The following is a 57671-nucleotide window of genomic DNA, read 5'->3' as shown; positions in this document are numbered from 1 at the left end:
CGATGGTGGCATGTTCGGCGGCTTCTTTCTCATTGGCCAACAGTTGTTCGGCCGACAGTGGCGAAACGTCCTCGGCCGTGCCTTTCATCGGGTACGAATGAATCTCCCCTCGCGAAATCTTTACAAACGTTTCGGGCGAGAAACACACCAGCTTGTCTTTCATCCAAAGCCGATAACGCGCGTTGGCCGCATGGTAAAGGTCGAGCAATGAGAGGTTGGTTTGCAGCCCTACACGGCAAGTAAGGTTGGCCAGATAGCTGTTTCCGGCCAGCATGGCATTTCTAACGATGTTGAAACTATGCTGATATTCGGCTTCGGTGGGTGGTTCGATGCGCCATTCAATGTCGTTGTTGGTGGGGTGGGAGGTTTGTGTGGCGTTGCCTATACCGTTGAAACAATACTTCAATTCATTGGCATCCACCTCGCTTTCGGGTTCAACCACGGCGCGTTTGGCATCGTAATCTATAATGAAAAGAAAAGGCACGGCCTGCTCGGCCAAGTCATTCATGCGTTGTTTAGCCTCTTCCCGATTGTAAAAATTCATTTTTCTACTTGACGTTTTTGATGGTGTAAAAGTACGAATAAAATGTGAAATGCCGAAATGTAGCACTTTTATTCAACGTTACAGTTTATTTTTTATTATCTTTGCATCAGCAGAACGGCATTCGCCATGTAGCCTTTGGGGGTGGACGGCGTTTGCCAACACCAAACATATAGTATGCATACGAAAAAAGAAAAGATGGAAGCCTTTGGGCGATTGCTCGATGTGCTCGACGATTTGAGAGAGAAATGCCCGTGGGATAAGAAGCAAACCTTTGAAAGCCTGCGGCCGAATACGATAGAAGAAACATACGAACTGTGTGACGCTTTGGCTAAGAACGACATGAAAAATGTTTGTAAAGAACTGGGCGACGTATTGATGCACACCGCATTTTACGCCCTGTTGGCCAGCGAAAAGGGTGAGTTCGACATAGCCGACGTTTGCAACCAGGAGGCCGACAAGCTGATTTTCAGACATCCGCACATTTATGGTGACGTGCAAGCCGATAACGAAGAGCAGGTGTTGAAAAACTGGGAGCAGATAAAGTTGCAAGAAAAGGATGGTAACGAAACGGTGCTTTCGGGGGTGCCTGATGCGCTACCGAGTGTCATCAAGGCCTATCGCATACAAGATAAAGCACGAAACGTAGGTTTCGATTGGAAAGAAAAGAACGACGTTTGGGCGAAAGTGCGCGAAGAATTGGACGAGTTGGAAGCTGAACTGAAAAGAGAAGACAAGGAAAAATCTACCCAAGAGCTGGGCGATTTCTTGTTTAGCGTAATCAATGCAGCAAGACTTTACCACCTCAATCCCGACAACGCGTTGGAGCAAACCAACCAAAAGTTCATCCGAAGGTTCAACTATGTAGAGCAACATTCTATCAAGGTGGGCAAGCCACTGACAGAGATGACGCTCGAAGAGATGGACGAGCTGTGGAACGAAGCTAAGCGCGAAGAGAGAAAGATGAATTCGTAAGTCTCTGAGTTTCTAAATTTTTGAGTTTCTGATGCGTAGGTTTGACAGGCTAAAGGTTGTGAGCTCACCACCTCACACCTCAATAACTCATAAGCTCACCACCTCAATAGCTCTCCAACTTACAACTCAATAACTCATAAACTCACCACCTCAATAACTCGTAAACTTATAAACTCAATAACTCATAAACTCACCACCTCAATAACTCGTAAACTTATAAACTCAATAACTCATAAACTAAAAGTATAACCTATGGATAAGAGAATATCAACCATATTGTTCGCCATTGTGGCCGTTTTGTTCATTGTGGCCTGTGGCGATGGTAAGAAAAAGGACAACAAGCAGCAGTCGATTGCTACGATGGAGGAGAGCAAGGGCGACTCAACCGCTTATGGTGTGTGTGGCGTAAACACCGCTATGCATACCTTGGAGCTTGTTACCGTGCAAGGCGACACGATTAATTACCTTTTCGATGTTGACGATGCATCGGCCGTTAAGGGTGGATTGCTCGCTGGTGACAGGTTGGCCGTAGTGGGATATAAGAACGCTGATGGCGAGAACGAAGCCTCTCTGGTGCTCAACCTCACCACCCTGATGGGCAAATGGCGGAGCATAGACAAGCAATTCGAATTGATGGAAGACGGCACGGTGCTGTCGGCCGTGAAGGAAGAGTCGCAGCCTTGGACGTCGTGGAAGGTGTTCAACGGTCAGCTTGTGTTAAATAAAGATACCTTTACGGTGAATGCTCTGGGTGGCGACTCGCTTTACTTGGAGAACAAACACGGCATTTTCACCTTCACGCGACAAAAGTAACAGGGCCCTTGGAACCGTTTAAAGTGCACATCCTGGGCTGTGGCAGTGCGTTGCCTACATTGAAACACAACGCCACATCGCAGGTGGTAGACATCCGTGGGAAGCTGTTTATGATCGATTGCGGCGAGGGAACGCAGGTTCAACTGCGTCGTTCACGCATCCGTTTTACCAAAATCGGAGCAGTGTTTATCTCGCATCTGCATGGCGACCACTGCTTCGGACTCATCGGTATGATTTCCACTTTCGGCCTACTTGGTCGTACGGCAGCCTTGCATGTGTATGCTCCCGCCGAGCTAGGACCGATGCTTCGCACGCAGCTAGATTTCTTTTGCGGCGGCATCGAGTTCGAAGTGGTGTTTCATGCCATAGATACTACGGTGAAACAGGTGATTTACGAAGACAAGAGTCTTACCGTAGAGAGCATTCCTTTGGAACATCGAATTGCCTGTTGTGGCTTCCTTTTCCGCGAGAAAGGATTGTTGCCGCACATCCGTCGCGACATGATCGACTTCTATCGCATACCCATCAGCCAAATCAACAATATCAAGTTGGGGGCCGATTGGGTAGACGATGAAGGTCGAACGGTTTCCAATGAGCGCCTAGTTACGCCTGCCGACCCAGCCCGAGCATACGCCTATTGCAGCGATACACGCTATATGCCGCGGCTGCACGAGGTGGTACAAGGTGTCAACACCCTCTATCACGAAGCCACTTACGACAGTTCGATGGCCTCGCGAGCACGACTTTACTTCCATAGCACTGCCGAAGAGGCGGCCAAAGTGGCACGCGATGCAGGAGTGGGGAAGCTTGTTTTGGGCCATTACAGTGCCCGATACGAAGCCGAAGACATCTTGCTCGCTGAGGCTAAGACCATCTTCCCGAACACAATCTTGGCGCAAGAGGGGTTAGAAATAGATGTCTAAGGAGGATGGACAGAAGTGGCTAGTTGGATGGATTACGACTAGGCGAGGGCAGTGTGCTGGTTATCAGTTGGCTAGTTAACGAGTTAACGGCGGGTGTGAGCAGCGTATAAGTTGGCTAGTCGGTGACTTAATAGGTCACGAAGACAAAACCAACATCACTCATTAATTTGACAAAAGTGAATTGTTGTAACAGTATGTCCCCTTTAAAAACGTGCCTAATTCTCCCATTTTATTTCGGTTAGAGAACACAAATTCTTCGCCTTTGTTAAATAGTTTTAACGCAAACGCATTGCGCTAATTTAGCTTCTTGATTTACATCAAAATGTGCTATATTTGCAGATGAAACCAGAAAACATTCCGTATATGTCAAAGACGTTACTTACAATATTATTCGCAACCGCCCTATTGATGGGCAATCCACTCACATCGAGAGCCAATGCGGCACTCGAAATGATTGATAACGACTTCCAAAATGTCGTTATCAGCGTCACGGAGTCTACCATGCACGTTTCGGGAGCAGCAGGACAGATGCTTGCCATCTACGACTTGGCAGGCGTAAGGATAGCCTATTTCAAGATAGACAGTGCCGAAAAGCACTTCGATTTGGGGCTGCCAAAGGGTTGCTACATCGTAAAGGTGGGTAAGGTGGTACGTAAAATAGCCATCAGGTAATATCGTTCGTTAAAGTTCCGTGTGCCCGATGAGGGTATGTTAGGGCGTAGAAGCGTGGGGCAAAAACGCATGGGCGTGGGCCTATACCTTTCTAAATCGAAACAATTTTACGCAAGCCTGCTACGACATGCGCAATAAACACAAGGATAAAGGATATAAAGGGGCCGCACAAAACATCAGCGGCATTTCAATGAGATACATTCTAGAGTTAGGTAAGTCCTCTTCTATTTTAATAGGTAAGTTCTCTTCTTTGGTGCTTTTCATTTGTCTCTTCCTCGTCGCTTGTAACGAGAAAGGCTATGTTCAGCGTCCATTACCTTCGTTGGAAGCCGTCAACGACATGGCAAATCAATCTTTTCAGCTTGACGCCAACAAAATCAGACAACATCTTTATCGACTGGCGAAGGCCGACCGCGATTCTCTTGTGGCCGATGCACGTACCCGAAGGTATTACCGAGATGGTGGAAACCTGCTTTGGGTAGACCGATTTGGCACCGATACACGCGCCGATAGTCTGCTGGTTTACCTCGATGCGGTGGAAAATATGGGGTTTAGCAAACGGGTTTTTGGCGTTAAACAGATAGAACGCGACCTGCAACGGCTGCGCACACTCGATGTAGATACGGGCATACGCGACATCAATCGCGTAGCGGCACGCCTTGAATACAACCTCACCAAGGCATTTTTACGCTACACGGCAGGCCAACATTTCGGCTTTACCAATCCCACACAGATATTCAATCGTTTAGATATTCGCGAGCAAGATTCCGTTCGCACCACCTATCGTGGACTTTTCGACGTCCCCGTAAAGCGTCCCCCGAAAGATTTTTATCCCACAGCTTTGCGCAAGATATATAACGACTCGGTGGCTATTTTCCTACGCGAGTCGCAGCCCCAAAATGCACTTTACGCTCAATTGGTAAAGCATTTCAAAGGCAAAAGCTTGTCGGAGGTCGACCGTGTGCGACTACTCTGCAACATAGAGCGAAGCCGTTGGCGTCAAGACGATTATCCGCAAAACCATCGTAAGTATGTGTTGGTAAACGTTCCCTCGTTTCATCTCGATGCGATAGAGGGCGACAGCGTGCTCACCATGCGTATGGCTTGTGGCACTTTAGATACAAAGACGCCTTTGCTCAATAGCCATATCATGCGCATGGACGTAAATCCGCAATGGATTATTCCCCGAAGCATCATCAAGAAAGAGGTGATTGCCCATGCGGGAAACACCGACTATTTCGACCGTCACCGCTATTTCATCCTCAATCGATCTACGGGAAGGCGTGTCGATCCTTGCAGCGTGTCGGCTGGTATGTTGCTAACGCCCGACTATTTTGTCGTTCAAGAGGGTGGCGAAGGTAATTCGCTGGGCCGTATCGTGTTCCGATTCAACAACAATTTCTCCATTTTCATCCACGACACCTCGTCGAAATGGGCCTTCGAACGCGGAAATCGTGGCGTGTCGCATGGTTGCATTCGCGTTCAAAAGCCCTTCGAGTTGGCTGTGTTCCTGCTCAAAGATAAGGATAAATCACTGATCGATAAGATAAACTATTCGATGCAGGCCGACCTGTCGAAGCGCAAAGACGGCGAAGAACCTAAACCGCGCGTGGACTATCGGCGACTGGTTAACAGCGTGAAGGTAAACCCCAACGTTCCGCTTTTCATCACCTATTACACGCTTTATCCCGACATGGCAGGTCGGATTCAAACCTATGCCGACGTATATGGTTACGATCAGGTGCTTTATCGCTACCTGCGTAATTTCGCCATTTAGTCTCCGCTCAGGTCTTCCGCCTCCTCGTTCATCGGCATTTCACACTTTCTTCAATCATTTTTTGCACCAACGGCGTAATGACAGAATTAGACGAACAGCATTTGTTGCAGCGTTTGGCCAGCCCCGCAACCCGCCATGCAGCTTTCGAAGCCATGGTAAAGGCCTACGCCCAGCCGCTTTATTGGAAAATAAGGCGTATGGTGCTTGTGCATGAAGATGCCGACGACTTGGTGCAAAACGTGTTCTTGAAGGCTTGGAACGGACTAGACAACTTCAAACAGCAGTCAAAGCTCTCCACATGGCTTTATCGAATAGCCATCAACGAGGCACTAGATTTTCTTCGCAGGCAAAAAAATGCTCTCGCGTTGCAATCTCCCGCCGAACCCACTTTGACCCAAGAACTGCTCGCCGACGATTATTTTGATGGCGATGAAACCCAAGCCCGCTTTCAAGAGGCTATTGCCTCACTGCCCGATGTGCAACGAACGGTGTTCAACCTACGCTATTTCGACGAGATGAAATACGAGGAAATAAGCGTTATTCTCTCAACGAGCGTTGGGGCATTAAAGGCCAGTTACCATTTAGCCGTTAAGAAAATACGGAAAATAATGGATGCGGAATGAAGCGTTGAAACTATGTTTTGAAAAAGAATCTAGATAGAAAGAGTAATTTTGACATATTTGTAACCCAATAGGATGGTATAGAGCATGTATGAAATTATGATTCCACCAAAGCGGGGAATTATCAGAAAGTGCTTTGAAGCAGTATCATACATCTATACATAGAGGATTTAATAAGTTTATACCAATGAGAAACTTACTTATGTCGCTTATGGTAATCATACTTGTTTCGTGTGAATGCCACCACGAGACCTTTAGGATTGATAATGTCTCCATGCAGCCGATAGTCTTTACCGACTCGTTGGCTAATGGGAAACAATACTTTGTTATTGACTTCATTACAAGTTGGAGTGGTCCTAAACTAGTGCTTTTTGGCGGTGGCATAGAACCTGGTTTGAAGGGTATAGACGAGGAAATCAAGTCCATTGAAGTGCGCACACGGTCTGGAAGGCTCATCTCATCGTGTTTCAAGGGTTGGAAAACGGATATGGATGGCTTAATATCCGGTCAAGAGGAGAGTCATGGCTACTACTCTTCCCTTAATATTGCATCGCTTGTCCGCTCCATAAACAATGGCGAAAGGCAAAGTATAGGGATGAGAATTGGCATACCTCGCCTTTTTTATTTGTCTTCCAGTGATGAGCCATATACCATCACCATAAAGTTTCGGGATAGGCAAATTACATCGAAAGTTATTCAAATGAAGATGATTTATCGTGCCGACCAACCATTATCTGACCTTCCTTGATTTCGCTATGCATAAGGGTGAGTAACTGAATGAAGCAAGGAACGAATTTGGCTTTGTATAGAATGTATGTCAGATTATCCCCAATTTATGTCAGTATCATACCCGAAATGTTGTAAATGTTCAATGTCCTAAGTGGATGTTAGTTCTCACTTTACGATACCGCAACCTCCAAAGAACATCATGAAACCTATGTCTCAGCTTGTTTGCACTTAATAATCTGCTGACGTGAGAACTTTACTTGCGTGATGTTGGGTAAGACTTGGAGCATCGTTTTAATACCTCCCGCTTTTGTTCCACTAAGATGGACCCCTGTTCCAGATAAGTTGGAACAGTGTTCCAATTCAACTGGAATAGCATTCCAGATAATATGGAACAGCCGTCCAAAATACACTTAACGTGGCGATTAATGTAATAATGCATCGTCAGGGCTTAGAAAGCGCATTCTCGGAACTATGAAAATGTGAACGGCGGGAGGGTTAATTGGCGTGTTCGGGACAAGAAACCATGCCCACTGAACAAGATTGGACAGGTAGAGGAATGGCTTTCTCGCCAACTAGTGCCACGCAACAGTAGACATAACGATTGTGTTTTATCCCGAACTCGCGTAAATTGTTGGTTGTCGAAGGTCTTTAATCGTAGCTCATTCCTTCATTAGAAAGGGTTTGTATCATCCCAAAACGTTCTCTATATTTTTAGCTTCCTGATCTGTGAAATGTGGCTGCTCATTAATCTATATGCGTGTGAGGAGTTGGGGGCTTGTAAGAATGGAACGTTCTTTTATTATTTGGCAGCTGTTAATTTAAAGAAGTTAAATGCGGAGAACGTAACATCTTTACTAAATGTTAGCCCATACCTTTCCTACTTACTTGTGTTTGTTTGCAAGTTTTCTCTTGGCTTTCCACATAAAATAGAAGCCGATGGCAACGAGTGGTAGTGAAAGTATTTGCCCCATGTCTAGTGTCAAATGTTGTTCGAAATCTACTTGTACCTCTTTTATAAATTCGATAAAAAAACGGAAAGTAAATACAAGTGAGAGGCAATAGCCAAAGAAAAAGCCAGAGCCGATGGTTGTTTTCTTCTTGTGTTTTTTGTAGAGCAACACGCCTAAACAAAACACAATGGCATAGAAAATTGCCTCGTATAGCTGTGCCGGATGGCGTGGAAGAGCGTCTACACGAGTGAAAACAAAAGCCCAAGGCACGTCTGTTGTCTTGCCAATAATCTCCGAATTCATTAGGTTTCCAAGTCTAATGGCCATTGCTGTGAATGGGGCGGCAAAGCCTATGCAGTCTAACACAAACAGGTATTTCATCTTCATTTGTCGGCAATACAGGTATAATGCGATGAGAAGTCCTATGACGCCACCATGAGAAGCGAGTCCGGCATAGCCCGTATATCGCCACCCGCCATCGGAAAGAAAGTGGATGGGGAGGAACATCTCAACAAAATGTTTAAAGCTTCCTAAGAAATAGGTTGGCTCGTAAAACAGACAATGGCCTAAACGCGCACCTAACAGCACTCCAAAGAAAACGTAAATAAAGAGAGAAGCAAACTTGGAATCATCAATTTTGTTCTCCTTGAAGAGTCGCGCCACAATATACGTGGCGCCGATAAGTCCGATAGCCCACAACACGCCATACCATCGTATGGCATAAAAGCCTAGATTGATAATATCCGTAGGCGGATTCCAATGGATGTAGTTCATGTTTTGAGTTCGTGAGATTATTGTTTGAAGAATGATGGATTTTTTCTTGAAGAGTTATGGAGTTATGGGGTTAAGGGGGGTAAACCAAATGCTTGGTAGTTTGTGAATGAGTTGACGGGTTTACAAATAAACAAGTTAGCAAGGCCGTTTGTAACTCTGCCACCAAGCATTTGGCTTAACTCCTTAACTCCCTTATTTCTTAACTCCTAGATATATACTCCACGCCCCCACATCGTTTGCTACTTTGTGGGGGCGTGTTAATGCGTTTAAATCAGCGCTTATATCAGAAAGGCAGATCATCTGAGCTGTCTTCTGCGGGTGCTTCTTGTGCCGGAGGGAAGCCTGCGGGCGCAGCACTTGCAGTCTGCTGTGGTGGGAAACCCGCTGGTACAGCTGGTGCCGCTTGAGGCGCAGCAGCTGCGGGGGCACCGAATTGTGCAGGGTCTACCTGGCGAACATCGTATGCGCGGATGCTATTAAACCAGCGTCCTTGATATTCGTGTGCGTCGATGTCGAACGAAACCATTACCTCTTGGCCCACTTGCACGTTGAAACGTGCGATTCTATCGGCGCCAAATACCGAGAAAACCATCTTATGTGGATAAGCCTCGTGTGTTTCAATAACGTATTCTTGCACCTTCCATTCGCCCTTAGCAGATACTCCCGTCTTCTCGGGGAGTGCAGCAATGACTTTACCTTGTATGTCCATTGTCTTGTGTCCTTATATGTTTAATGTGATAATTAATATTTGTCGCTTTGCCGTTAGATTAGGGGTAAATGCCCAATTTAATCGGGAATGGCATCCCCCTTTTGTAGTGCGAAGATAGTGATTTTGTTCTGAAAACTAAACTTTTCAATCTTTTTTTTTGCTAATAGAGGCGATTTTAGTATTTTTGTACTTATAAATCCCATGTTGTGCAGGTCAACTTTTGGTTGTCTTGCCCAATGTGGCGTAACCATGCAATAAATTAAAAAACGATAGATACTGATGAAATTTTCAATCTCAAGTACGGCATTAAGTAGCAAATTACAAAACTTGGCCAAAACGCTAAGTGCTAAGCCGTCTTTGCCCATTCTCAACAACTTCCTTTTTGAGATAGTAGACGGTGTGCTGACGCTTACCACGAGCGACAGCGAAACAACGATGAAGGCCTCGATGCAGCTAGACGAAAGCGACAGCAACGGGCGTTTCACTGTGCCTAGTCGCACCATTCTCGATGCAACGCGCGAACTGCCCGACCAGCCTTTGCACTTCGACATCAACCTAGAAACCATGGCCGTGCAAATCACTTACCAAAACGGTGTGTACAACTTCACGGCTCAGACAGCCGAAGAATATCCTCGTAACAAGGAACTTGCTGCCGATGCGGCAAGCATACAGATGGAATCGGCGGTGTTGCTCAATAGCATTGTGCGCTCGCTCTTTGCAACAGGACAAGACGAATTGCGCCCCATCATGAACGGCATTTACTTCGATTTGAAGGAAGATGGACTTGCCATCGTGGCTACTGATGGGCATAAGCTGGTGAAAAGCAAAAACACCGCCATCCGCTCAGACGTTAAACGCTCTTTCGTATTGGCCAAGAAGCCTGCTTCGCTGCTGCGAAATATCCTCACGAAAGACAGTACGATGGTGGAAGTAAAGTTCGATGACCGCAATGCCGAGGTGCATTTCCCCAATGGAATGTTGTCGTGCCGACTGATTGAGGGTAACTATCCCAACTACGAATCGGTTATTCCGCAAGACAATCCTAACCAAATCACCCTCGATCGAAAAGGTTTGGTGAGCGTATTGCGTCGTGTATTGCCTTTCGCTAGCGAGAGCAGCCAGCTTATTCGCTTGCATGTGGAGCAGGGTTTGGTTGAACTGTCGTCGGAAGATATCGACTTTGCCACCAGTGCCAAAGAAAGCATGGTGTGCGATTACGTGGGCATCCCCATGAACATAGGCTTTAAAGGCGGTGCCTTGGGCGAGGTTCTTAACAACCTTGACAGCGACGACGTGATGGTGCAATTGGCCGATCCCAGTAAGGCGGCGTTGGTTTTGCCTGCCGTTCAGCCCGAAAATGAAGAGATTTTGATGCTCATCATGCCCATGATGCTTAACGATAATTGATGGGTTTAATCCATGAAGCAAACGGTGTCTAGGGGTGCACGACCTGTGTTGGCCACCCCATCGCATCCCCATTGACAAACTTACCAAGCAACAGTGTAAATGAAACTGAACTTAACCCGTCCGCTCATAGTCTTCGACTTGGAAACAACTGGGCTGGACTTGGTCAACGACCGCATTATACAAATATCGTATATCAAGGTTTACCCCGATGGAAAGGAGGAGCGGGAAAATCTCTTTGTTTATCCAGGAAAGCCCATTCCCGACGAGGTTAGCGAGCTAACGGGCATCACAACCGACTTGGTGGAAGATGCTCCGACATTCGAAGAGCTCGCGCCACGCCTTAACGAGGTGTTCAAAGGTTGCGACTTTGCGGGCTTTAACTCCAACCATTTCGACATTCCTATGCTTGCCGAGGAGTTCTTACGTGCCGAAATAGATTTCGATTTCTCGTCGGTGCGACTTATCGATGCACAAACCATCTTCCATAAGATGGAAAAACGCAATCTTGCCGCAGCCTACAAGTTTTACTGTGGACGAAAGATGGAGGAAGACTTTGCCGCCCATCGGGCCGATCAAGATGCTGAGGCCACTTATCGCGTGCTGTTAGGAGAGCTTGAAAAGTATTCGGAAGCCAATCAAGAAGAGGCTGAACGCGTGCTGCCTAACGATATGGACTATCTCGCGGAGTTCTCCAAGAACAACGACAACGTAGACTTTGCAGGCCGAATAGTGTGGCGACCCGTGCTCGACGCTAATGGGAAAGAGACGCTTGACGACAAGGGGCAGGTTATAAAGAAAGAGTACTTTAACTTTGGGAAGTATAAGGGTTGTGCGGTAGACGAGGTTTTGCAGCGCGATCCTGGCTATTATAGCTGGATGATTCAGGCTGATTTCACCAACAACACCAAACAAGTGCTCACCCGTATCAGGTTAAAGGGTTTTGGCGGCCGCTAATATCGGTCTGCCTTTTAAAAGCTTCAGCAACACATGTTGAAAGGAAAGAAAATCGTATTGGGCATTACAGGCAGCATCGCCGCCTACAAGGCCTGTCTTATTCTGCGTCTGCTGATAAGGCAAGGGGCAGAAGTTCAGGTGGTGATAACCGATGCCGGTAAGCAGTTTATCACGCCCGTTACCCTCTCTGCATTGAGTGGCAAACCTGTAGTGAGCGAGTTTTTCACGGCGAACGATGGTACATGGCATTCGCATGTCGACCTAGGTATCTGGGCCGACGCCATGCTTATTGCCCCCTGCACAGCCAGTTCGCTGGGCAAGATGGTTCACGGCATTGCCGATAACATGCTTATCACCACCTATCTCTCGATGAAAGCCCCCGTGTTTGTGGCGCCAGCCATGGACTTAGACATGTATGCCCATCCCTCAACGCAGGCCAATTTAGATCGGCTTAAGCAGGTGGGAAACGTCATTATCGAACCGCAGACGGGTTTTTTGGCTAGTGGATTGGAGGGCAAAGGTCGTATGGAAGAACCCGAAAACATCGTGGCCGCACTGGAAAAATACTTTGAAGGCACGGTTAACGACCATACTTCCGCACCCCAAAGACAGCTGGCGGGTCAGAAAGTGCTGATTACGGCCGGTCCGACTTACGAGAAGATAGACCCCGTGCGCTTTATCGGCAATTACTCTTCGGGAAAGATGGGGTTCGCCCTAGCCGAAGAATGTAGCCGAAGAGGTGCTGAAGTGGTGCTTGTTGCCGGGCCCGTAAACTTGCAATCCTCGGCAAACATTAGGCGTATCGACGTAGAAAGTGCCGACGAAATGCATGCCGCTTGCCTCAGCGAGTTTGCCAATGCCAATGCCGCCATATTGTGTGCGGCCGTGGCCGACTTTAAACCAGCTACCATTGCTGCACAAAAGATAAAGCGCGAAGGTAATAAGCTTACCCTAGAACTTACCTCAACGCACGATATTGCAGCGGCTTTGGGTAGGGAGAAAAAAAGAAATCAGGTGCTGGCTGGCTTTGCTTTGGAAACCAATAACGAGGAAGCGAACGCACAAAAGAAGCTCGAAAGCAAGAACTTAGACTTCATTGTGCTGAATTCGCTACGTAACGAGGGCACTTGTTTTGGCACAGACAATAACATGGTAAACATTATTTCGGCGACTGATAATAGGCAGTTTGGCCTTAAGTCGAAGGCTGAAGTGGCTAAGGATATCGTTGATTACCTGTGCGAAAGGATGGAGGAAAGGTGAAAAGGTTAAAAAGGTGATAAGGTGAAAAAATGGCTAACGCCCACAATGCATAGGCTAGATTCCATAACTAAGTATTAGTTGACGAGTTGACGTGTTAACGAGGAAGCCATCATTTTGCAACAAGACATTTGGCTTAACTTCTTTATTCCTTAACTCCATAACTCCTATATATAATAAGGTGTATTTGCAAATGAAGATAAAAATTGCGTTTTTGTTGGGCTTACTGATGGTTTGCCGTGGCGCGTTCGCACAAGAGTTGCGGGCGAGAGTCACTGTGAACGCTAGTCAGGTGCAAACCACCGAAACGGCAGTGTTCGATAATTTGCAGCAAGCCATAGAGCAGTTTGTGAACAACCGACAATGGACACATCTGCAATTTAGGGAGAACGAGCGCATCGTTTGCAACTTCAACATCACCATACAACAGTATAATCGCGAGGAAAATCGCTTCACCTGTAAGGCCCTGATACAGGCAAACAGACCCGTATACAACGCCTCTTACTCATCGGTTTTGTACAACAACACCGACAACGATTTTAATTTCGACTATTCGCAGTTCGACCAATTGGAACTGAACGAAGACAATCTCTCCAACCAACTCACAGCCCTGCTGGCCTATTATGCCTATCTCATCATCGGGTTAGACCTTGATAGCTTTGCGCCTATGGGTGGAGAGGATGTTCTTCAACGCTGTATGACCCTCGTAAACAATGCCCAAAATTTGCCGTTTGCGGGTTGGAAATCGTTTGACAACGACCGAAACCGCTTTGCCATCATCAACGACTATCTTGATGGACGTATGCAACCCTTCCGCCAATTGCAGTACGATTATTACCGAAAGGGCTTGGACGAGATGGTGAACAATGCCGAACGAGGACGCGTGAACATAACCACAGCATTGGAAGAGGGACTGAAACGCAGCAAGGAGAATAAGCCACTGAGCTTGTTTCCACAGATATGGACCGACTATAAGCGCGACGAGCTGGTGCAAGTATACCAAGGTAAGGGCACACAAAAAGAGAAACAAGCCGTGTACGACCTGCTGTTTAAAATCAATGCAAGCCAAAACAACGCTTGGGAGAAAATAAAAGAATGACATGCTAACACAACTATATATTAAGAATTTCGCACTTATCGACGAACTCGATATGGACTTTCGTTCGGGATTTTCGGTGATAACGGGCGAAACGGGAGCAGGAAAGAGCATCATACTTGGTGCTCTTGGTCTGGTTATGGGTCAACGGGCCGACGTGAAAAGCATTAAGCATGGAGCCGAGAAATGTACTGTAGAGGCGCATTTCAACATTGCCCATTATGAGTTAGAGCCCTTTTTCGAGAGCAACGAGCTAGACTACGATGCCAGCGACTGCATCATACGTCGCGAGATAAGCGCTTCGGGTAAGAGCCGCGCATTTATTAACGATGCTCCTGCACCACTAACGTTGGTGAAAGAATTGGGCGAACGTCTTATCGACATTCATAGTCAGCACCAAAACCTGTTGTTGAACAAGGAAGATTTTCAGCTTAACGTTATCGACCTTATTGCCCAAAACTCCGCCCAATTGGCCGAGTACACCGAGTCATACGATAAATATAAGGTAGCCGAGAAAGAACTGCGGCAGCTGGAAGAACTTATCAGTGGCAACAAAGAACGCGAAGACTACCTGCGTTTTCAGCATACCGAGCTAGAAGAAGCCAAACTGGAAGATGGCCAGCAGGAAGCTTTGGAACAAGAATCGGAGATGATGTCGCACGCCGAAGATATTAAGGCTGCCCTTTATCAGGCTGTTGAAGGAATCGATGGAGAGAGCAACAGCATGCTGGGAAACCTACATACGTATGTGGGTAAGCTGCACGACATCGAAGATATATATCCCAACGTAAAAGAATTGGCCGAGAGATTGGACAACTGTTATATCGAACTGAAAGACATTGTACAAGACCTAGGCTCGCAGGTAGAGGACGTTGACTTCGACCCGCAACGTCTTGACGAGATAACTCAACGACTAAACATCATCTATTCGCTGCAAAAGAAGTACCGATTAGATAGCGTGGCGGAGCTTATTGCCATGCACAACGACATCAAACAACAGCTGCAACACATCGACAACGGTGATGCCGACTTGGACGAATGCCGAAAGAAGATGGAGAGATTGCTGGCTGTTTGCACCGCCAAAGCCGAAAAACTAACCACTATCCGCCAAAAGAGTGCGCAACAGATAGAGCAACAGTTGAAGGCTATGCTGATGGAATTGGGTATCCCCAAGGTGCAGTTCCAGATCGTGTTGAGTGCCAAAGAACTTTCGCCCAACGGCTGCGACAAGGTTTCTTTCTTGTTTAGTGCCAACACCAACACGGCCTTGCAGCCAGTAAGTCAGGTGGCTTCGGGTGGTGAAATAGCTCGAGTGATGCTCTCGTTAAAAGCAATGATCAGCAATGCGGTTAAGTTGCCCACCATCATCTTTGACGAAATAGATACTGGCGTTAGTGGAAGAGTGGCCGAAAAGATGGCCAACATCATGGCCGACATGGGCAAGACTGATCGTCAGGTGATTGCCATTACCCACTTGCCACAGATTGCCGCGCTGGGTACGACCCATTATATGGTGTCAAAAGAAGAAACCGACCAAGGCACGGTAAGCCACATGACTTTGCTTGAACCTAGCGAACGCATTGACGAAATTGCCAAGATGCTGAGCGGAAGCGACGTGTCGGCTGCGGCTATAGATAACGCCAAGACATTACTTGGTATACAATGAAAATACAAGAACAGTAATATATGAAATCAGTTTTCTTATCCCTGCTCTTCACATTCTTTGCCCTCGGTGCGCAGGCACAGTCGGCCAATGTGCAGAAAGTTTCGAAATCGGTGTTCAGTCTCACCACCTTTAAGAAAGACGGAAGCCTCCTTGCTTCGGGTAGAGGTGTGTTCGTGGGGGCTCATGGCGAGGCAGTGAGCACCTGGACTCCCTTTATTGGGGCCGACAGTGCTATCGTGATAGACGCTAATGGTAACAAGCACACCGTGGATGTGATATATGGGGCGAGCGAGGTTTACGACCTTTGTAAGTTCAAGGTGAATGCCATCACCACGCCTGCACCTGTTGCTAAGGCGCAATCGGCTGTTGGATCACGCGCTTGGCTTGTGCAGTATTCCACGGGAAGAGCACAAACAAACGCGCTAAAAGTGAAGAAAGCCGAGCCGTTTATGACCGACTGTCACTTCTATCAATATGATGGTCAGCCCGAAAACATACACGTAGGTTGTCCTGTTGCCAACGAAAAAGGTGAGGTTATGGGGCTGTTGCAGTACTCAAAACTTAGTGGCGACTACAATTCCGTTGACGTTCGATTTGCTGAAACGTTCAAAACAACAGGGCTTTCGGTAAACGAGCCTATCTTGAAACAAACCACCATACGTATGGCTTTGCCCGATAAGCAAGACCAAGCACTGCTTATGTTGATGCTCGAAGCAGGTCAAACCTCGGCCTCGCGCTACCAACGCTATGTGGAAGATTTCATCCATAAGTTTCCAAAATCGGTTGAAGGTTACGTTTCGCAAGCAGAGTTTTATCTTGCCCGAAACGACTTTGGCAAGGCAAACGCCACCATGCAGACGGCCTTGAACATGGCAGATAAGAAAGATGAGGCACACTATAACTTGGCCAAACTGATCTATCAAAAGGAAGTGAAGCAAGGAAATATGCCCTATCCGCAGTGGAACTTGGACCTTGCCTTGGCCGAAACGAACAAGGCTTACGCCCTTAATCCGCTGCCATTGTACAAACATTTGGAGGCGCAGATTATCTATTTTAAGGGCGAATATGCCAAAGCCTACGATCAGTTTATGGCTCTGACGAAGACCAACCTTCGCAATGGCGAACTATATTACGAGGCAGCGCAATGCAAACAGCAACTAAAAGCACCCTTCAAAGAAATTTTGACCTTGCTCGACAGTGCTGTAACGGCCCAAGATATAAGTCTCTCCGCTCCATACGTGTTGGCTCGTGGCACGGCTTTGCATGCTGCGCAGCAATACAAAAAGGCTATGGCCGACTATAATCGCTATGATACCTTGATGCTTGGGCGCGCCTCGCACGACTTCTATTATACGCGTGCGTTATGCGAAGTGCAGCTGCGTCAGTTCCAACAGGCATTGAACGACTTTGCACATGCCATCGTACTGAATCGTGAAGAGCCTACTTACTATGCCGAATTGGCCCAATTGCAATTGCGCGTTAACCAAAAGGAAGATGCTGTTGTCACAGCCGATATGGGTTTGCGCGTTGCTCCCAACTATCCCGACCTTTATCTTATTAAGGGTTTGGCCTTGGTAAACGACAACAAAAAGGCTGAGGGCTTGGCGGCATTAAACAAGGCTAAGGAGCTAGGCGACACACGTGCCGACGATCTGATAAAGAAATATAAGTAGCGAACGAACATGGGGTGGGATGCGTAGAGGCCAGCACAGGGTAGGCAAACAAGCCTTTCTCTGTACGCTCATCCGCATCAACAACACCTCACCCCACGAACTTTCGCCCACAACGAACAAACCCCGGACCGCATCTGTAGCAGTCCTTCATTGCATAATGGAACAACAATATCCCTCCGCACTCTTAGAAAAAGCCGTTTCCGAATTTAGCCGACTTCCTGGCATAGGACGTAAAACAGCTCTTCGGTTGGTGCTGCATTTGCTGAAAACACGTGTTGAGGACGTGGAGTCTTTTTCCTCATCCATTCTCAACGTGCGTAAAGACATTAAGTATTGTCGGCTTTGCCACAACATCAGCGACACCGAAACGTGCGCCATCTGCGCCAATCCGCGACGCGATGCAGCCACCATCTGTGTGGTAGAAAACATCCAAGACGTGATGGCCATTGAGAATACGCAGCAATACAACGGCCTATATCATGTGCTGGGCGGTGTTATTTCGCCCATGGATGGTGTAGGTCCGAACGATATCGAGATAACTTCGCTGGTTGAACGAGTGGCAAATGGCGGTGTGACCGAAGTGATATTGGCACTGAGCAGCACCATGGAGGGCGATACCACCAACTATTACATCTCGCGAAAGATTGCCCCTTATAAGGTGAAAACTAGTGTTATCGCCCGTGGCATCTCTGTGGGCGACGAGATAGAATATACCGATGAGGTGACGCTTGGTCGTTCTATCCTCAACCGAACATCAATGGGAGAAACGTAAAAGGTTTAAGTTTCTGAGTTTGTAAATTCGTGAGGTTATGAGCTTTTAAGTTCGTGAGTTTTTAAGTTGGTAAGTTTATGAGTTTTTAAGTTGGTAAGTTTATGAGTCCTTCTTTCTCTGAACGCCTCTCAAGTTGAACGTTCGTAACGTTTAGTTTGCGATGAATGCGATAAAACCCGTTAACTTCTGCTCTCACAAACTCAACACTTCTCCAACTCACATCCTTATAAACCCATAAGCTCATAGGCTCAAAAACTCATAAACTTACAAACTCAGGAACTTACAAACTCACGAACTCATAAACCCATAAACTCAATATCTCAAATAATATGAAGACCCAACAAACGCTCAATATCATTTTTTACACCAGCATCGTGCTGTCGCTGTTGGCTGTTGTTTTGTTCGAAACCAACACGCTGATTGGGGGATGGTGGGCCGATAACCGCTCGGCCGACTTCCTTTGCACGACTTTTCTCGAACTCTTTTCGCTTTGTGCAATCCCCGTGGCATTCCGTTTGGTTCGTCCTGGTGGTTCTAACACGGCTCGAATGAATTACGATCGTCGTGCCATATTGCGCCTAGTGCTGTTGGGTTTACCCTTGTTGCTCAACACTTTTGCCTATTATGCCTTCATGGGCGTACCCTTTGGTTATATGGCCATCATCCTTTTTCTCTGCTTACTCTTCGTAGTACCCACCCAAAAACGCTACGAGCGCGAGAAAGCTAGTTTGGAAACCACCGACAACAGCCCAGAGAATGCCTAAGCTTACGGTGGTTATCGTTAACTATAACGTGAAGCATTATGTGGAGCAATGTCTGCATTCGCTTCGTAAGGCCTTGGCTGGCGTGGATGCCGAGGTGTATGTGGTTGACAATCATTCGCACGATGGGTCGGTGGAATATCTTCAAGAGCGTTTTCCCGAGGTAAATATCATTGCCAGCATGTACAACAACGGCTTTGCCTACGCCAACAATGTGGCCATTAGGCAGAGCCAAAGTGAGTACGTATTGTTGCTCAACCCCGACACGTTCGTGGCTGAAAACACCATCCAAACGATGCTTCGTTTTATGGACGAACATCCACAAGCGGGTGGGGCAGGGGTGCAAATGTTGGGCGCCGATGGACAAAAGGCGATGGAGTCGCGCCGTGGTTTACCTTCGCCTATGGTGTCTTTCTATAAGATGAGTGGCCTTTGTGCCCGCTTTCCGCTGAGTAAACGTTTTGGCAAGTATTACCTTTCGTACCTGCCATGGGATGCCCCTGCACGCATTGAGGTGATAAGTGGGGCATGCCTGATGGTGAGGCGTGAGGTGCTAGATAAAATAGGATTGCTCGATGAAGACTATTTTATGTATGGCGAAGACATCGATTTGTCTTACCGCATACTTAAAGCGGGCTACGAAAATTGGTATCTGCCGTGCCAAATACTTCATTATAAAGGCGAGAGCACCCATAAATCGTCTTTCCGTTACGTGCATGTGTTCTATCAGGCCATGCTGATTTTCTTTCGCAAGCACTATCGTCACATGCGCTTTTGGGTGTCGCTACCCATCAAGACGGCCATTTATTTCAAGGCATTTACGGCTTTGTTGAGCATTCAGACACGTGTTTTGCGACGCGCATTGGCGTTGCGTCCTAAGCGAAAACATCAACCTGCCTATCGCTTTTTCGGGTCGGAAACTTCCTGTTCAACTGTCGAACAAATGGCCAAACGCAAAGGTTTGGACGTGCAATGCATCGTGGCCGACGAACAAACGCTGCCCTTGGGGCACGCCTCAGCCGTAGAAATGGTGGCACAACCCACAGTGATGGTTTACGATAGCAGTGTGTATAGCTACCAAACCATTCTTGAAATTATGTCGAGCGATCCTCAAAAGAACGTCACCCTTGGGTTATTCAACCCCGAAACGCAATTGCTCATCACCACTAACGATATCATCAAATGAACATTCCCATAGTAACCTTGCGTGCGATGGAGCCAGAAGACCTCGACACGCTTTATAAAATAGAAAACAACCAAGAACTTTGGGCTGTTAGTGCGACCAATGTTCCATACTCGCGCTTTGCTCTGCACGAGTATGTAGAAACAAATACCAACGACATTTATGCTGATAAGCAGGTGCGAATGATGATTGACAATGAGGCAGGTGAAACAGTGGGCATCATCGATTTGATGAACTTTTCGCCCCAACATAGCCGTGCCGAGGTAGGCATTGTTATCATGAAACCCCATCGCCATAAAGGATATGCCACGGCAGCCATGGAAAAACTTGTGGCATACGCTCGTCAAACGCTTCACCTTCACCAACTTTTTTTGGTAGCCGAGTGCGAGAACGAAAGCCGTTTGCAATTGTTTGAGAAGCTGGGATTTGTAAAGACAGCCCAGCTTAAGCAGTGGTTACAGGTGAAAGAAGGCGTGTATAAGGATGCCTGTTTGATGCAGTTGTTCTTGTGAAAACGGATTCTTGATTTTCGGTAACTTGCTATTAAGTGGGCAATTATGATAAAATACCCGAGTTAGGGATAAGAGATGTTCGCTATGTCAACTATCGCGTAGTGTTAGTTGGTGATGCTGCTATTTGTTTTTTTATCTAATCTTGCTCAAGAAAGCCTTGTATCTTCTCCCGAATTCACGTAACGTTTGATGCTAGCTTGGCACAATCTAGGCAGTTCATTCCACAGCCTATCGCCACCAAAAACTCACCTTTCCGCCCTCCAAACGCCACCTTTCGCACCTCACCCGATAAGCGCTTGTAGCGAGCTTTTTCAGCTCTCGCTTTGTTACAGCTAAGTTGGACTCCTGTTCCAGCTAAGTTGGAACAAGGTTCCAATTCAACTGGAACAGCATTCCGGATAACATGGAACAGCCGTCCAAAATACATGTAGCACGGCGATTAATGTAATAATGCATCATCAGGGCTTAGAAAGCGTATTCCTGAAACAATGAAAATGCGAACGGCGGGATGGCTAATTGGCGAGTTCGGAACAAGAAACCATGCCCACTGAACAAGATTGGACAGGTAAAGAAATGGCTTTCTCGCCAACTAGTGCTAGGCGACAGAAGGCATAACGATTGTGTTTTATCCCGAACTCGCGTATAAAAGTGTCGCTTCAGTGGTCATTGCCAGTCGGTCGCTGCTTATCCTTGCTTTGTACATTCCGATTGTCTTCTCGCCTAAAACGGTTTGTTTTTAAGTCTATTGTGTACACGTTCGCCTCTTCGGCCGTTGCGCTTTCTACATCATAGTTTAGCCAAACCGTCCACAACTTGGCTTGCTTAATGTCCATATAATATAGCAGTTCGCAGCACGAAAGCGAATTGGCGTTGTTGTAATACTCGTAACATAGAATGGAGTCTGAAACCTGATTGTTTGCTGACAGCAAGGCGTAGACCTTGGTATGTATTTCTACATCGTCTTTTTTATGATAGGTTTTGAATTGCAGTTTATGTGTGGCATCTATATTAAGGACAGCACTTGCACCGCTTGAAAACAGCTGATTATAGTTAGTTTTCAGCTTCACTAATACACATTCGCCGACTCCTTCTGCACAAGAAGTATTTACTTGGCTCGAAAAGTTAGGATTGGCCACCAAGCTGTCTCCCAAAAACGGACTGTCGTTTTTGTTTGTTTTGTCTAACAGGCTCATAAGGTAAGCCGACGTATTCTTGGGTGTTCGTTGTATGTCGAAGCTGTCTACTTCTGTCCATTCCCCGTTTGTTTGCAGGTATGTTTTATAAACGGCATTCGTGTCGGGCGAGAAATCGTCTGTCGTTGTCATCTTTATCATACTTTTGTTTAAGGCGATAACGAACACGTTATATTGCTTTGCGTTGACCTTGATGTGGCGTTCAATGCTTCTGGCGTATGGTTCAATACGATCTTTATCTTTCCCTTTCCAAAATCCTTCTTTGTTGTATACGTCCCAAAAGTTACGTTCCTTTTCCGTTCGACCGACGAAATAGACGGTATAAAGTTGTGTGTGCGTTTCTCCCGAGAAGAAAGGTAACATTGGCCTTTCCCCATCTGTTAGCGATAATGGGGATGTTCTGTACCTGCTGTTCATAAAGTCTAAGGGGATTAGACGAGCTGAATAGGCGTGGACGAGCAAACCGAATAGCATTAAGGCAGAAACTAGGAATCTCCTGTTAATCATTATTGTCGTTAATTGCATATTGTATAAAGGTGGTTACGTATAGTGGAAGCGGCGTTTATGTATTGCCTCTTGGTTGGCAGATCGAAATGTAATGTCAGGGCTTTGTCCTTTGTTTTGACGCCTTTGCAAATATAATACTTTCTTTTAGAAAAATGAAGAAGTAGGACGAGAAGTGTGTTGTGATGATGGGGTTGACACAATATAGGCTGACTTTAAAATTTCAACCGTTCGTTTAAAAAATGCAATAAACATTTTGCTGTTTCAATAATTATGTCTACCTTTGCACCGCAATTAAGAACAGTAACTTAAAAAGGTGCGTTAGTTCAGTAGGTTAGAATGCCTGCCTGTCACGCAGGAGGTCACGAGTTCGAATCTCGTACGCACCGCAAAAGTTAATGTTCGCACATGGAAAGGTGCGTTAGTTCAGTAGGTTAGAATGCCTGCCTGTCACGCAGGAGGTCACGAGTTCGAATCTCGTACGCACCGCAACATAAAAGGAACAAGAGTAATCTTGTTCCTTTTTTCGTATATCACTATGTCTGGGGTGTTATTTTCAGCGTTGCCTTGTACTTGCTCTTTCGTTTTGTTCGAAGGCAGGGAAAGTGTGTAAACCCTATCTAATGACAAGGGCGAACTACACTTCCCGATCTTTGTTTCTTACTCAACGTAATCTTAACGTTACGTTGTTGAATGTCATCAGATTTTTTCCAATGCCTGTTTGATGTCTGCCAGAATATCTTCCACATCTTCGATGCCCACCGATAGGCGAATGAGGCCGGGTGAAACGCCTGCTTCGCGTAGTTGTTCATCAGACAATTGGCGATGCGTATGACTAGCAGGATGCAGCACGCAGGTACGTGCATCGGCGACGTGCGTAACGATAGCAATCATCTTTAACGCGTCCATCCACTTCACGGCAGTTGCTCTGTCACCTTTCAAACCAAACGAAAGCACGCCACACGAACCGTTAGGCAAGTATTTTTTTGCCTTTTCGTGGTTGGCATCGTCTTTCAATCCACAATAGTGCACCCATGCCACGTGTGGGTCGTTATGTAGAAATTCGGCCACTGTTTGTGCGTTTTGACAGTGCTGTCGCATGCGCAGGTGTAGCGTTTCAAGGCCGATGTTGAGTAGGAAAGAGTTTTGTGGTCCTGGTGTCGAGCCGAGGTCGCGCATCAATTGAACCACCATTTTCGTGATATAAGCCATCTTTCCGAAAGCCTTAGTGTAGGTGAGGCCGTGGTAAGAGGCGTCGGGTGTGCATAGTCCAGCGAACTTTTCAGCGTTCGCATCCCAATTGAAGTTGCCGCTATCCACCACAACGCCACCTACGGAGGTAGCGTGTCCGTCCATATATTTTGTTGTAGAGTGGGTAACGATGTCGCATCCCCACTCGAAAGGATTACAGTTGATGGGCGTGGCAAAGGTGTTATCCATAATTAAGGGCACGCCATTACGATGGGCTATGCGTGCGAATTTTTCAATATCGAGCACCGTACAGCTGGGGTTTGATATGGTTTCGCCGAAGAGCAGCTTGGTGTTGGGACGGAAAGCAGCCTGTATCTCGTCGTCCGAAGCATCGGGATGAACGAACGTACAGTCGATACCAAGCTTCTTGAGTGTTACGGCAAAGAGGTTGAAAGTTCCGCCATAAATCTCGCTTGAAGTAACGAAATGGTCGCCTGCCTCGCAGATGTTAAACACCGCATAGAAATTGGCGGCCTGTCCACTCGATGTAAGAACGGCAGCCACACCACCTTCTAGCGCGGCAATTTTCTTTGCTACAGCATCATTGGTAGGGTTTTGCAGGCGCGTATAAAAGTAGCCCTCTTTCTTCAAGTCGAAAAGCATAGCCATCTCTTCCGTGTTATCGTACTTGAAGGTTGTACTTTGAATGATGGGCAACACGCGAGGTTCGCCGTTCTTAGGCTCCCATCCTGCCTGTACGCATAATGTCTGTTTCTTCATCGTTCTGTTGTATTTTAAAGTTGTTGCTAGTGCCGTTTGCTGTATGCAAAGTAACTAAAAAAGAGCGAGATAGGCAAGAAACACGAACCGATAATGCCTCTGTGAGGGTTGGAGAGGGTAAAAACAGATTCGAGACCGTATAGCTATTGCCAAATGTTCACAAATGTCTTATATTAGAATTAATTACGTTAAAATACGAAAATATTATCCGAAAAGTTTGGTTTATTCGATTATAAGGCCTAAATTTGCTAACACTTAATTCGATTTTGAGATTGTCAAAATCACACTCCGAGGTTGGTAGCATCCTGCACCAACCTCTTTTTTATGCCTAGTTTTACCCTCACTTACCTACCAACAGCATCGTTTTTGGCACCCTTGCAGATAGCTTTCTTGCTATTTTTATTTCACTAAATACCATGTACTAAGAATAGGCTTATTCTTCAGAAAACCGCACTTTGCACCATCTTTCTTCCTTTTAAAGCTAGTGATTTACGTCAAAACATTTGGTGAAGACCGCAAAAATACATAACTTTGCAAAGAATTTTTAACGCTAAAAATACAATAACTTAAAAGGTAGAGCCTATCGACAGACGTGTACTTCATATCAAAACCATTTAGAAAATGATTAAGATTAGCGAAATGACCGACGAAGAATTGGCCATGTCTTACGTCAATGGGAATAATAGAGCTTTCGACTTGCTGCTTGAACGCAATCAGTCGAGGCTGTTTTCTTACATCTTGTTCATTGTACACGACAGGAATATGGCGGAAGACTTGTTTCAAGAAACGTTCGTCAAAATCATCTCCAAGCTTCACGAAGGTAAGTATAGCGCCAGCGGGAAGTTTGTTTCTTGGATGTTGCGTATAGCACATAATGCGGTGATGGATTGGTATCGCCGACAGAAAAACGAAAAGACGATGGAGGTGTACAACGAAAACGACCTTTATGGCGATACGGCCACAGCGGGCGTTCTCGATGCTAACATTGAAAACCACTTCGTTAAAGAGCAGGTGCTGTGCGATGTTCAGCGTATGATGAACCTTCTGCCGATAACCCAAAGAGAGGTTGTGTTTATGCGTTTTTATCAAGACCTATCTTTCAAGGAGATTGCTGAACTCACCAATGTGAGTATCAATACGGCTTTGGGACGTATGCGCTACGCTGTGATGAACATGCGTCGTATGGCCGCCGCTAATGGTGTGGCCCTTCAATTAGACTAGAATAACGACTGTGCGAGTGTGCCCGCGGGTTGGCGTTTGCTGCAATTGCGTGCACCGATACACATTATAAAATATATAGGGCGTAAGATAACATGCGCCAGTCATGGTTTGAAAGCCCCATAAAGGCTATTCGACCAAACACGATAAAGGCTTCGTTTCGAGCAACTCGAAATGAAGCCTTTGTCTTTTTCTTCACCTAGTAGGGATGTTTGTTTTCTGTACTTTATCCCTGCCAAAGGGAAACTTTCCCCTTAGCTAGCGATGTTTGCACGTCGATAAGACGCTGATTGGAACTGCCACGAAAGCGCAAACTCACATCACGAAGCGAGCGAACAAATGGCCCATCTACAAGCACGTCGAGCTGTTCTAGCAGTGCCCGTCTTCCTTCGTCTTTAAGTAGGGCCTCGAACGTGAAGCCCGTATAGCACCAAATGTCTTTCTTCGTCTGTCGTTTTATTTCTTTTGCCAATGCCGTAAACGCCTCCGCTTGCAACATGGGGTCGCCTCCGCTGAACGTAACGTTGGCAAAGGGGTCGGCCTTAATCACCTGCATGATGCGGGTGATGTTCATTTCTTCACCGCCACCCCTGTTCCACGACTGCGGATTATGGCAACCCTCGCACGCGTGGGTACATCCTGCACAGTATATGCAGGTTCTAAATCCTGGTCCGTCTACGGTGGTGTCTTCAATGATAGACAGTACGCGCAATGTGTATTTGTTGTCAGCCATTATCGAATTAAGCTTGTTGTGTATCGTGTTTGTAAAGCGATACGCTCTGCCAAACACGATTTTGCCGTTTTTTCGTGCTGTATGCTTAGCCTTGCAAACTGCTGCTAGCCTCGCTTTCGTGCACCTTATTTGGTTTCATGAATCACCCTGTCTTTCAGTTCGGCCAACTTACCGCTATTCCATCTGTCGGTAGTTCCAACGAGATAACCCGTGATGCGTTGCAGCCTATCTAGATGCTTGCTGCCACATTGCGGACAAACCTCCAAGTCGGCTTCGGCGTTTTCAAACCCGCAATCCATACAGCGGTTGCGGTTGTGGTTAACGCTGCCATAGCCCATGTTATAGTGGTCCATCATGTCTACAACGTTCATGATGGCTTGCGGGTTGTGTGTGGCGTCGCCATCCATCTCTACATAGAAGATGTGACCAGCCCTTGTCATCTCGTGATAGGGAGCTTCCACCTCGGCTTTGTGGCGTGCGCTGCACTTATAATACACGGGTACGTGGTTAGAATTGGTGTAATAGTCGCGGTCGGTAATGCCTTCCAACACACCGAACTTCTTGCGGTCTATCTTGGTGAACTTACCCGACAGTCCTTCGGCAGGTGTTGCCAACAGGCTGAAGTTGTGGTGATACTTCTCTGAAAACTCGTTGCAGCGACAGCGCATGTAGTCTACGATGCGCAGACCTAGCTGTTGTGCCTCGTCGCTCTCACCGTGATGGGCGCCAACTAAGGCTTTAAGACATTCTGCCAAACCAATAAAGCCGATGCTTAAAGTACCCTGATTAATCACTTTTTCTATGGTTTCGTCGGGCGAAAGTTCTTCTGCGCCGGTCCATAAGCTACGCATCAGCAACGGGAACTGTTTAGCCATGGCCGTTTTCTGAAAGTCATATCGTTCGTTAAGTTGCCTTGCGGCCACGTCTAGCATGTTGTCGAGTTTCGCAAAGAAGCTATTTATGCGGGCTTCCTTATCGGTTATATCCATGCACTCGATGGCTAGCCTTACGATGTTGATGGTCGAGAACGACAGGTTGCCTCTTCCCACCGACGTTTTCATGCCGTATATGTTTTCGAAAACACGTGTTCGGCATCCCATTGTTGCCACCTCGTGCATGTAACGCTTAGGATCGTCGGCCTTCCAAGCCTCGCTTTGGTTGAAGGTGGCGTCTAGGTTGAGGAAGTTGGGGAAGAAACGTCGTGCCGTTACCTTGCAAGCCAAACCGTAAAGGTCGTAGTTGGGTTCGCCCGGAAGATAGTTCACGCCACGCTTTTTCTTCCATATCTGTATGGGGAAGATGGCCGTTTCGCCGTTTCCTACACCATCATAGGTGCTGTTTAGCAATTCGCGGATAACGCAACGGCCCTCTGCCGATGTGTCGGTGCCATAGTTGATAGACGAAAAAACCACTTGGTTGCCACCGCGCGAATGGATGGTGTTCATGTTATGTATAAAGGCCTCCATGGCTTGATGCACGCGGGCCACGGTTTTGTTGATGGCGTGCTGCACCATGCGCGCCTCGCCTTCAAGCCCATCGAGTGGCTTTTTCAGATAGTCGTCTATCTCCTTATTATATAGGTGTGCATAGTTTTCGCCTGTGAGATTCTCCAAAGCCTTGAGTTCTTCTACAAAACTTGAGCGAACGTAAGGTGCAAGATAGAAGTCGAAAGCGGGTATAGCCTGTCCGCCGTGCATCTCGTTTTGCGCCGTTTCCAGCGATATGCAAGCTAGCACGCTGGCCGTCTCAATGCGCTTGGCGGCACGCGAAGAGCCATGCCCAGCCGAGAAACCGCGCTCTAAAATATGGTCTAGGGGGTGCTGACAGCAAGTTAGCGACTTGGTGGGATAATAGTCCTTGTCGTGTATATGCAGTCGGTTTTGGCGCACGGCTTCCCTACTTTCCTCGCTCAACAGGTAGTCGTCGACAAACGGTTTGGTTGTTTCGCTCGAAAACTTCATCATCATTCCCGCTGGCGTATCGGCGTTCATGTTGGCGTTTTCGCGCGTAATGTCGTTGTTTTTTACATTGATGATTTCCAAAAAAACATCGCGCGTCTTGGCCTTTCTGGCCACGCTGCGTTGGTTTCTGTAGGCGATGTAGGTTCTAGCCACATCTTTGCGGCTACTCTTCATCAGCTCCATTTCCACTTGGTTTTGGATATCTTCCACCGTCATTTGTGGTTTTCCCGCAAATCCGATGCGGTCTGCTATCTGCTGAACCAATCTTTCATCTTCGCCTTTGTCGGTATGAAGCATCGCTTTACGAACGGCTGCCATTATTTTTTGTTCGTTAAAGCCCACGATGCGTCCGTCTCTCTTTACAACTGTCTGTATCATTCTTGTGATGGGATATGTAGTTAGATCGTTAATTGAATGTTCTTATTGTTGCTACAAAGTTAGCTTAAATTTTCTATGGTTATACTTTTTGGGAAACTTTTAACGTGTTAATATTTGTCAATCCATTGATTATTAATAGTTTATATTTTTATTTTGGAAACTTGTTAAATGAATTAGTGATTTTTAGTTTCTAAAAATAGAAAACCTTATCATTGTTTTATCATAGTTGTTTGTCTATTTTGGGCGTTATGAAAGGTTCATATTTTATTATGAAATTCTTTCTTGAATATAATTTTATTTTGGAGTTGATTTGGCTTGAATGATTTGGTAAAGAGGAAGGTACATTGTTTGTTTAAAAGTTTACTGATACGGCTTTTCACCCTCGTTTATCTTCGCTCGTTGCACTACATGTCTTTTGTAGCCCTGCTACAAAAGGCTTGTAGTGGGGCTACAAAAGGCTTGTAGTGCCACTACAAAAGGTTTGTAGTGTGGCTACAAAGCACTTGTAGTGACCCTACAAACGGCTTTGTACTGCTCCGCATGTTAACTTTGATGTTTAACCCCCAATCGTTTATTAGGTCGTTTATCTATCATTTTATATTGATTGCATGGCTTCATGTCATTTTTTGTTTGCTTGTTCGGCAGCTTAACTATCGTCCTCTCTCAGCGTAGTCGGCTATACCTTCGACAGGCCAATTGACAATCTGCTCAATAATCGCACAAAATATGTACAGGCTCTAATGACCGATTTGGGTTAAATAAACAACGCAAGCCATGCCCATCGTTGGGGCATGGCTTGCGTTCGGGGGCGTATCGCCGTCAGTAGACAGCGGTTTTGTCTCACCGTTGTTTTATTTCTTCCCTTTAATTAGTTGCCTATGAAACTTGTCTTCGGCTTTAAGTATTTTAAAGACGGTGGTGGCAGGCAGTAGCTTCATAAACTTGTCGTGATAGCTTTTTAGCAGTTCTTTCATTTCCACTTCTAACTTGTCTTGTTGCCTAATGGCCTCTGCTGCCGCCTTGTTGTCGGTGGGATTGGCGTGCTTATAACGTTTTATCAGCACGAAGATGTTGCGTTGCTTTTTGCGCAATTCGCGATACACGGGGAAGAAGGTAGCGCTTTCGGTTGGCGAGAGCGATGCTTCGGTGGTGATAAATTGTTCAAGTTCAGCTTGAAATTGTTCTGGGTCGAACTTGTGTGATGGTTGTGCCACCATCGTTGTGGTAGCTAATGCAATTAATAATGTAAGTAGAGATTTTTTCATTTTGGTTTATATTTCGGAATAATGTGTGTATATGTCTTCATTATCCATCATCGTGTAGTCGGCTACGGCATCTCTATCGGCACCCACTGTTGCTGTCGCTACGGTGGAGTGGGGTATGGTGGACGAGATGGAGGACGAAGAACGACTACCCGCGCCGAGATATACCGCAACTCCGAAAACGGCAGCACAAAGGCTTGCCGCTGCAATATAGATAGGGCGTAGGCGTCGAACGGAGCGTCGTCGCTTAACTTGCGACTCGTTCTGGTCGTCTATTTTTTGCATCACAGCGAGCGGTAGGTTGTCGAAATAACCTTCTGGAACGCTGAAAGGTTGTCGATTGGCATCGACCGAATGTTTGGTTTGTTCCATGACGGACGTTGTTTAAGTACCTTAATAAAACGAAAAGACAAGCCAACAAGCTAGAAGACTAATCTACATCGTTAGATGCAAACTCCGGCAGGGAATGGCCTTGTAAGGGTAGGATATGCGTAAACATGTCGCAGCGACCTGCCTAACAAATGGTGCGACGCGACGCGCCACGAGCCTCTTCGCGAGCCGGCTTGTCTGTGGGGCAGTGCGTTGGTCCTCGCTCCTACATCGTTGTGAGGTGCGGGGCGCGTCTGCCCTTTTCATTTTCAATCGTTTATTGCTTTGACGCCGATTGGGGTTAAAGGTTTAAATGGGAGTTGAAAAAATACTGTTTTTTTGTCGGTTTTGTTTCTCCTTGCTACCTGTGAGCCATAGTCCAACGAAAGTTAGTGCGCCATTGAGCATTAAAAGTTCGTAGCCGAAGCGGTAGGTGGAGAACTGTTGCGTGAGGGTTTCGATGCCGAAACACAGTAAGGGAGCTGCCAAACACACGGCCAGCACCCACCTTCCACCAACGTTGCGGCGGGTGAAAAGGGCGTAGGCAAAGAGTCCGAGCAACGGCCCGTAAGTGTACGAGCAAAGGATGTATATGGCATCGAGCATCGAAGTGGAGTTCAATGCGCGGAAAAGGAGGATGAAAAGGGCAAAGACGGCAGCCATGCCTAGGTGAGTGCGCTTGCGCAAGCGTTCGTCGTTGGGCCGACCGCAGATGTCTACACAAAACGAGGTGGTTAGTGCGGTGAGTGCCGAATCGGCGCTGCTGAACGATGCGGCCACAATGCCGATGGTGAAAAACATCACTACCGACATGCCCAACGCTCCGTTGGCAGCGAAGAGAGGTAACAGTTCGTCGCCCATTTCGGGTAGTGTAACGCCTCGCTGAGCAGCCAGCATGGAGAGCAACACGCCAAGGGCGAGGAACAACAGATTGGCAGGTACGAAGGCGAACCCGTATGTGCACATGTCTTTTTGGGCTTCGCGCAGGGTTTTACAGGTAAGGTTCTTCTGCATCATGTCTTGGTCTAGGCCAGTCATCACCACCACGATGAAGGCACCGCTGATGAACTGTTTCCAAAAGTTTTGCTTCGAAACCCAGTCGTCGAACACGAACATCTTACTTCTTTCGTCGTTTGCAACGGCCTGTATGGCCTCTGTTGGCGACATGCCTAGTGCGCCAATAACTTGCCAGATGATGAGAATGAGGGCGGAAAACATGCAAAAGGTTTGGAAGGTATCTGTCCAAACAAGGGTGTTGATGCCGCCTTTACGCGTGTAAAGCCATATCAAGGCCACCATCGAAAGCACGGTTAGGGCGAAGGGAATGCCCAAAGCATCGAGTACGAAACGTTGCAATATCATGCAAACCACGTAGAAACGAACGGCCGAACCTGAAATTTTAGACAGGATGAAGAAACCTGCGCCTGTGCGATAGGCAGATAGGCCGAGCCTTTTGTCTAAGTAGGTGTAGATGGTGGTTAGGTTTAGCTTGTAGTAAATGGGAAGAAGTATGAAGGCCACAGCAAAATATCCCACAATGAAACCTAAGCAAGTTTGCATATAAGTCATGCCAATGGCGTTGACCATACCAGGAACGGAGACGAATGTAACACCCGAAATGGATGCACCAACCATGCCAAAAGCCACCATATACCAAGGTGAACGTTTGTTGGCACGAAAGAACGTGGCGTTGTCGGCACGTCGTGAGGTTAGCTTGCTAAAGATAAGTAGCACGCCAAAGTATGCGAGTATGGTTAAGATGATGAGCATAACGTGTGCAAAGTTACGATAATTGCGCGGAAAAGCTTTATGCTCGGTGCTATTAGTTTGTTGTGGGATGTGTTCGCCTGTATATATTGATGGGGTGGGGTGAAGCGTAAAATGCAAGAGGGATGCACCGTGTGGGCATCCCTCTGATATCATTTTGTGGGCACGTAGGCTACATGCTCCCCTAGAAGTAAGCAAAAACTGTTCAGCTAAAAGCTAAAAACACAGTGAAGACTATTCTTAGAACCAGCCTTATAAACTTTTTAATTGGTGAATGGTTTCTTTGGGGTTGGCCGACTTAAACACGTAGTTGCCGGCCACAAGCACATCTGCACCAGCTTCGATGAGCAATGGAGCCGTTTGCGCTTGCACGCCTCCATCTACCTCGATAAGGGCTTTGCTACCCGTTTTGTCGATGAGTTGGCGTAGGCGTTTTACCTTGTTAAGGGTGTTTTCGATGAATTTTTGTCCACCAAAACCCGGGTTAACGCTCATTAGCAGCACCAGGTCGACATCGTTGATGATGTCTTCTAGTACGCTGACGGGTGTCGAAGGATTGAGTGCCACACCTGCTTTCATGCCCGTTTCGTGTATCTTGGCAACCGTTCGGTGTAGGTGTACGCAGGCCTCTTGGTGCACACACATGAGCATTGCGCCCGCCTTGGCCGTCTGTTCGATGTAGTTTTCGGGATGAACAATCATGAAATGCACGTCCATAGGCTTTTTGCAAGCCTTGCCAACGGCTTCTAAAACGGGAAAACCGAATGAGATGTTGGGTACGAAGACACCGTCCATCATGTCCATGTGCAACCAATCGGCTTCACTTTCGTTAATCATTTCCACCTCGGCGTTGAGGTTTAGGAAGTCGGCCGAGAGCAAAGAGGGGGCTATCAGTGGCTTTTTCATCATCTGTTTAGTTAAGGCAAATGGTATAACGTTGGCCATTTACCTGTATGGATTTATAACAATGGGCAATCTGCCTGATCATGTTAAGGGTTTTTTCTGAGGGTTTAAGCTCTTCGGGTGTAAAATACTTCATAGGCGATATTACCATATTAATAATGTATATAGTAATAACGCCCGGCGTTGTACTTTATTGTATGCGGTGCAGATAATTATTTATGGCCCATTTAGTCGTTAATGAGTTAGTGGGCAAACAAGTTGATAAGGCTGTTAACTTTCTCTGCTTTAGGCGATGACTTAACGAAAACGCTTATCTTTTTGTTGTTTATCGTAATGGCCTTTGGCAAGTTATAATCGTCGTTTTGCTTGTTAGTCTTCGTGCGCTTTCAACACGCGGTGAGGCACGTTGCCATGTCCAAGCAATTCGATGGGGCATCCGAAATGTTCGCTAAGTTCATCGCTCGAAATCTCGGGTGTATCGTGATAGTGCAGCGTTCGGTTGACACAGGCCACTGCTTTCACGTTTTGGAGGATGGTACCAACATCATGGCTTACGATGATGATGGCGCAATCGCGGTTGATAACGTCGAGCATCTGGTACATTTGTTCTTGAAAACGCTTGTCGATATAGGTGTTTGGCTCGTCTAGTACCACCACTTCGGGGCGTGAAACGATGGCTCGTGCCAAGAGCACGCGTTGCAATTGTCCACCACTGAGTGAACCAATGGGGCGTTTGGCAAAGTCTTGCATACCCAGTTTTTCGAGGGTTAGGGCAACCAGTTGCTTGTGGTTGGCATCGAACGGGGCAAAAAGTTTCTTTTGTCGACTAAGCCCCGATAACACCACTTCTTCCACAGCGATGGGGAATTGGCGGTCGATGTCGTTGTATTGGGGCAGGTAGCCAATGGTGAGTTCGGGTACTTGAACACCGTTTCGGAAGTAAGACACCTTACCCGAGAAAGGTTTCATCATGCCGAGAATAACCCGCATGAGGGTGGTTTTGCCACCACCGTTAGGACCGATGACGCCAAGGAAGTCGTGGTGGAACACTTCCAACGACACATCTTGCAAGGCCACCTTCTCTTCGTAGCCTGCAAACACGTGCTCAAGTTTGATGATGGGTTGTTTCGGAGGAGTCATTTCAGTGATTTGGATACCTTTACCATCTCTTTTTCCCAATCGTAAGCAAGTGGGTTGAAGTCAACAATTTCGGCACCAACAGCGTTGGCGATAGTCTCTGAATTACGGTTTGCGAATTCTTTTTGCATGAAAAGCACACGCACTTGCTTGGCTTTTGCGCTGTTGATGATTTCTTTTATCTGCGCAGCAGAGGGTTCGCGCCCTTCGTCTTCGATGAAAATCTGGTGCAGATCGAACTCGCTGGCGTAGTAAGTGAGTATGGGATGGTAGATAAGAAAGGTAGTAACCTTTTCTTTGGTGATGTTTTCTCGAATTTGGCTGCTGGTCTCTTCAATCTTCTCGAGTAGCTTTTCGAGGTTGGCTTTATAGTATAAGCTATCTTCCCTGTCAATTTGCAGCAACGCCTTATAGATGTTTTGCGCGATAATGGCTGCATTCTGGCAGCTCATCCATGTGTGGGGGTCGGGTACATCGTCGGAACTTTCGATGGGAACGATACCCTCTGATGAGTCTACGATGATGGTATGCGGGGCGTTGGCTTTGAGTCGTTTCATCCATGTTTGTTCGAACCCGATGTTGCCCACCTTTACGTAAAGGTCGCTATGCGAGAGTTCGATCATTTGTTGAGCTGTTGGGTCGTAGGTTTCAGGGTTTCCGCCGATGGGCACCATTGTCTTAACGGTGAAGCGATTGCCTGCGATGGCCTCAACAAAATATCTTAACGGTTCGATGGTAACCATCACCGTGCGCTTGCTTCCGCCATTAGGCATGGAGCAAGAGGTAAGCAACAGAACCACAAAAGCGAAGAAAAGTAGAATTTTCTTGTACATAAGCACTTTAAATTAAGAAGCTTGCGCCAAACACAAGTAAGGCGAAGCGAATAAATTTTCCTATTGTCATGCTTGTCACGGTTATAGCTACGTTTGCACGCATAAGGCCTAGTACCACGGTGATGGCACTGCCAAGGATGGGCAGAAAGGCAAAAAAGCCCATCCATGCGCCCCTTCCGGCCATGAAGTTTTCGGCCTTTTGGAGTTTCTCTTTTTTAATATGCAGGTACTTTTCAATCCAGTCTGTACGACCCAATCGGCCCACTCCATAGTTTATCATGCCGCCAATGACGTTGCCTGCTGTGCCATATAAGATGAGTGGCCACGCCTTTAAGCCGGCCGCTTGAAGGCCAACCATAACGGCTTCGCTACTGAAAGGGACAACGCTACCTGCCAAAACGGCGGAGAGAAACATGCCCCAGTATCCGTAATTGATGAGTAGGGCTATAAGGGAATCCATAAATTGCAGACGGTGAGTAAGACTGAAGCAAGCCAGAGCACGCAAAATACGACGTTGGTGGCTGCTGTTCGGGTGAGGGTGATAAAGTGGCCGATGAGTGCCGACGTGTTAATGATGAGTATGGGCAGAAGGTTGTCGGCGTGTTGGGGCTGTAACACGATGCAGGCAATGGTGAATAGGTCTACAACAATCACCATTTCGTAAATCATGCGGTTGCGTATCTTGTCGTTACGACTGCTTCGCAGATAATGAATGATACCTATCAGCGACACCAGTATAACGAAAAGAATGGTGGCCATGTGGTTATGGTCTATCTGATCGTACTGAAACAGGGGATTGAAGTTGGCCAAATCGGTGAAGTGTTGCACGAGAAATTCGGGCTGACCGTTGTAAACGAGGTAGGCACCAACGAACCAATAGGGTGCAATTAAGCCCAAAACAGACGCCCAGAAGTTGCGCCAGCTCATGGCCAGCACGTTTGTGGCATGCAAAATCCATAGCAGTGGCACGAAGAAGAGTATCTGAACGAACATGGTTGAGGTCACACCGATGAATACATAGGCGTAGAACGTTACGCCAGAAGCCGTTCGTTCTTGATAGGCATTGAACACAATGAGGTAGAAAGCTGCAAAACAGGCTTGCACCAAGGCTGCCGATGGTGAGGCAAAGAGATAGTTTGCCGTGCACGCTAGCACAAGGAAAGCGCACGAAACCATACGACTATAAACCTTTAATAAGGCATTGACGTTGTTAAACTCTACCATCAGGTAGGTAGAAACGGCCAAGCATGCGAATTGAAACCAGAGGTTTTTGCCCACTAGTCCACTGGCCAAGAACACCAACACTGCGTAAATGGCTGTGAAGGTGAGTGTCATCCTGCTTTCCGCAATCCTGTTTTGTAATCTCTTTACTACCATATCTATATGTTACTGGCGGTCGTAAGTCCGCCTATTGCCTTTCTTTCGTTACGCCACACGGCGTGTTCGAGTTGATTACAGGCCTTTACTGTACATTTCTCGCTTGTGTGCGGGGTGGTTGTTACAAGTCTTGACCGATGTCTTTTCTGAAATACTTGTCGGTGAAACGTATGGCATTTGCCGCCTCGAAACTCTTTTGTAGGGCCTCGGCTTTGTCTTTTCCATACGAACTAACGGCCAAAACGCGCCCGCCGTTGGTAACAAGTTGACCGTCTTTAACGGCAGTTCCGCTGTGGAAGACGATACTCTCGCCCACGTTTTCCGTGCCTTCGATGGGGTAACCTTTGGTATATTCTTGGGGATAACCACCGCTAACGAGCATCACACAGACAGCAGCCCGCTCATCGAAAGTCACCTTTCGACTAGCTATATTGCCCTGCGCCACACCCTCGAACAAGTCGACGATGTCGGTTTTGAGCCTAAGCATGACGCTTTCTGTTTCGGGGTCGCCCATTCGACAGTTGTATTCGATAACCATCGGGTTGCCTTCCACGTTGATAAGTCCGAAGAAGATGAAGCCCTTATAGTCGATACCTTCTTCCGATAAGCCGTCTATGGTGGGGCGAACGATGCGCTCTTCCACTTTCTTCATCCACTCGGGAGTGGCAAAAGGAACAGGACTAACGCTGCCCATACCGCCTGTATTCAGTCCGGTATCGTGCTCGCCGATGCGTTTATAGTCTTTGGCTTCGGGCAAAATTTGATAATCTTTGCCGTCGGTGAGCACGAAAACAGAACATTCTATACCGCTGAGAAACTCTTCTATTACAACCGATGCCGAAGCGTTTCCAAACATACCGTCGAGCATGTGGCGCAATTCTGCCTTCGCTTCTTGTAGAGTAGGCAAGATAAGTACGCCTTTACCAGCGCACAATCCGTCGGCTTTGAGCACGTAAGGAGCTTTTAGTTCTTCGAGAAAAGCCAGTCCCTCGTCGATGTTTTGTGTGGTAATGGTTTTGTAACGCGCTGTGGGTATGGCGTGCCTAGCCATGAAAGCCTTGGCGAAGTCTTTGCTGCCTTCGAGTGTTGCGCCTTTTCGCGACGGGCCGATAACGGGGATATGGGTCGTGCGAGCATCGTTCTTGAAGTCGTCGTAGATACCATTTACCAGCGGATCTTCTGGTCCTACCACCACCATCTGCACGTCGTTGTCGAGTGCGAAACGCTTTAAGGCATCGAAGTCGTTGGCGTTGATGTCCACGTTTTGCCCCACTGCGGCCGTTCCGGGATTGCCTGGGGCGATGAAAAGCTTTCTAACCTTAGTACTTTGTGCTATCTTCCAGGCAAGCGCGTGTTCTCTTCCGCCACTTCCCAACAGTAAAATGTTCATCCGTTTTATTTTAGATAATCGTCAAAATATTGTGAGATACGTTCGTGCAAGTGGGTGCTTTGGTGTCCGCGCATGTTATGTGGTTCGCCCGGATACACAAAGAAGTCGGGCTGTGTGCCTACTTTAATGCACTCTTGCAAGAAGTTCAGGCAGTGTTGTGGCACCACTACGGGGTCGTTCATGCCTGTTATTATCTGCAATTTTCCTTTCAAATTCTTGGCTTTAGACAGCAAACTGCTCTCGGCATAGCCCTTAGGATTGTTTTGTGGAGTGCCCATATAGCGTTCGCCATACATTACTTCGTACCACTTCCAATCGATAACGGGACCGCCAGCAACGCCTACTTTGAACACTTCGGGATGACTGGTGATGAGCGTGGTGGTCATAAATCCGCCGAAGCTCCATCCGTGAACGCCCATGCGGTCTTTGTCAACGTAGGGTAGGGAGGTGAGATATTCCACGCCTTTCATTTGGTCTTTCGCCTCTTCTACACCAAGGTGGTGGAACGTGGCTTGCTCGAATGCGAGGCCACGAGCACTGCTTCCGCGATTGTCGAGGATAAAGAGCAGGTAGCCTTTCTGTGCCATATAGGTTTCCCAACCACGCGACCAGTAGTGCCAACGTGCCTCAACGTTGCGCACGCCAGGACCTCCATAGACGTAAATGATGGTGGGGTATTTCTTGTTCGGGTCGAAATTGGTGGGCTTCACCATACGATAATACAGGTCGGTAGTACCATCAGCCGCCTTGATTTTTCCGCAAGTGTACTCGGGAACAGTGTATCCCACCCATGGATTTTCGGCTGTGAAGTAGCGGGTAGCCTTTGCCGAGGCCACGTTCACAATGTCGATGTTGCGCGGAACGGTAGGTTCGGTGTAGCTATCGAGAATCCATTGCCCCGATAAACTTAGTGCGGGCTTGTGCGAACCACCTTCGCCAGTGGTGTTGGCATGACATCCCTTACCGTTGTCTAGCAGTCGGCGCGTGCCTGTTTGCAGGTTAACGGCATAGAGATTATTCTGAATGGGACTTGCCTCGGTAGAAAGGATGATGGCCTCTTTGGTCTTGGCGTTGAACCCTAGTAGGTCTACAACAATCCATTTGCCTGTAGTAAGCTGCTTGATTTGCTTTCCACTGGTGTCGAAGAGGTACAAATGGTTGTAGCCGTCTTTCTCGCTTTGCAGTATAAAGCGGCTTTTGTCCCATGGTAAGAACGTGATAGCGTGCATGGGATGCACGTATTTGTCGCTCGATTCGGTGTAAAGTGTAGCCGTTTTGTTACCAGTAGCGGGATCGTAGGCATCTAGTGAGTAGTGATTTTGTGCCCTATTCATCTCGATAAGGTAAATCAGCTTACCGTCTGGTGCCCAAGCGATGTTGGTAAAATACCTGTCTGTGGGGTCACCGGTATTTAGATACACCGTTTTATCTGTGTTCAGGTCGTATATTCCCACCGTTACGAGGTGCGATTTCTCGCCTGCCATGGGGTAACGAACAGGTGTTTCGGTGGCGATACGTGTGTCGATGTCCACCAAAGGGTAGTCGGCCACCATCGATTGGTCCATTCTGTAGAACGCCAGCTTTTGTCCGTCGTTGCTCCAAAACGTTCCTTTGTATATGCCGAACTCATCGCGGTGCACGCTTTGACCGTAAACGATGTCGCGGCTACCATCTTTTGTCAGTTGCTTAAGTGTTCCTTGGGCGTTGTTTACGTAGAGATTGTCGCCCTTAACAAAGGCAACGGCGCGCGATTGGGCGTTCCAGTCGGCAAAGTTCTCGTCTTTTGCATCCTGCTTCCATACCACTTGTTTGGTTTTCCAGTTCACCAACATACGCATTTTGCTACTGTTGAGCAACACGAGCTGTTGATTGGGGTAGGGGAAAGTGGCATGATAGAGCGAATGCACCTTGATATTGCCGATAGATGCAACCCATTTGTTGATGTCGTCAACGCTAAACAGACGGGTTTCTTTTCCCGTATTCTTGTCTATAAGTGCGCAAAATTCAGCGTCGGTACGCACCAGTTGGTCGCCCCACCATGCGGTGTAGCGGTTCTTGGGCACCATATTATGGAAGTTGTTACCACCATAATTAAGGTCTTCCAGTGTGAATTGTTTCTGTGCCGACATACTTTGCGGTGCGAAAATAATTGTGGAGAGCATCGCTCCCACGATAATTTGTTTAATCGTCATGGTCTATAAAGTTAGCAGAATTACGTCCAAAGTTCTTTCCTCCGCGCTTATCTGTGCGATCGAAACTCTTTCCTTTGTGATCGAAGCTTTTTCCTTTGCGGTTGAAATCTTTGCCTTTACCAGCGAAGGACTTGCCTCCACCACGCTCGAAAGAACGGCCTCCGCGTTTGTCATCGCGGTCTGAGAACGATGCCGCTCTTCTGCGTTTACGTTCTTCGTTGCGCTCTTCGGTGTGCGCGAAGTGGTTTTTAAAGGTGTACGAACGTATGTCGTCGGTGTCTTGCGAACCATCATCGTCCAGACTTTTCTTAAATTCGCGGTTCTTCTTAAACCTATTTTTCTCAGCCATCTGGCGTTTCTCATCGTCGGTTTTCACCACTCCGCCTTCTTGACGGAAGTCTCTTAGCGAACCATCGAATATGGCATACTTGCGGAATTCACACTCCAACGACCCATTGTACACAGGGATTTTGATAGAAGGTTTCAGTCCTATCTGGTCGAAACACTCTTCGCGGTAGCTCAGCACCCACGCATCGTTACCCATGAATTGGTGTTTCAGCCTTTCGCCAATCATCTTATACGTACCCAGAAGGTTAGGAGTGGAGATACGTTCTCCGTATGGGGGATTGGTAACGAGAATACTTTTGTTCTCAGGTTTCTTGAAATCCTTGAAGTCGGCTTGTTCGATGGTGATGTCTTTGGTAAGTCCCGATGCGCGAACGTTTAGCCTAGCCGTGTTCACAGCCTTCATATCTATGTCGTAACCATAGATGTGGTGGGTGAATTCACGTTCGTTGCTGTCGTCGTTATATATATTGTCGAACAGTTCTTGGTCGAAATCGGGCCATTTTTCGAAAGCGTAGTTCTTACGAAAAACACCTGGGGAGATGTTGCGGGCTATGAGAGCGGCCTCCACAACAAGCGTTCCCGACCCACACATGGGGTCGATGAAGTCGGTTTCGCCTTGCCATCCCGTCATCAATATCATGCCAGCAGCCAGCACTTCGTTAAGCGGAGCTTCCACCGACTCTTGTCTGTAACCGCGACGATGCAGGCTCTCGCCACTCGAATCAAGCGAAAGTGTACAGTCGTATTCGGCAATGTGGATGTTCAAACGTATGTCTGGATTGCTCACCGAAATGTTTGGGCGTTTGCCCGTGCGTTCGCGGAACTGGTCAACGATGGCGTCTTTCACCTTATAGGTAACGAAACGTGAGTTGCGGAACTCTTCCGAATACACCACCGAGTCTACCGAGAAGGTCTTTCCGTCCTCGATATGTTGGCTCCAGTCTATCTTTTGTATCTCCTCGTACACGTCGTCGGCCGACTTAGCCTTGAACTTGGCGATGGGCTTTAATATTCTGATAGCCGTGTGTAGTTGGAAATTGGCGCGATACATCGTTTCTTTGTCGCCTGTAAACGACACCATACGCCTACCAATTTGTACGTTGTTTGCCCCCATTTGGGTAAGCTCCTTGGCCAAAACGGGTTCTAGACCCATGAAGGTTTTGGCTATGAGTTCGAATTCCATTGTATATAGTTGTTGTTATTTCGTTTTCTTGAATATGCGTGTGTTAGGCTCCATGTCTTCGGTTACCCACACATTGGCTCCCACCACACTACCTTTTCCGATGGTTACACGGCCTAGGATGGTGGCGTTAGAGTAAACCACCACATCGTCTTCCAATATCGGGTGGCGCGCTATACCCTTGATGGGGTTTCCGTCTTCGTCTATCGGAAAACTGCGAGCGCCTAACGTAACGCCCTGATACAGCTTAACGTTGTCGCCGATGATACAGGTAGCCCCGATAACCACGCCTGTTCCGTGGTCGATGGCGAAATGTTGGCCTATCTGTGCTGCGGGATGGATATCTATTCCCGTTTCCGAATGTGCCATTTCGGTAAGCATTCGTGGGATAAGTGGCACGCCCATAAGCAGCAGTTCGTGGGCAACGCGATAGTTAACCAAAGCCTTAATGGCGGGATAACACGATATTATCTCGCCGAAATTGCCTGCTGCGGGGTCGCCGTTGTAAATGGCAGCTACATCGGCAGCCAGCATTTGGCGCACGGCGGGTAACTTTTGGATTACATCCATAGCCATTTCTTCGGCTGTGCAGCGCATGTCGGTGGAGGTATCGCCTGCATCGCAGCCGTCGCAACTGGCAAAGCACAGGCCAGCCAGTATCTGATCGGTAAGAAGTTGGTTGAGTTTTTCTATATTGACACCGATATGAAACTTGATGGTTCGCGAGTTAACCGTAGACTTGCCATAGTATCCAGGGAAGATGATGGCCCGCAACAGGTCCACAATCTCTTTGAGAACCTCTCCCGATGGGATAGGGTTACCATCCTTGTGTTGGTGAAAAATGCCTTTCAATGCATTGGCATCGGAAAGCTCTTCAGCAGTATGGGTCAGTGTGCGCGTTAAGTCGGCAGTGGTCATCAATGTTGTTGTGTCAATGTAGAGGTTTGTGTGGCGTTGGCGCGAATGGGTGCAAGACGTTCTTGCTTGGGCTTCGCGAAAACGGCCTATTTAGTGCAAAAGTAGCAATAATTTATCATTTGTCAACAGATAAATGCCGAAATTTATATTAAAATGTGCAACTACTTGACGCCCGACACGAAAATGCGTGAGTTCGATGGGTTTGAACTCACGCATTTGCTTTATCAGAGTGGGAAGGAAAAAGCACGCTTCGCCTCCATAAAGGGTGGTTTCCGAGTGCGTGGTTTACTTCACCAGCTTGTCTAATATAGGTGTGGTTTGGCCAATAACACTGGTTTGTTGCGTGTCGTTTTGTTGTTCGAATACCACGATTTTGTTTTCTCCCTTCTTCAAGAAACATCCAGGAAGGTAGAGTGTTTGTTGTGGTCCGCGTTTCCAATAGCGACCAAGGTTGAACCCGTTGATGAACACGATGCCTTTACCCCACGTTTCCATGTTGAGGAAAGTGTCGCCCGTGGTGTCTAGGCTGAATGTTCCCGAATAGAGCGTAGGCAGTCCTTTATTGTTGGCTGTTGGCAAAGCGTTAACGTCGGGGGCTTCGTTCATGGGCAGTTTATACATCTGCCAGTTGCCTGTAATTTCGTTTCCATCGATAACTACGGGTCCATTGATGCCCTTGATGCTTTGGGGGATACGTGCGCCATAGTTTATTCGGCCCATGTTTTCAACCAAGATGTCGAGCACACCGTTAAAAGGCATGTTAATTTCGATACTGTCTACATCGCTAACGCGGTCTAGCTCGCCTACCTTTTGTCCGTTAACGTAAACTAAGGCATAGTCGGCCAGACCAGCAATCTTCATTGTACCGCTGATGGGCTGGTTAAAGTGTCTTCTGTATAGCACGTAGCCATGCCCTTGGTTCAGGTCTTCGAAAGTAAGGGGCGTATCGTTTTCAACGGCTTTACCTTTGGTGAGAAGGTTCAGCACGTCGGCACTCTTGCTCAGCTTGATGTTGGGAATGGCGATAACGGGTATGCGTTGAGGAACGGGCGGCACGTTATACTTTACGTTCTTTATCATCAATGCGCGCAGAGCATCATATTTAGGCGTGTTCCATCCTGCCTCGCTGATGGGCGCATCGTAGTCGTACGAGGTGAGGTCGGGCTGCAAGTTGGTGGCGGTGGTGTAGTTGGCACCCGACGTAAAGCCGAAGTTGGTTCCGCCATGTACCATATAATAATTGAAACTTACGCCGTTTTCTAGATACTTGGCGGTTTGTTTCACAATGGATTCGGTGCTTACCTGTGGGAAAGGTTCTGCCCAATGCGACAGCCATCCGGGGTAAAACTCGGCCACCATGTATGGACCTTTGCCCCCGTTATATTCGTTCACCACCTTCTTAAGCTTCTCTATATCGTTCTCTCCATTGGCCGTTGGCAGTGCGCCTTCTATCGTTCCGCCCTTGAAAAGCCAACTTCCGTCTGACGTGAACAAAGGAACGTCGAAGCCTGCATCGATTAATTGTTGCTTAATTTTTGCACTATAAGCGCGATGACTTTCTAATGGCACATCTTTTCGTTGTGCCACATACGACCCAAACTCGTTTTCGGCCTGCACCATAATGATCGGACCGCCCTTGGTTATCTGCAAATCGCGCATCTGTGAGGCCAATTGGTTGATGTAAACACGGCACGAATCGAGGAAAGGTTGGTTGTCTGCGCGTATCACCAGACCTTTAGCCTTTGACAACCACCAAGGATATCCACCGAAATCCCATTCTGCACAGCAGTATGGACCTGGCCTCAGAATAACCAGCATACCCTCTTCGGCAGCCGTTTTCACGAATTGGCGTAGGTTACGGTTTCCCGTTTTCCAGTCCCATTTGCCTGGTTCTGTTTCGTGATAGTTCCAAAACACGTAGGTGGCAACGGCGTTCAGGCCCATGGCTTTCATCATTTTCATGCGGTGACGCCAATAGGGAGCCGGCACGCGAGCATAGTGCATTTCGCCCGAATGCAGTTGCATTGGCTTGCCGTTGTAAACGAATTGGCCATCGGTGATGGCGAAAGTGTTGCGCGTAGTTTTTGTTTGCTTGTTTTGTTTAGCCTCGGCGGTGGTTGCGGTAAGTAACAGCATGGTTGCCAGGGCCAAGCATTTTAGATGTTTCATCTGTATATTCTGGTTTGAAAAAATATTGGATTAGGGTTTTAGTTCATCGCTTTTTGTGGCATCGTAAGGCTTTATTATACAAGCGTTGACGATAACCGATACAAAAATAACAAAAGAAAAGTAGACGAGAACTAACGAAATACCAATTTAGATAAATTTAACGAGGGCGTGCCAAAGTGCTTGTAGTGTGGCTACCAATGTGTTTGTAGTGTGGCTACAAGTGCTTTGTAGTGTGGCTACAAGTGTTTTGTAGTGTGACTACAAGTGGTTTGTAGTGTGAGTACAGACGTCTTGTAGTCGCACTACAAAGGCTTTTGTACAGTGCCGTTTAGTGTCATACCATCTTTTTATAGGCTTTTAGAGGCATTTTAAGATAGGTTTTGTGTTTTGTTTTTTTGGGTTATTGTGACGGTTTAGATAAGTTATTTATCGTAGCGTTTCTTATTTTAAAAGGTAATGTTGGCGTGACTCTATAATCTCACCCATGTGCTCGGTTGCCCATGTAAGTAGGTTGCCAATGAGGGGAAGTAGGCTCTTGCCCTTGTTCGATAACGAATACTCAACGCGTGGCGGAACTTCTGGAAATGCTTCTCGGCAGACGAGACCATCGGCTTCGAGCATTTTTAAAGTAGCCGTGAGCATTTTCTGTGATATGTCGGGGATGTTGCGTTGCAACTCCTTGAAGCGCAGGTTGCCATGTGTTTCCAAGGTGAAAAGCACCAACATCGACCACTTATCTCCCACCCTTGATAGTATATTTCGGATGGGGCAGTCGGGATAAAGCGCGTCACGTACTTCTGTTCTGTTCATGTAAAATGGGTTTAAAAACTACATTACTGCACAAAAGTAACTAATATAACTTGCAATGTTCGATGCTTTATTGTTAAACAATGCTAAAACATAGATACCTAACTCGCAATGTTTCAACATTACTTACCCATAGGTAACTGACACACTTTCTTGTGCCTACTTGTGTGAGCCCTTGATTGTCAATAACTTTGCATCGTCAAAACAATAACAATTCAACAAAATTAATTATACAATAATGATTATGAAAACTGTAAAGACAACAAGAGAAGGTAAGAATTTCACTGCTGTGAATATTGGTAAGCTAAGCGAAGTAAAGGATTATGTATTGCCATTGGGCGAGATCGAAATTCCTGGTAAGGTTTTCGTTGGGCAGGCATTGCAGGTAACAGGTTGCGAACTATCATTCCAAACGCTGGTTCCTGGACAGGATAGTGGTTTCCTGCATACGCATAAAACGCACGAAGAACTATACTTTATCCTTAAAGGCGAGGGTGTGTATCAGGTTGATGGAGAAGTTTTCCCTGTTTCAGAAGGTAGCATTGTACGTGTTGCGCCAGAGGGTAAGCGCGCCTTAAAGAACACTGGTGAGGGCGAGATGTTGATGCTTTGCATACAATATAAGGCCAATAGTTTTGGCGAAGACGACTCTCCTGCGGGCGATGGAATCATACTTGGCGATAAGCTAACATGGTAATTGACCCGCAATTTCCTACATGTCCGATCCGCAATGTCCTTTCAAGGCTTTGCGGAGCGGATGCTTTATGGGTGATTAACGTGCTTGCAGAAAACGTGTCGGCCCCAATGGAGGTACTTTGTAGGGAGATGCGTGGGCTGGATTATCAGCAAATAGCGTCTGCCATTCGTATTTTAATGGAAGACCGTATAGTTGAGAAATCAAGCAATGGCTATCGCTTATCTCCGTTGGGAAAATCATTGTTGCCCTCTCTTAAAGGTATTGAGGGATGGTGTGAGATGCAAATTAAGTAATGAGGAGGTTTAGAGTAGTTGAGAAATAGGTGTTGAGGCGTACCATCGTTTGTTTAAGATTGGGTACGTTTAACGAGAAAAAGCCCCGAAAGTGTATTGCTTTCGGGGCTTTATTTGTTGTGTGCCCTTAGGGGAATAAGTGTCCTATCCTCGTGGGCAAGATGGTTCCGTGGGGATTACAAGGCTGCGAAAATCCAATCGTACACGTAGCTGCAAACACCGAAGAGTGCAACGCCTAGGGTGCAGATGGCCAACGCTAAGCGCGTGTTGTTGTCGCTCTTGAAGGCGGGCAGCGGGTTTTCGCTCTTGTTGATGTACATCGCCTTAACGATGAGCAAGTAATAGTAAAGGCTGATAACGGTGTTAATCAGGGCGATGAACACAATTGCGTAAGCCCAAGCGCTACCTTGTTCTAAGGCAGCCATAAATACGAAGAACTTGCTGAACATACCTGCAAAGGGCGGAATACCACCAAGCGAGAAGAGAGCCAGCGTCATGAGGAAGGCCAACTTGGGGTTGGTGGAATAAAGTCCGTTGTAAGCATCCATATCGGTTACACCGTTGTTGCGCTCTTCGATGGCACTGATGATGGTGAACACGCTCATGTTAGCTACCACATACACCAATATATAATAGGTGAGTGCGGTAACGCCCATGCCCGAGTCGCCCATCACTGCCAGCATGATATATCCCGCCTGCGAGATAGAACTGAACGCCATGAAGCGTTTTAGTTCGGTTTGACGTATGGCGAAAAGGTTGGCGATGGTGATGCTCAATACAATAACGATGCCGAGAAGATACTGCCACTGTTCTATCAACGAGCCGAAAACGTGCATCAAGATGGTGCAAAGCGCGAAGGCTGCGGCACCCTTAGACACTACTGAGAGATAACCCGTGATGGTTGTTGGCGCACCTTGATAGGTGTCGGCTGTCCAGAAGTGGAAGGGCACAAGCGAAATCTTAAAGCCCAATCCGCTGAAGAAGAACACCATTCCCATAATCGTCATGGGTGTGGCAGATAGGTTTTGAGCCACTTCGTTGAAGTAAAGCGAACCTGCATCGGCATACACAAAGGTGAGGCCATAGAGCATCACGCCGCTAGAGAAGGTCGCGGTGAGGATGAACTTGGCACCAGCCTCGGCCGAATTGTGACGATATTTGTCGAATGCTACTAAGCAAGCCATGGGCACGGAAGCCATTTCAAGCCCTAAGAAGAAGAGTAAGAAGTGGTCGGCACTTACCATCATGTTCATTCCAAGCAGTGTGGAGATGATGAGCATATAGAATTCGCCCTCCTTGAAAGTGCTGTCGGGACGCGACAGCCACGTGCGTGCTTGTATGAAAACGATGAGCGTTCCGAAGGCCAGAATGGTTTTCAGCACACCAATCATAGGTGTGGTGACATACATTCCGCCAAAGACCGTGGCCGGTTCGGTGGGACAACAGTTCAGAAGAATATGTATCAGCATGAACGCGCACACCAAGGGATTGAACCAAGGACGTGGCGAAGGCGCCGTCTTTTCGTCGGTTATCACGATGGGGGCCTTATGTGCCGTGGCGAAATCTATGATAAAGACAATCACCAACATGGCCATCAAGGTAACCTCGGGCATCATGTGGAAAAACTGACTATAATCTAAATTCATTGTAGGAAGCGTTTAAAGTGATGCTATTGCGGTTACGTTGTTGATGTGGTCGATAATCGGGCCCAGTGTGTCGCTGATGATGTTGCTTGCCCAAAGCGGTGCAAGGCCAAGGCCTGCAACGCTGAAAATGAGGCAGCCAACGGCGAAACGCTCGTCCCAAGTGGCATCGGTGAGTTGCTCGTAATGGGGATCGGCAACCTTGCCAAAAAGTATCTTACCCACAACACGCAGGATGTAGACGGCCGTGATAACGATTGCCGTACAGGCGATGATGGTGGCCGTGCGGTGGAATACGTCGTTGTTTTGGAACGAACCAACGAAGATGGTCATTTCGGCAACGAAGCCCGAGAAGCCTGGCAAACCTAAGTTGGCCAAACCGGCAATGACATAACCCACACTAAGGAAGGGCATAATCTTCATCAAACCACCAAGCTGACGGATGTCGCGTGTGTGTGTACGGCCGTAAATCATACCTATAAGGGCAAAGAAAAGGGCCGTCATCAGTCCGTGAGAGAGCATCTGCAAGATGGCTCCCGTGCACGAAGTCTGCGTCATCATGAGCAGGGCGAAGAGCACCAAGCCACAGTGTGACACCGAAGAGTAGGCATTAATGTACTTCAAGTCGGTTTGTACGCAGGCCGAGAAGGCACCATATACCACCGAAATGGTGGTGAGGATGATGAAAATCCACGATAGCTGATGGGCTGCTTCGGGCAAAAGCACAATGGCAATGCGGAAACATCCATAGCCTCCAAGCTTCATCAGTACGCCCGCATGAAGCATAGACACGGCCGTAGGAGCCGATGCGTGACCGTCGGGCGACCATGTGTGGAAGGGGAAGAGCGCGCCAAGCACACCGAATCCGATGAATACGAAGGGGAAAAGCACCTTTTGTACGCTCTCGGGAATGTTGTGTAGGGCTTGCAATTCGAGAATGTTCATTGTGGTTGCACCACTGAAGAAGTAGATGCCGATGATGCCAATGATGAGCAAAGCCGAACCTCCCATAAGCATGAGGGTTAGCTTCATGGCCGAATATTCTTTCTTTCCGCTACCCCAAACGCCGATAAGTAGGTACATGGGGATAAGTGCCACCTCGTAGAACATGAACATGGTGAAGAGGTCTATCGAGATGAAGAAACCATAAACACCAATGCTAAGCAGGGTGAACCATAGGAAATACTCTTTGGTTAGTGGCTTTAGCTGCCACGAGGCGAATGTTCCGGTGAACACGATGATGCTCGAAAGGAGGAGCATCACCACCGAAATTCCGTCGACGCCCACGGCGTAGGCTATGTTAAGGGGCTTGAACCAATCCACGGTGTATTGAAACAGCATGGCATCGGTGTTGCCTGCATCGCGCATTTGAAGGAAAGCGATGGTGAGCCAAACCGAAAGTGCCAGCAAGCACGATGAGCCGACAACCATCACACCGCGCACTTGATTGAGGTTGCGAGAGAGCCAAAGGCCCAGCAACATCAGCACGGGGATAACTACGAATAATGTTAGTATACTCATTTTTGTTTTTCTTTTATCTGGTTGTTACCTCATATTACAACATATATAGCAAAACCAAGGTAAGCGCAACGGCTCCGGAGAGGAACCAAATGGCGTAATGACGCACGTCGCCGCTTTGCCAAGGGCGTATGCTTTCGCCTGCTTCGTTGGAACTCCAAGCCAAGAAATCGAACGTGCCGTCGATAACATGGCGGTCGAACCATGCGATGGGCTTGGATATAAGACGGAAGATGATGCGATGGGTAACGTATTGCCAAATCTCGTCCATATAGAAACGCTTGTAAGCTGCACGATGAAGTGTGGGGAAAGTCTTTGCCAACTTGTCGGCAAAAGGCGTTTCGGCATTCTTGTACATCAGCGTTGCTGCCACGATTGCGATAACGGCCAAGCCCACGCTAGTGCCTGCAACGGCCCAGTTGATGTGGGTATGGAATCCTATGCCGTTGGCTGAAACGAGTTCGCCGAAAGGCAAGAAACCGCAAGTTACCGTGATTATAGACAGGAATATCAAGGGGAAAGTCATCGTGAGCGGTGCCTCATGGGGCTTGTGCGCTCCTTCGTTGATGTGCGTTTCGTAGTAGCTCTTGCCCCAGAATATCACGTAATAGAGTCGGAACATATAGAAGGCCGTCATCATGGCGATGCCGCTCATCACTGCGCCCATAAGCGGACTGAAGTTGTAGCATGCCACTAGGATCTCGTCTTTTGAGAAGAAGCCTGAGAAAGGTGGTATGCCAGCGATGGCGAGGCATGAAATGAGGAATGTCCAGTGCGTAATGGGCATGTACTTGCGTAGTCCGCCCATGTATTCTTTCTCGTTTGAGTGCACGGCATGTATGATACAGCCTGCGCCTAGGAAGAGGCAAGCCTTGAACATAGCGTGCGTGAAGAGGTGGAACATACCTGCCATGTAGCCCAGACCTTGTACATCGGCGTATTCTTCGGTCATTGCTACGGCGCCTGTTGCAGGATCGGGCAGGCAAACGCCAAGTGCCACGAGCATGAAACCTATCTGCGAGATGGTAGAGAAGGCCAAAACACGCTTGATGTCGCTTTGTACGCAAGCCACAGCAGCGGCATAGAATGCCGTGAAGGCTGCGATGTAGGCAATCCAATGCAATTGTTCGGGAGCGAACTGCACGAAGATGGGGAACAGGCTAGCCACAAGGAACACACCCGCAACAACCATCGTGGCTGCGTGGATAAGTGCCGATACGGGCGTAGGACCTTCCATTGCGTCGGGCAACCAAATGTGCAAGGGGAACATGGCGCTCTTACCTGCACCGCCGATGAACATGAAGAACAGGGCGATGGGCATCATTACGGCTGCACCAGCTACCTGCTCGTGGAGCGAAGGCATGGCATTGAGGTCGTAGTTGAACGTTCCTACGTAGAAGCTGTAAATCAAAATGCCGATAAGGAAGAATAAGTCGGCAAAGCGGGTTACGATGAACGCCTTCTTCGATGCGGCAACGGCAGCCCCTTCGGGATAGTAGAAGCCGATAAGAAGGTAGGACGATACGCCCACAAGCTCCCAAAATAGGTACATCTGGAAAATGTTCGTGGCCACAACCAGGCCTAACATCGACATGGTGAAGAGCGAAAGGAAGGCGTAATAACGTTGAAAACCCTTTTCTCCGTGCATGTAACCGAACGAGTAGATGTGTACCATGAGGCTCACAGTGGTGATAACCACCAGCATCATCACCGAGATGGGTGTGAGGCGGAAGCCCAAATTGAACGTCAGTAGTTCGGAAAACTTCAACCATGAGAAGTTAAACGCCGTAACGTGAGGGTAAAGTCCGTCGGCTCCACGACCTTGTCCGATGAAGTATTCGTATGCCGTGTAGATGGAAAGGCAAAAGATTGTGCCCAGAACCGCCGTTCCGATGGAACCCGCCACCTTATGCGGCATCTTCATGCCCAATAGTCCTAGCACGAGGAACGATAGCGCAGGCAGAAGTAGTATCAAAAATACAAAATTGTATTCCATTGTCGTTTATAGTTTCATGTTTTCAATACTGTTCACCTGATCACTGTGGAACCTGCGGTAAACGTTAAGAATGATAGCGATGGCCACTGCCGTTTCGGCGGCGTTGATGCCGATGGAGAACAAGGAAAAGAAGAAGCCTTCGAGTTCGCCAGGGTAAAGTATGCGGTTGAATACGGCAAAGTTGATGTCAACCGAGTTGAGCACCAGCTCAATGGAGATGAGCATCGCGATGAGATTACGTCGCGTTACAAATCCGAAAAAGCCAATGAAGAAGAGCAAAGTGCTCAGTCCCAATAACAATTCTATGGGTATCATTTCTTATCCTCCTTTCTTGCAATCATTATTCCACCGATGATACATGCCAAGAGAAATACGGAAATAAACTCGAAAGGCAGAACGTACTGGTACTTGCCTGCACCAACGAGCTTCTCTCCGATAACCGACATGGGTACTTCGGCATCGACCATGCTGGCCGACATGTCTATAAATTGGTTCTTAAGCAACACCAATGCCACGGTAACCAGTCCGATGAGGGCTACCAATGCGCCAGCAACGATGGTTTTTCCGCGTTGCCTTTCTTGCAAACCTTGCAAGGTGCGCTTCGACACGAGTTGGATGGCGAAGATGTAAAGCATCGTCAAGCCGCCCGCGTAGATAGCTATTTGTGCAGTGCCTAAGAAGGTATAGTCTAACAGGAAGTAAACACCTGCGACGCCAAAGAGCACGAACAGCAGGAAAGTAGCCGCTCGCATAATTCTCTTTGTGAATACGCATACGATGGCCGAGCCGATAATTACCACGGCCAAGATGCAAAACATGATGATATTTGCCATAAAGATGTCTACTCCTATTATTTTGTTTTAGTGTTGAAAGTTCCGATTTCATTTTCCGCACCGCCGTCAATGATGTTGGGCAAGGAGCTTTGGTAGTGTTCCTTGTCTAGCTCGATGACAAGCTTGTCGCGGTTAAATACGGAGTTCTCGAAGTCGTTGGTGAACTCGATGGCATCGAAGTTGCAGGCGTTGGTACATAGTTCGCAGAACATGCAGTCGCCTAGGTCGTAGTCGTACTTTATCAATTGGCGCTTCTTCTTGCCCTCCTCAGTCGTCACCATTTCCGAAACGATGCGTATGGTGCCGTTAGGGCAGGCCTTTTCGCACATCAAGCAGGCCACACATTTCACCACATCGTTCTCGTCGCGCTTCATAACGAGCCTTCCGCGCGAGCGTTGTGCCACGTGCAAAGTGGTCTTTCTGTTTTCGGGGTATTGCTCAGTAACCTTCGGCGTGAAGTACTCGCGCAGCGTGACACGTAGGCCAGTGGCGAGCGACTTGATGCCATCTCGTATACCGCCAAAATATGATTTCTTGTTATCTTCCATGTCTTTTTCGTTATTTAATGTACCAACCAAAGGCCACAACAATTGTCATGATCACGAGGTTGAGCAAGGACAGGGGCATCAGGTATTTCCATTCCAATTTCAATATCTGGTCGATGCGAAGGCGGGGGAACGTCCAACGTATCCACATCAACACCCAAACGAGGGCGAATGCCTTACCTATGAACCAGATGAAGCCTGGAATATAGTCCATTACCTTATCAAAACCTTCGACACCGATGTGTATAGGCATCCATCCGCCAAGGAAAACCATGGAGGCAACACCTGCCACAATGAAGAGATTTAGATACTCGGCCAAGTAGAAGAAGCCGAAACCCATACCCGAATATTCGGTGTGATAACCTGCGGTAAGTTCGCTTTCGGCTTCCGCCAAGTCGAATGGGCCACGGTTTGCTTCAGCATTTCCTGTGATAAGGAATACCAAAAAGGCGATGATGGCAGGGATATGACCCTGGAAAACAAGCCAGCCGAAGGGGCCGCTTTGTGCTTCCACGATGCCGCTAACCTGCATCGTACCCGTGAGAATCACGGCCGTGATGAGGCAGAGGCCCAACGACATCTCGTAAGAAATCATCTGCACCGCGCCACGCATCGCCGAAATAACACTATACTTATTATTAGAACTCCATCCTGCGATGAATATTCCGATAACGCCGATACTCGAAATGGCCGTCATCAAGAAGATGCCGACGTTGAAATCCAAAATTGTAGCGCCCTTGTTCCATGGCATGAACGAGAACGCACCTACCGAACCAATCAGCACCAATATGGGAGCGATGGTGTAGAGCAGTTTATCAGCCTTGTCAACAGCGAAGATTTCTTTGATAAGCATCTTCAGAACGTCGGCAATAACTTGGAAAACACCCCACGGACCAACACGCATCGGGCCGAGACGGCATTGGAAAGCTGCGCACACCTTGCGTTCCATGAAGATCAGCAAGATAGCCAATATGGCGTAGGCAGCCAGTATGAATACACCCACGAGCACACATTCGATGAATATGGCCCAAAAGCTGCTCAGTCCGCATGTGTCTCGCAGCAGACTGTCAAACCACGTCGTAACGATTGAAAAGTCAAACATAATTATCTGTCAATATCGGGTATAACATAATCTAACGATGCGCCGACAGCGATAAGGTCGGCTATCTTCTCGCCACGAAGCATGGTGTCCAAGGCCGAAACCAAAGGAAGACCCATAGGACGGAACTTCAAACGGTAGGGACTCTTGTCGCCTTTGCTGTCGAGGAACACACCAATCTCACCGCGCGAACCTTCACAAGAGAAGTACCATTGGCCTTCGGGCACTTTGATAATGGGCTTTTGCTTGATGTAGAAGTCGCCTTCGGGAATGTTGTCGATAAGCGTTTCCAAGATGTGAACGCTCTGTTCCATCTCCTTCATGCGCACCATATAGCGGTCGTAGCTGTCTCCGTTGTTGTAGGTAATCTCCTTAAAGTCTACCTTATCATACACTCCGTAGCTGTGGTGTTTGCGAACGTCGTTCTGCCAGCCTGCTGCACGACCCGTTCCGCCCGTACAACCGTAGCTGATAGCATCCTCACGAGATAGCATTCCCACGCCTTTGAAACGGTTTTCCATGATAACGTTGCCAGTGAATACATCTTGATATTCCTTGAACATCGGCTTGATGTAAGCGCAAAGTTTCTTTACGTTCTTCACGAAGTTAGGGTCAATATCAGCTTGACATCCGCCAATGCGATAGTAGTTCATGATGAGTCGGCCACCAGTGGTCTCTTCCATCACGTTGATAACTTGCTCGCGGTCGCGCATTCCATATATAAATGCGGTTAACGCACCAACGTCCTGCGCGCAGCAGCTGTAGAACAGCAGGTGCGAGTTAAGGCGTTGCAGCTCGTCCATGATGGTACGGATATACTTGATGCGGTCGGTAAGCTCCACACCCATAGCCTCTTCAATCACGCCCACCAATGCATGTCGGTTCATGGTTGCGCTAAGATAGTCCAAACGATCGGTGAAGGCCAACGTCTGTGGGTAAGAATAGCTTTCCGAAATCTTTTCCACGCCACGGTGAATGTAACCCAAGTGTGGGTAAATCTTCCTAATCACCTCGCCATCGAGTATCGTTTGCAGGCGCAATACACCGTGTGTGGCAGGGTGTTGTGGTCCGATGTTCACCACATAGTCGTCATCTCCGAACAGCTTATGGCGTGTTTCCACCAGTTTCCCGTCTTTATCTAGGCTATATAGCAAGGTATAGTCGGGCTCGGGGTCGTCGTACATGTTTGGCCTGTTCTTCTCGGGGTCCATGTCGTAGTCTTTTCGCAGGGGATAGCCTATGAAATCACTACGCAGGTAGAGCCTTCGCATGTCGGGATGTCCGATGAACTTGATGCCGAAGAAGTCGTAAACCTCACGTTCCAGCAGGTCGGCAGCCTTCCAAAGGTTAGTCACCGATGGCAGGTAAGGATTCTCACGATCGACGGCAACGACTTTAACCGAGATGCGTTCGTAGGTTTGGGTGTTCTCAAGAATATAGATACACCCGAACCCTTCCTCTCCAAAATCTTCACCAACGATGGTGACGAGGAAGTCGAAATGTTTTTCATTTCTTAATTTTGCCATCTCGTTGGCAAAATCGTTCGCGTTGAATTCAATGTTATTTAGTTTCATAATAGCGTCTCATTCCTTGTCTTTATCGAAATCCTTTGGCACATCCATGATAACCATGGGCTTCTTTTCCTTGCGGTTTGCTCCGCCAAAGAACTTCTCAACCTTCACTTTACGTTGCAGCTGCATCATTCCGTACAGGATAGCCTCAGGTCTTGGAGGGCATCCGGGAATGAAAACGTCTACGGGAACAATCTCTTCGATGCCGCGAACAACGTGGTAGCTCGACTTGAAAGGTCCACCGCTGATGGCGCATCCGCCAACGGCGATAACGTATTTCGGGTCGGCCATCTCGTCGTATAGGCGTTTCATAACGGGCGCCATCTTGTTGGTGATGGTACCTGCGCACATGATGAGGTCAGCCTGACGTGGCGAGTTGCGTGTTACTTCAAAGCCAAAGCGGGCGAAGTCGTAGCGGGCGCATCCCACCGACATGAATTCGATACCGCAACAGCTTGTTGCGAAGGTGAGCGACCACAGCGAATTGCTGCGTCCCCAGTTGATGGCTTGGTCTAGCGACCCAACAACAACGTTCACGCCACCTTCGTGTAGTTCGTTCATGATTTGTTCGAGCGTGTCGTTGTCTTTAAATTCCGCGTATGGAATACTTTTGATATGGGGTTGTTTCACTTCCATTCCAATGCTCCTTTCCGCCAAGCATAGGCCAGGCCAAATACAAGTACTACCAAAAAGAAACCAATGCTCGCCAGAGCTAAAGCTCCAAACTGCTTGACAACTACTGCCCAGGGATAGAGGAATACGGTCTCTACGTCGAACATGAGGAAAAGGATGGCGAAGAGATAGTAGCCGATATGCACGGGAATCCACGAGGAACCGCGTGTTGGGATACCACTCTCGAATGGCTCACCTTTCACCGCATTGTACGACCGAGGCCCTATCGCCTTGGCTATGGCAAATGCCGCCACAACCAAAAAGACAGCCGTTATCAGAACGGTAATAAATAAAATAAAAGACATATAACGTTATTATATAATTGTTTGATTCAGCCAAATATGGTGCAAAGGTAATAATAAATATGAAATTGGTTACATGTTTCCACTAAAAAATGTAATCTCCATGTTGCAAAGTGTGGGTATAATGGTCATCATTATTGAGTAGTGACCGGTTTTACATGCTTTTTATGCTTTATGGGCGTTTGTTCTTGACTATATATTTTCACGCCTTGTCCCATCAAAAAGCGCTTTCGGCAGTCAACGTGTGCTTACCGAAAGCGCTTCTTTTGCTTATGGTTGCCTTATATATAAGGAGTGGAGTAGGGGCGTGTGCCTAACTACCCATAATCAAACTGCCCACTTGATACACCGCAGCACTAACAACCCATGCCAGCCCAGTGGTGTAAACGGCGGCGAACAAGGCCCAACGCCACGAACCGCTTTCGTTGCGGATAGCGGCAACCGTGGCTATACAGGGGAAGTAAAGCAGCACGAAGATGAGGTAGGCGTAGGCCGAGAGGGGCGAAAGGCCATCGTTCAGCATTTGTTTTCGCAAACGCGTGTACTTCTCAGTGTCGTCGCTATAACTGTCGTCACTGCCGAAACTGTCGTCGTCGGCATATAATACGCCCATCGTAGAGGCCACAATCTCTTTTGCACCAACGCCTGCAAGCAGACTCACGTCTAGTTTCCAGTCGAACCCTTGCAGTCGGAACACTGGTTCAACGGCCTTACCCATCCTTCCGATGATGCTTTGTTCTTGCTGCTGTTGCTTGTCTAGCGCGTCGTTATGGGGGAAATATCCCAATGCCCAAACAATGATGCTGGCCACAAGAATTGTAGTGTACTAAATAAGTTGATACTTTACCTCAAACAAAAAAAAGTAAAAAAACATGGTAAAGTACAATGAAACGGAGAAAATTCTGTTATTAAGTAAGTACATCACGAGCGGTATGGATGCCCGCAGCTTTGCGTTAAGTTGCGGTGTGCCCTATACCACATTCCTCAATTTTTGTCGGGAGTATGGCAATCCCGACTTGTCCTCAATACAGGAGCTGATGAAGAAAGAGAATATTCCCACCACAGTGGAGGAGCTTCAGGCCTTGCTTGCCAAAGAGCGCAAGGCACACGTCGAGGAGCTCAAGCGGC

Annotated in this window: 51 protein-coding genes, 2 tRNA genes and 2 pseudogenes (1 of these 55 running past the window's edge); 22 read left to right on the top strand and 33 right to left on the bottom strand. The window is 47.6% G+C overall.

What is annotated here, in order from left to right; all coding sequences use genetic code 11:
• On the bottom strand, positions 1 to 544 hold the 5' portion of the coding sequence (locus F453_RS0111460; RefSeq protein ID WP_018968140.1) for an aminodeoxychorismate synthase component I. Its footprint begins 455 nt before the window's first position; 544 of the gene's 999 nt are visible here — the first part of the coding sequence; the start codon lies at positions 542 to 544; its stop codon lies off the left edge, out of view.
• A 174-nt stretch (positions 545 to 718) separates the two neighbouring features.
• Between F453_RS0111460 and mazG the strand changes: the two genes are divergently transcribed.
• From mazG to F453_RS0111425, 7 genes are all read left to right on the top strand, one after another.
• Positions 719 to 1516 (top strand): nucleoside triphosphate pyrophosphohydrolase, encoded by a 798-nt coding sequence (mazG, locus tag F453_RS0111455; protein ID WP_018968139.1) that lies wholly within the window; start codon positions 719 to 721, stop codon positions 1514 to 1516.
• Between the two features lie 252 nt (positions 1517 to 1768).
• On the top strand, positions 1769 to 2329 hold the full coding sequence (locus F453_RS0111450; protein ID WP_018968138.1) for a lipocalin-like domain-containing protein: 561 nt from the start codon (positions 1769 to 1771) through the stop codon (positions 2327 to 2329).
• An 8-nt stretch (positions 2330 to 2337) separates the two neighbouring features.
• Positions 2338 to 3252 (top strand): ribonuclease Z, encoded by a 915-nt coding sequence (locus tag F453_RS0111445; protein ID WP_018968137.1) that lies wholly within the window; start codon positions 2338 to 2340, stop codon positions 3250 to 3252.
• A 363-nt stretch (positions 3253 to 3615) separates the two neighbouring features.
• Positions 3616 to 3924 (top strand): T9SS type A sorting domain-containing protein, encoded by a 309-nt coding sequence (locus tag F453_RS0111440; protein WP_025790072.1) that lies wholly within the window; start codon positions 3616 to 3618, stop codon positions 3922 to 3924.
• Between the two features lie 190 nt (positions 3925 to 4114).
• On the top strand, positions 4115 to 5701 hold the full coding sequence (locus tag F453_RS0111435) for a L,D-transpeptidase family protein (RefSeq protein ID WP_508601780.1): 1587 nt from the start codon (positions 4115 to 4117) through the stop codon (positions 5699 to 5701).
• Between the two features lie 77 nt (positions 5702 to 5778).
• Positions 5779 to 6324 (top strand): RNA polymerase sigma factor, encoded by a 546-nt coding sequence (locus F453_RS0111430; RefSeq protein ID WP_018968134.1) that lies wholly within the window; start codon positions 5779 to 5781, stop codon positions 6322 to 6324.
• A 184-nt stretch (positions 6325 to 6508) separates the two neighbouring features.
• A complete protein-coding gene (locus F453_RS0111425; RefSeq protein WP_018968133.1) occupies positions 6509 to 7069 on the top strand; it encodes a hypothetical protein in 561 nt (186 codons plus the stop codon).
• A gap of 862 nt (positions 7070 to 7931) precedes the next feature.
• Here the strand turns inward: F453_RS0111425 and lgt are convergent.
• Together lgt and F453_RS0111415 are read right to left on the bottom strand one after the other, a co-directional pair.
• Positions 7932 to 8774 carry a prolipoprotein diacylglyceryl transferase gene (gene lgt / locus F453_RS0111420; protein WP_018968132.1) on the bottom strand — a complete coding sequence of 281 codons (843 nt, stop codon included), beginning with the start codon at positions 8772 to 8774 and terminating at the stop codon, positions 7932 to 7934.
• Between the two features lie 283 nt (positions 8775 to 9057).
• Positions 9058 to 9483, bottom strand: a complete 426-nt coding sequence (locus F453_RS0111415) for a DUF3127 domain-containing protein (protein WP_018968131.1) — start codon at positions 9481 to 9483, stop codon at positions 9058 to 9060.
• A 279-nt stretch (positions 9484 to 9762) separates the two neighbouring features.
• Between F453_RS0111415 and dnaN the strand changes: the two genes are divergently transcribed.
• The 10 genes from dnaN to F453_RS0111360 all read left to right on the top strand — a co-directional run bounded on the left by dnaN (position 9763) and on the right by F453_RS0111360 (position 20764).
• Positions 9763 to 10890 (top strand): DNA polymerase III subunit beta, encoded by a 1128-nt coding sequence (gene dnaN, locus F453_RS0111405; protein ID WP_018968129.1) that lies wholly within the window; start codon positions 9763 to 9765, stop codon positions 10888 to 10890.
• A gap of 99 nt (positions 10891 to 10989) precedes the next feature.
• Positions 10990 to 11844: a 3'-5' exonuclease gene (locus F453_RS0111400; RefSeq protein ID WP_018968128.1), complete on the top strand. Its 855-nt coding sequence runs from the start codon at positions 10990 to 10992 to the stop codon at positions 11842 to 11844.
• Positions 11845 to 11877: 33 nt separating this feature from the next.
• The gene (coaBC, locus tag F453_RS0111395; RefSeq protein WP_018968127.1) at positions 11878 to 13104 is read left to right on the top strand and encodes a bifunctional phosphopantothenoylcysteine decarboxylase/phosphopantothenate--cysteine ligase CoaBC; all 1227 of its coding nucleotides are present in this window, start codon (positions 11878 to 11880) and stop codon (positions 13102 to 13104) included.
• A gap of 190 nt (positions 13105 to 13294) precedes the next feature.
• Positions 13295 to 14200 (top strand): type IX secretion system protein PorD, encoded by a 906-nt coding sequence (gene porD, locus F453_RS0111390; protein WP_018968126.1) that lies wholly within the window; start codon positions 13295 to 13297, stop codon positions 14198 to 14200.
• A gap of 1 nt (position 14201) precedes the next feature.
• Complete coding sequence (gene recN / locus F453_RS0111385) at positions 14202 to 15863, top strand: DNA repair protein RecN (protein ID WP_018968125.1); 1662 nt, start codon at positions 14202 to 14204, stop codon at positions 15861 to 15863.
• A 20-nt stretch (positions 15864 to 15883) separates the two neighbouring features.
• Positions 15884 to 17536 carry a trypsin-like peptidase domain-containing protein gene (locus tag F453_RS0111380; RefSeq protein WP_018968124.1) on the top strand — a complete coding sequence of 551 codons (1653 nt, stop codon included), beginning with the start codon at positions 15884 to 15886 and terminating at the stop codon, positions 17534 to 17536.
• Between the two features lie 157 nt (positions 17537 to 17693).
• Positions 17694 to 18308 carry a recombination mediator RecR gene (gene recR / locus F453_RS0111375; protein ID WP_018968123.1) on the top strand — a complete coding sequence of 205 codons (615 nt, stop codon included), beginning with the start codon at positions 17694 to 17696 and terminating at the stop codon, positions 18306 to 18308.
• 329 nt (positions 18309 to 18637) lie between these two features.
• Positions 18638 to 19072 (top strand): hypothetical protein, encoded by a 435-nt coding sequence (locus tag F453_RS0111370; RefSeq protein WP_018968122.1) that lies wholly within the window; start codon positions 18638 to 18640, stop codon positions 19070 to 19072.
• Positions 19065 to 20255 (top strand): glycosyltransferase family 2 protein, encoded by a 1191-nt coding sequence (locus F453_RS0111365; protein ID WP_018968121.1) that lies wholly within the window; start codon positions 19065 to 19067, stop codon positions 20253 to 20255. The genes F453_RS0111370 and F453_RS0111365 overlap by 8 nt, the downstream gene beginning before the upstream one ends.
• Positions 20252 to 20764 carry a GNAT family N-acetyltransferase gene (locus F453_RS0111360; RefSeq protein ID WP_018968120.1) on the top strand — a complete coding sequence of 171 codons (513 nt, stop codon included), beginning with the start codon at positions 20252 to 20254 and terminating at the stop codon, positions 20762 to 20764. The genes F453_RS0111365 and F453_RS0111360 overlap by 4 nt, the downstream gene beginning before the upstream one ends.
• A gap of 228 nt (positions 20765 to 20992) precedes the next feature.
• On the opposite strand, the pseudogene F453_RS16305 reads toward F453_RS0111360, so the two are convergent.
• Both F453_RS16305 and F453_RS0111350 read right to left on the bottom strand, forming a co-directional pair.
• Positions 20993 to 21223: pseudogene (locus F453_RS16305) on the bottom strand (hypothetical protein).
• A gap of 197 nt (positions 21224 to 21420) precedes the next feature.
• Positions 21421 to 22320: a hypothetical protein gene (locus F453_RS0111350; RefSeq protein ID WP_018968119.1), complete on the bottom strand. Its 900-nt coding sequence runs from the start codon at positions 22318 to 22320 to the stop codon at positions 21421 to 21423.
• A 456-nt stretch (positions 22321 to 22776) separates the two neighbouring features.
• Between F453_RS0111350 and F453_RS0111345 the strand changes: the two genes are divergently transcribed.
• Positions 22777 to 22850 (top strand) — tRNA-Asp (locus F453_RS0111345).
• Positions 22851 to 22876: 26 nt separating this feature from the next.
• Positions 22877 to 22950 (top strand) — tRNA-Asp (locus tag F453_RS0111340).
• A 210-nt stretch (positions 22951 to 23160) separates the two neighbouring features.
• Here F453_RS0111340 and F453_RS0111335 read toward each other — a convergent pair.
• On the bottom strand, positions 23161 to 24432 hold the full coding sequence (locus F453_RS0111335; protein ID WP_018968118.1) for an O-acetylhomoserine aminocarboxypropyltransferase/cysteine synthase family protein: 1272 nt from the start codon (positions 24430 to 24432) through the stop codon (positions 23161 to 23163).
• 621 nt (positions 24433 to 25053) lie between these two features.
• Between F453_RS0111335 and F453_RS0111330 the strand changes: the two genes are divergently transcribed.
• Positions 25054 to 25653 carry a sigma-70 family RNA polymerase sigma factor gene (locus F453_RS0111330; protein WP_009236000.1) on the top strand — a complete coding sequence of 200 codons (600 nt, stop codon included), beginning with the start codon at positions 25054 to 25056 and terminating at the stop codon, positions 25651 to 25653.
• A gap of 223 nt (positions 25654 to 25876) precedes the next feature.
• Here F453_RS0111330 and nrdG read toward each other — a convergent pair whose 3' ends face one another.
• The 16 genes from nrdG to F453_RS0111250 all read right to left on the bottom strand — a co-directional run bounded on the left by nrdG (position 25877) and on the right by F453_RS0111250 (position 45377).
• Complete coding sequence (gene nrdG, locus F453_RS0111325) at positions 25877 to 26383, bottom strand: anaerobic ribonucleoside-triphosphate reductase activating protein (protein ID WP_018968117.1); 507 nt, start codon at positions 26381 to 26383, stop codon at positions 25877 to 25879.
• A 125-nt stretch (positions 26384 to 26508) separates the two neighbouring features.
• On the bottom strand, positions 26509 to 28722 hold the full coding sequence (locus F453_RS0111320; RefSeq protein ID WP_018968116.1) for an anaerobic ribonucleoside triphosphate reductase: 2214 nt from the start codon (positions 28720 to 28722) through the stop codon (positions 26509 to 26511).
• An 851-nt stretch (positions 28723 to 29573) separates the two neighbouring features.
• Positions 29574 to 29987, bottom strand: coding sequence for a hypothetical protein (locus F453_RS0111315; RefSeq protein ID WP_025790071.1), 414 nt, complete (start codon positions 29985 to 29987; stop codon positions 29574 to 29576).
• A gap of 6 nt (positions 29988 to 29993) precedes the next feature.
• Complete coding sequence (locus tag F453_RS0111310; RefSeq protein ID WP_018968114.1) at positions 29994 to 30356, bottom strand: hypothetical protein; 363 nt, start codon at positions 30354 to 30356, stop codon at positions 29994 to 29996.
• Positions 30357 to 30662: 306 nt separating this feature from the next.
• Positions 30663 to 32123: a sodium:solute symporter gene (locus tag F453_RS0111305; RefSeq protein ID WP_018968113.1), complete on the bottom strand. Its 1461-nt coding sequence runs from the start codon at positions 32121 to 32123 to the stop codon at positions 30663 to 30665.
• A 249-nt stretch (positions 32124 to 32372) separates the two neighbouring features.
• Positions 32373 to 33026, bottom strand: coding sequence for a ribulose-phosphate 3-epimerase (rpe, locus tag F453_RS0111300; RefSeq protein ID WP_025790070.1), 654 nt, complete (start codon positions 33024 to 33026; stop codon positions 32373 to 32375).
• Between the two features lie 366 nt (positions 33027 to 33392).
• Positions 33393 to 34163 (bottom strand): metal ABC transporter ATP-binding protein, encoded by a 771-nt coding sequence (locus F453_RS0111295; RefSeq protein ID WP_018968111.1) that lies wholly within the window; start codon positions 34161 to 34163, stop codon positions 33393 to 33395.
• Positions 34160 to 34993 (bottom strand): metal ABC transporter solute-binding protein, Zn/Mn family, encoded by an 834-nt coding sequence (locus F453_RS0111290; RefSeq protein WP_018968110.1) that lies wholly within the window; start codon positions 34991 to 34993, stop codon positions 34160 to 34162. The genes F453_RS0111295 and F453_RS0111290 overlap by 4 nt, the downstream gene beginning before the upstream one ends.
• 7 nt (positions 34994 to 35000) lie before the next feature.
• Positions 35001 to 35453: a YqaA family protein gene (locus F453_RS0111285; protein ID WP_009235990.1), complete on the bottom strand. Its 453-nt coding sequence runs from the start codon at positions 35451 to 35453 to the stop codon at positions 35001 to 35003.
• Entirely contained in the window at positions 35438 to 36370 is a 933-nt protein-coding gene (locus F453_RS0111280; RefSeq protein ID WP_025790069.1) for a hypothetical protein, read from the bottom strand. Before F453_RS0111280 ends, F453_RS0111285 begins: the two co-directional genes overlap by 16 nt.
• A 121-nt stretch (positions 36371 to 36491) precedes the next feature.
• Entirely contained in the window at positions 36492 to 37760 is a 1269-nt protein-coding gene (gene purD / locus F453_RS0111275; RefSeq protein ID WP_018968108.1) for a phosphoribosylamine--glycine ligase, read from the bottom strand.
• 5 nt (positions 37761 to 37765) lie between these two features.
• Positions 37766 to 39952, bottom strand: a complete 2187-nt coding sequence (locus F453_RS0111270) for a S9 family peptidase (RefSeq protein ID WP_018968107.1) — start codon at positions 39950 to 39952, stop codon at positions 37766 to 37768.
• On the bottom strand, positions 39942 to 41483 hold the full coding sequence (locus F453_RS0111265) for a THUMP domain-containing class I SAM-dependent RNA methyltransferase (protein WP_018968106.1): 1542 nt from the start codon (positions 41481 to 41483) through the stop codon (positions 39942 to 39944). The genes F453_RS0111270 and F453_RS0111265 overlap by 11 nt, the downstream gene beginning before the upstream one ends.
• 15 nt (positions 41484 to 41498) lie before the next feature.
• The gene (locus F453_RS0111260) at positions 41499 to 42398 is read right to left on the bottom strand and encodes a serine O-acetyltransferase (protein WP_018968105.1); all 900 of its coding nucleotides are present in this window, start codon (positions 42396 to 42398) and stop codon (positions 41499 to 41501) included.
• Between the two features lie 285 nt (positions 42399 to 42683).
• Entirely contained in the window at positions 42684 to 44534 is a 1851-nt protein-coding gene (locus F453_RS0111255) for a beta-galactosidase (RefSeq protein ID WP_234398537.1), read from the bottom strand.
• A gap of 474 nt (positions 44535 to 45008) precedes the next feature.
• Complete coding sequence (locus F453_RS0111250) at positions 45009 to 45377, bottom strand: winged helix-turn-helix transcriptional regulator (RefSeq protein WP_018968103.1); 369 nt, start codon at positions 45375 to 45377, stop codon at positions 45009 to 45011.
• 241 nt (positions 45378 to 45618) lie between these two features.
• On the opposite strand from F453_RS0111250, the gene F453_RS0111245 reads away from it, so the two are divergent.
• Positions 45619 to 46071 (top strand): cupin domain-containing protein, encoded by a 453-nt coding sequence (locus F453_RS0111245; protein WP_025790068.1) that lies wholly within the window; start codon positions 45619 to 45621, stop codon positions 46069 to 46071.
• Between the two features lie 469 nt (positions 46072 to 46540).
• Here F453_RS0111245 and F453_RS0111235 read toward each other — a convergent pair whose 3' ends face one another.
• The 11 genes and pseudogenes from F453_RS0111235 to F453_RS0111185 form a co-directional block, all read right to left on the bottom strand.
• A complete protein-coding gene (locus tag F453_RS0111235; RefSeq protein WP_026292565.1) occupies positions 46541 to 48010 on the bottom strand; it encodes an NADH-quinone oxidoreductase subunit N in 1470 nt (489 codons plus the stop codon).
• 12 nt (positions 48011 to 48022) lie between these two features.
• A complete protein-coding gene (locus F453_RS0111230) occupies positions 48023 to 49528 on the bottom strand; it encodes a complex I subunit 4 family protein (RefSeq protein ID WP_009235979.1) in 1506 nt (501 codons plus the stop codon).
• Positions 49529 to 49562: 34 nt separating this feature from the next.
• The gene (locus F453_RS0111225) at positions 49563 to 51521 is read right to left on the bottom strand and encodes an NADH-quinone oxidoreductase subunit 5 family protein (protein ID WP_018968098.1); all 1959 of its coding nucleotides are present in this window, start codon (positions 51519 to 51521) and stop codon (positions 49563 to 49565) included.
• Positions 51522 to 51527: 6 nt separating this feature from the next.
• On the bottom strand, positions 51528 to 51836 hold the full coding sequence (gene nuoK / locus F453_RS0111220) for an NADH-quinone oxidoreductase subunit NuoK (protein ID WP_018968097.1): 309 nt from the start codon (positions 51834 to 51836) through the stop codon (positions 51528 to 51530).
• Positions 51833 to 52354, bottom strand: a complete 522-nt coding sequence (locus F453_RS0111215; RefSeq protein ID WP_018968096.1) for an NADH-quinone oxidoreductase subunit J family protein — start codon at positions 52352 to 52354, stop codon at positions 51833 to 51835. The genes nuoK and F453_RS0111215 overlap by 4 nt, the downstream gene beginning before the upstream one ends.
• Before the next feature lie 17 nt (positions 52355 to 52371).
• Positions 52372 to 52902, bottom strand: coding sequence for a 4Fe-4S dicluster domain-containing protein (locus F453_RS0111210; protein ID WP_018968095.1), 531 nt, complete (start codon positions 52900 to 52902; stop codon positions 52372 to 52374).
• A 10-nt stretch (positions 52903 to 52912) separates the two neighbouring features.
• Positions 52913 to 54001, bottom strand: a complete 1089-nt coding sequence (gene nuoH, locus F453_RS0111205) for an NADH-quinone oxidoreductase subunit NuoH (protein WP_018968094.1) — start codon at positions 53999 to 54001, stop codon at positions 52913 to 52915.
• 2 nt (positions 54002 to 54003) lie between these two features.
• Positions 54004 to 55572: an NADH-quinone oxidoreductase subunit D gene (locus F453_RS0111200; protein ID WP_018968093.1), complete on the bottom strand. Its 1569-nt coding sequence runs from the start codon at positions 55570 to 55572 to the stop codon at positions 54004 to 54006.
• Positions 55573 to 55581: 9 nt separating this feature from the next.
• The gene (locus tag F453_RS0111195; protein WP_009235973.1) at positions 55582 to 56205 is read right to left on the bottom strand and encodes an NADH-quinone oxidoreductase subunit B; all 624 of its coding nucleotides are present in this window, start codon (positions 56203 to 56205) and stop codon (positions 55582 to 55584) included.
• Positions 56196 to 56546, bottom strand: a complete 351-nt coding sequence (locus tag F453_RS0111190; protein WP_009235972.1) for an NADH-quinone oxidoreductase subunit A — start codon at positions 56544 to 56546, stop codon at positions 56196 to 56198. The genes F453_RS0111195 and F453_RS0111190 overlap by 10 nt, the downstream gene beginning before the upstream one ends.
• Positions 56547 to 56856: 310 nt before the next feature.
• Positions 56857 to 57360, bottom strand: a pseudogene (locus F453_RS0111185) (nucleoside recognition domain-containing protein); the annotation flags it as partial.
• Positions 57361 to 57415: 55 nt separating this feature from the next.
• Here F453_RS0111185 and F453_RS14330 point away from each other — a divergent pair.
• The coding region (locus F453_RS14330; protein WP_018966558.1) for a hypothetical protein at positions 57416 to 57671 on the top strand (256 nt) is incomplete at its 3' end.

Origin of the sequence: Hoylesella loescheii DSM 19665 = JCM 12249 = ATCC 15930, assembly GCF_000378085.1 — a bacterium.
In the GTDB taxonomy this organism is placed as follows: domain Bacteria; phylum Bacteroidota; class Bacteroidia; order Bacteroidales; family Bacteroidaceae; genus Prevotella; species Prevotella loescheii.
Note: the sequence above shows the minus strand (reverse complement) of the source record. Positions and strands in the feature narration are given on the sequence as shown.

Coding starts and splice junctions, on each gene's coding strand:
- F453_RS0111280 (WP_025790069.1), bottom strand. CDS start 36,370: ATGGTAGTAAAGAGATTACAAAACAGGATTGCGGAAAGCAGGATGACA.
- F453_RS0111360 (WP_018968120.1), top strand. CDS start 20,252: ATGAACATTCCCATAGTAACCTTGCGTGCGATGGAGCCAGAAGACCTC.
- F453_RS0111210 (WP_018968095.1), bottom strand. CDS start 52,902: ATGGAAGATAACAAGAAATCATATTTTGGCGGTATACGAGATGGCATC.
- nrdG (WP_018968117.1), bottom strand. CDS start 26,383: ATGGCTGACAACAAATACACATTGCGCGTACTGTCTATCATTGAAGAC.
- F453_RS0111315 (WP_025790071.1), bottom strand. CDS start 29,987: ATGAAAAAATCTCTACTTACATTATTAATTGCATTAGCTACCACAACG.
- nuoK (WP_018968097.1), bottom strand. CDS start 51,836: ATGATACCCATAGAATTGTTATTGGGACTGAGCACTTTGCTCTTCTTC.
- F453_RS0111260 (WP_018968105.1), bottom strand. CDS start 42,398: ATGACCACTGCCGACTTAACGCGCACACTGACCCATACTGCTGAAGAG.
- F453_RS0111200 (WP_018968093.1), bottom strand. CDS start 55,572: ATGAAACTAAATAACATTGAATTCAACGCGAACGATTTTGCCAACGAG.
- F453_RS0111430 (WP_018968134.1), top strand. CDS start 5,779: ATGACAGAATTAGACGAACAGCATTTGTTGCAGCGTTTGGCCAGCCCC.
- F453_RS0111235 (WP_026292565.1), bottom strand. CDS start 48,010: ATGAATTTAGATTATAGTCAGTTTTTCCACATGATGCCCGAGGTTACC.
- F453_RS0111265 (WP_018968106.1), bottom strand. CDS start 41,483: ATGGAATTCGAACTCATAGCCAAAACCTTCATGGGTCTAGAACCCGTT.
- F453_RS0111190 (WP_009235972.1), bottom strand. CDS start 56,546: ATGTCTTTTATTTTATTTATTACCGTTCTGATAACGGCTGTCTTTTTG.
- porD (WP_018968126.1), top strand. CDS start 13,295: ATGAAGATAAAAATTGCGTTTTTGTTGGGCTTACTGATGGTTTGCCGT.
- F453_RS0111335 (WP_018968118.1), bottom strand. CDS start 24,432: ATGAAGAAACAGACATTATGCGTACAGGCAGGATGGGAGCCTAAGAAC.
- F453_RS0111330 (WP_009236000.1), top strand. CDS start 25,054: ATGATTAAGATTAGCGAAATGACCGACGAAGAATTGGCCATGTCTTAC.
- F453_RS0111215 (WP_018968096.1), bottom strand. CDS start 52,354: ATGGCAAATATCATCATGTTTTGCATCTTGGCCGTGGTAATTATCGGC.
- dnaN (WP_018968129.1), top strand. CDS start 9,763: ATGAAATTTTCAATCTCAAGTACGGCATTAAGTAGCAAATTACAAAAC.
- nuoH (WP_018968094.1), bottom strand. CDS start 54,001: ATGTTTGACTTTTCAATCGTTACGACGTGGTTTGACAGTCTGCTGCGA.
- F453_RS0111440 (WP_025790072.1), top strand. CDS start 3,616: ATGTCAAAGACGTTACTTACAATATTATTCGCAACCGCCCTATTGATG.
- F453_RS0111435 (WP_508601780.1), top strand. CDS start 4,115: ATGAGATACATTCTAGAGTTAGGTAAGTCCTCTTCTATTTTAATAGGT.
- F453_RS0111310 (WP_018968114.1), bottom strand. CDS start 30,356: ATGGAACAAACCAAACATTCGGTCGATGCCAATCGACAACCTTTCAGC.
- F453_RS0111450 (WP_018968138.1), top strand. CDS start 1,769: ATGGATAAGAGAATATCAACCATATTGTTCGCCATTGTGGCCGTTTTG.
- F453_RS0111380 (WP_018968124.1), top strand. CDS start 15,884: ATGAAATCAGTTTTCTTATCCCTGCTCTTCACATTCTTTGCCCTCGGT.
- purD (WP_018968108.1), bottom strand. CDS start 37,760: ATGAACATTTTACTGTTGGGAAGTGGCGGAAGAGAACACGCGCTTGCC.
- F453_RS0111290 (WP_018968110.1), bottom strand. CDS start 34,993: ATGTACAAGAAAATTCTACTTTTCTTCGCTTTTGTGGTTCTGTTGCTT.
- F453_RS0111230 (WP_009235979.1), bottom strand. CDS start 49,528: ATGAGTATACTAACATTATTCGTAGTTATCCCCGTGCTGATGTTGCTG.
- F453_RS0111285 (WP_009235990.1), bottom strand. CDS start 35,453: ATGGATTCCCTTATAGCCCTACTCATCAATTACGGATACTGGGGCATG.
- F453_RS0111195 (WP_009235973.1), bottom strand. CDS start 56,205: ATGGAAGTGAAACAACCCCATATCAAAAGTATTCCATACGCGGAATTT.
- F453_RS0111370 (WP_018968122.1), top strand. CDS start 18,638: ATGAAGACCCAACAAACGCTCAATATCATTTTTTACACCAGCATCGTG.
- lgt (WP_018968132.1), bottom strand. CDS start 8,774: ATGAACTACATCCATTGGAATCCGCCTACGGATATTATCAATCTAGGC.
- mazG (WP_018968139.1), top strand. CDS start 719: ATGCATACGAAAAAAGAAAAGATGGAAGCCTTTGGGCGATTGCTCGAT.
- F453_RS0111295 (WP_018968111.1), bottom strand. CDS start 34,163: ATGACTCCTCCGAAACAACCCATCATCAAACTTGAGCACGTGTTTGCA.
- F453_RS0111225 (WP_018968098.1), bottom strand. CDS start 51,521: ATGGAATACAATTTTGTATTTTTGATACTACTTCTGCCTGCGCTATCG.
- F453_RS0111415 (WP_018968131.1), bottom strand. CDS start 9,483: ATGGACATACAAGGTAAAGTCATTGCTGCACTCCCCGAGAAGACGGGA.
- F453_RS0111270 (WP_018968107.1), bottom strand. CDS start 39,952: ATGACGATTAAACAAATTATCGTGGGAGCGATGCTCTCCACAATTATT.
- F453_RS0111305 (WP_018968113.1), bottom strand. CDS start 32,123: ATGCTCATCATCTTAACCATACTCGCATACTTTGGCGTGCTACTTATC.
- F453_RS0111350 (WP_018968119.1), bottom strand. CDS start 22,320: ATGTTACCTTTCTTCTCGGGAGAAACGCACACACAACTTTATACCGTC.
- coaBC (WP_018968127.1), top strand. CDS start 11,878: ATGTTGAAAGGAAAGAAAATCGTATTGGGCATTACAGGCAGCATCGCC.
- recN (WP_018968125.1), top strand. CDS start 14,202: ATGCTAACACAACTATATATTAAGAATTTCGCACTTATCGACGAACTC.
- F453_RS0111365 (WP_018968121.1), top strand. CDS start 19,065: ATGCCTAAGCTTACGGTGGTTATCGTTAACTATAACGTGAAGCATTAT.
- F453_RS0111400 (WP_018968128.1), top strand. CDS start 10,990: ATGAAACTGAACTTAACCCGTCCGCTCATAGTCTTCGACTTGGAAACA.
- F453_RS0111255 (WP_234398537.1), bottom strand. CDS start 44,534: ATGCTGTTACTTACCGCAACCACCGCCGAGGCTAAACAAAACAAGCAA.
- F453_RS0111250 (WP_018968103.1), bottom strand. CDS start 45,377: ATGAACAGAACAGAAGTACGTGACGCGCTTTATCCCGACTGCCCCATC.
- F453_RS0111245 (WP_025790068.1), top strand. CDS start 45,619: ATGAAAACTGTAAAGACAACAAGAGAAGGTAAGAATTTCACTGCTGTG.
- rpe (WP_025790070.1), bottom strand. CDS start 33,026: ATGAAAAAGCCACTGATAGCCCCCTCTTTGCTCTCGGCCGACTTCCTA.
- recR (WP_018968123.1), top strand. CDS start 17,694: ATGGAACAACAATATCCCTCCGCACTCTTAGAAAAAGCCGTTTCCGAA.
- F453_RS0111320 (WP_018968116.1), bottom strand. CDS start 28,722: ATGATACAGACAGTTGTAAAGAGAGACGGACGCATCGTGGGCTTTAAC.
- F453_RS0111425 (WP_018968133.1), top strand. CDS start 6,509: ATGAGAAACTTACTTATGTCGCTTATGGTAATCATACTTGTTTCGTGT.